Consider the following 57,671-nt stretch of genomic DNA (forward strand, 5'->3'; position numbering starts at 1 on the left):
GCTGACCGTTTCGCACGCCTTCCACTCGCCGTTGATGGAGCCGATGCTCGACGCGTTCCGCGAGGTCGCGGAGACCCTCACCCACTCGGCCCCCGCCATCCCGGTCGTCTCGAACGTCACGGGCGAGCAGATCACCGAGTTCTCGGCCGCCTATTGGGTCGAGCACGTCCGTGGTGCGGTCCGTTTCGCGGACGGGGTGCGCCACCTCGCCGAGGAGCAGGGTGTCGGTCACTTCCTGGAGCTGGGTCCGCAGGGCGTTCTCGCCGCCATGGCGGGGGAGTCGCTGCCGGAGGCCTTCTCCGGGCTGCTGACCCCGGTGCTGCGCAAGGACCGTCCCGAGCCGGAGGCCTTCCTCGGCGCCCTCGCCGAGGCCTGGACCCGCGGCCTTCCCGTCGACCGGGCCGCCGTGGCCGGCGGTCCGGCGGCGGCCAGCGCCCCCGTGGACCTTCCCACGTACGCCTTCCAGCGCAGCCGCTACTGGCCGCGCCCCGCCGCCACCTCGGCGGACGTGGTCGCGGCCGGGCTCGGCGCCGCCGGGCACCCGCTGCTCGGCGCCACCGTGACGCCCGCCGACGGGGGGCAGCTGCTGCTCACCGGGCGGATCTCCCTGCACAGCCACCCCTGGCTCGCCGACCACGCCGTGGCCGGCACGGTCCTGCTCCCCGGCACCGCCTTCGTCGAACTCGCCCTGCGCGCGGGCGACGAGGTGGGATGCGGCGAGCTGGACGAGCTGGCCATCGAGACCCCCCTCGTCATCCCCGACCGGGGCGCCGTCCTGCTCCAGGTGCTCGTGGGCACCGCCGACGAGGACGGCGGGCGGCCGGTGAGCGTCCACTCGCGCACCGAGGGCGCCGACGCGCTCTGGACCCGGCACGCTGCCGGACGGCTCGCCCCTGCCCCCGAAACCGCCCCCGAGCCCCTCTCCGACCTGGCCGTATGGCCTCCGGCGGACGCCGAACCAGTCGACCTCGACGGGTTCTATGAGGGGCTCGCGGCAGCCGGTTACGGGTACGGTCCGGCCTTCCAGGGGTTGGCCCGGGCATGGCGTCGGAGCGACGGTGACGTGGTGTTCGCCGAGGTGGGGCTGCCCGATGCGCAGCAGGATGAGGCGGGCTGGTTTGCACTGCATCCGGCCCTGCTCGACGCTGCGCTGCACGGGCTCGCTGTCGCCGGGCCGGCCACGGACGCGGGGCAGGTCCGCCTGCCCTTCTCCTGGAGCGGTGTGCGTCTGCACGCCGTGGGAGCGTCCAGGCTGAGGGTGCGGCTGATGCCGGCCGGCCCGGATTCCCTCTCGCTCGACATCGCGGACCCGACCGGTCACCCGGTCGTCTCCGTCGCCTCGCTGGCGACCCGTACGGTCGCCGCCGAGCAGCTCACCGCCGCCGTGGCGGGCGCCGGTCACTCCGACGCCCTCTACCGGCTCGACTGGACCGCCGCTCCGCCGGTCGCCGGCACCGCCGACGGGCCGCGGGTGGCGGTCGGCGGAGCGGGCGCGGACCACGCGGACCTCGCGTCCCTGCGGGCCGCCCTCGACGAGGGCGCCCCGGTCCCCGCGGCGGTGCTGCTGCACACCGGAGCCCCGGCCGACGCCCCCGGAACGGGACTCGCCACCGCCGCGCGCGCGGCCACCGCCGGACTGCTCGGCACCCTGCAGACCTGGCTGGCCGACGAGCGCCTCGGAGCGACCCGGCTGGTCGTCGTCACGCGCGGCGCGGTGGCGGTCCTGCCCGGCGAGGACGTCACCGACCTGGCGCAGGCCCCCCTGTGGGGCCTCGTACGGGCCGCGCAGGCCGAGAACCCCGGCCGCTTCGTCCTCCTCGACACCGACCCCGGCGCGGACACCGACGCGCGTACGGGTGGACCCGTACTCCCCGAGGCGGTGTTCGCCGGGGACGAGCCGCAGGCCGCCCTCCGCGACGGCGCGCTCCTCGTCCCGCGCCTGGTGCGGGCCGCCGCCTCCGCCGGGGGCGGTACCCCGGTCCTGCCCGCCGGTTCCTCCTGGATCCTCAACAGCACCAAGGCCGGAACCCTCGACAGCCTGGGCTTCGTCCCGTCGCCGGCCGCCGGGATGGAGCTCGCCGAGGGCGAGATCCGCGTCGCCGTCCGGGCCGCCGGCCTGAACTTCCGCGACGTGATGATCGCCCTCGGCATGTACCCGGGCCTCGCCCGCATGGGCAACGAGGGCGCCGGCGTCGTCACCGAGGTCGGCCCCGGGGTCACCGGCATCGAGGTCGGCGACAAGGTCACCGGTCTCATCCGGGGCGCGTTCGGCCCGGTCGCGGTCGTCGACCACCGCCTGGTGGTCCGCGTTCCCGACGGCTGGACCTTCGAGCAGGCCGCCGCGATCCCGACCGTCTTCCTGACCGCCTACTACGGGCTCGTCGACCTGGCCGGCCTGAAGGCCGGCGAGCGGGTCCTCGTCCACGCCACCGCCGGCGGCGTCGGCATGGCCGCCGTCCAGCTGATCCGCCACCTGGGCGGCGAGGTGTTCGGCACGGCCAGCGAGGGCAAGTGGGACGTGCTCCGCGAACTGGGCCTGGACGAGGCGCACATCGCCTCCTCGCGCGACGCCTCCTTCGAGGAGCGGTTCCGCTCCGCCACCGGCGGCGAGGGCGTCGACGTGGTCCTGGACTGCCTGGCCGGGGAACTGGTCGACGCGTCGCTGCGGCTGCTGCCGCGCGGCGGCCGGTTCCTGGAGATGGGCAAGACCGACGTCCGCGACCCCGCGGAGGTCGCCCGGCTCCACCCCGGGGTGACGTACCAGGCCTTCGACATGGTCGAGGGCGCCGGGCCCGAGCGCATCGGCGAGATGCTCGCCGAGCTGGGCAGGCTCTTCGAGGCGGACGTGCTGCGGCCGCTGCCGGTCCGCGCCTGGGACATCCGGAAGGCCTCGGAGGCGTTCCGGTTCATGAGCCAGGCCAAGCACACGGGCAAGATCGTCCTGACGGTCCCGCAGGGCTGGGACCCGGCCGGGACGGTCCTGATCACGGGCGGTACGGGCACTTTGGGCGCCCTCGTCGCCAAGCACCTGGTCACCGAGCACGGCGTACGCCACCTGCTGCTGACGGGACGGCGCGGTCCGCAGGCCCCCGGCGCCGCCGAACTGGTGGCGGAGATAGCGGAGCTGGGCGGTTCGGCCGAGGTCGTGGCGTGTGACGCCGCCGACCGCGACGCGCTCACCGCACTCCTCGCCGCCATCCCCGCCGACCGGCCGCTCCGCGCGGTCGTCCACACCGCCGGGGTCGTCGACGACGGTGTCCTCGGCTCGCTCGACGCCGACCGGCTGGCCCGCGTCCTGCGGCCCAAGGTCGACGCCGCCGTCAACCTGCACGAACTCACCCGCGACCTGGACCTGACCGCCTTCGTCCTCTACTCCTCCGTGGCCGGCGTCATGGGCGGCCCCGGCCAGGGCAACTACGCCGCCGCCAACGTCTTCCTCGACGCCCTCGCCCGGCACCGGCGGGCCCACGGCCTGCCGGGCGTCTCCCTCGCCTGGGGCCAGTGGGCCGAGTCCAGCGGCATGACCGCCGGACTCGACACCGCCGACCTCGCCCGGATGAGCCGCAGCGGAGTCCTGCCGCTGGACACCGAACAGGGCCTGGCCCTGTTCGACGAGGCGGCACGGCACGACGAGGCCCTGCTGGCGGCCGTACGCCTGGACACCACCGCGCTGCGCGGCCAGGCCGACGCCGGCACGCTGCCCGGAGTCCTCAAGGGGCTCGTCCGGGCCTCCGTACGCCGGGCCGCGGGCCAGGCGGCAGCCGCCTCCGGGGCCCAGGCCCTCACGGAGCGGCTGTCCCGGCTCACCGGCGCCGAACGCGCCGAAGCCCTCCTGGACCTGGTCCGCACCCAGGTGGCCACCGTCCTCGCCCACCCCGACCCGGCGGCCATCGACACCGAACGAGGCTTCCTCGACCTCGGCTTCGACTCGCTGACGGCCGTGGAACTGCGCAACGGACTCGGTGCGGCCACCGGTCTCCGGCTCCCCACCACGCTGATCTTCGACTACCCGTCGCCCGCCGCCCTCGCCGGTTTCCTCCACACGGAACTGGATCCGGGCGACGGCGCCGACGGCCACCGGGAGGCCGCGGTGCTCGACGCCATGGCCGGCTGGGAGGCGGCCGTCGCCGCGCTGCCGGAGGGCAGCGACGGCAGGGAACGGGCCGTCAACCGGCTCCGCTCGATCCTCTGGAAGCTCGAACAGTCCGGCACCGCGCACGACACCGACGACGAAGCACAGACCTCCGACGGGACCGCGGAGATCACCTCGGCGAGCGACGACGAGATGTTCGCCCTCATCGAGAAGGAACTCGGTCTCAGCTGATCCCCGACCCGTCGTCCTGACCGTCCCACCGGAGGCACTGCCACGATGGCCAGCAGTAACGAAGACAAGCTCCGCGACTACCTGAAACTCGTCACCGCCGACCTCCAGCAGACGCGCAAGCGCCTGCAGGCCGCGGAGGCCAAGGAGCAGGAGCCGATCGCCATCGTCGCCATGGCCTGCCGCTATCCGGGGGACGTCGGCTCGCCCGAGGACCTGTGGCGGCTGGTGGCGGAAGGCGGCGACGGCATCGTCGCCTTCCCCACCGACCGCGGCTGGGACCTCGAAGGACTCTACGACCCGGACCCGGACGCCCACGGCGCCAGCTACGTCCGGGAGGGCGGGTTCGTCCACGACGCGGCCGGGTTCGACGCGGGCTTCTTCGGCATCCCGCCGCGCGAGGCCCTCGCCATGGACCCCCAGCAGCGGCTCTTCCTGGAATCCTCCTGGGAGGTCTTCGAACGCGCCGGGATCGACCCGGCCACCCTCAAGGGCAGCCGCACCGGCGTCTTCGTCGGCGCCGGCAATCCCGGCTACCTGGGCGGCGGCACCGGAACCCCGCACCGCGAGGTCGAGGGCTACACCCTCACCGGCAACGTCAACAGCGTCATCTCCGGCCGCGTCGCCTACACCTTCGGGCTGGAAGGCCCGGCGATCACCGTCGACACGGCCTGCTCCTCCTCCCTCGTCGCCGTCCACCAGGCCACCCAGGCCCTGCGCGCCGACGAGTGCACCATGGCGATCGCTGGCGGCGTCACCGTCATGCCCAACCCGTGGCTCTTCCAGGAGTTCAGCCGCCAGCGCGGCCTGGCCGCCGACGGGCGCTGCAAAGCCTTCTCCGCCACCGCCGACGGCACCATCTGGGGCGAGGGCGTCGGCGTGCTCCTGCTGGAGAAGCTCTCCGACGCCCGCCGCAACGGACACCGCGTCCTCGCCGTCGTCCGCGGCTCCGCCGTCAACCAGGACGGTGCGAGCAGCGGCCTGACCGCCCCCAACGGCCCCTCGCAGCAGCGCGTCATCCGCCAGGCCCTCGCCAACGCCCGCCTGACCGCGCGGGACGTGGACGCCGTGGAGGCGCACGGCACCGGCACCGCCCTCGGTGACCCCATCGAGGCGCAGGCCCTGCTGGCCACCTACGGCCAGGACCGGCCCGGGGACCGGCCCCTGCTGCTCGGTTCGGTCAAGTCCAACATCGGCCACACGGCCGCCGCGGCGGGAGTCGCGGGCATCATCAAGATGGTCATGGCCATGCGGGAGGGCGTGCTGCCGCGCACCCTCCACGTGGACGAACCCACCCCCCAGGTGGACTGGTCGGCCGGCGCGGTCGAACTGCTCACCGAACAGGCCGCCTGGCCGGAGACCGACCGTCCGCGCCGTGCGGGCGTCTCCTCCTTCGGCATCAGCGGCACCAACGCCCACGTGATCGTCGAGCAGGCCCCCGCCGGCGCACCGGAGGCACCGGTCGCCCCGGCCGCCTCCGGGACGCTGCCGTGGGTGGTCTCCGCACACAGCGCGCAGGCGCTGCGCGGCCAGGCCGAGCGCCTCCTCGGCCTCGACGCCGCCCTCCCGGCGGCGGACGTCGCGGCAGCGCTCGTGACGACCCGGTCGGCGCTGGAGCACCGCGCGGTGATCCTCGCCGAGGACACCGACGGCTTCCGTTCCGGCCTGCGGGCCCTCACCGACGGGACCCCGGAAGGGTCGGTCTCCGAGGGCACGGCCCGACCCGGGAAGTCCGCCTTCCTGTTCTCGGGGCAGGGTGCGCAGCGTCCGGGGATGGGGCGTGAGCTGTACGGGGCCCAGCCGGTGTTCGCGGCCGCGTTCGACGAGGTGTGCGCGCACTTCGACTTCCCGCTGAAGGAGCTCGTGTTCGGGGGCGGGGAGGAGGTCCACCGGACGGAGTTCACGCAGCCAGCGCTGTTCGCGGTCGAGGTGGCGCTGTACCGGCTGGCGGAGTCGTTCGGTCTGCGTCCGGACTTCGTCGCGGGTCACTCCATCGGTGAGATCGCGGCGGCGCATGTCGCCGGGGTGTTGTCGCTGGCGGACGCGGCCCGTCTGGTGGCGGCCCGTGGTGCGCTGATGGGTGCGCTGCCGGAGGGCGGGGCGATGGTGTCCGTCCGGGCGACGGAGGACGAGGTCCGGGAGCTGCTGGCCGCCGGTGTGGACATCGCTGCGGTCAACGGGCCGGAGTCGGTGGTGATTTCGGGCGTCGAGGACGCGGTTCTCGCGGTGGCCGCCACGCTGGCCGATCGGGGTCGCAAGACCAGGCGGCTGACCGTTTCGCACGCCTTCCACTCGCCGTTGATGGAGCCGATGCTCGACGCGTTCCGCGAGGTCGCGGAGACCCTCACCTACTCGGCCCCCGCCATCCCGGTCGTCTCCAACGTCACCGGCGAGCAGATCACCGAGTTCTCCGCCGATTACTGGGTCCGTCACGTCCGCGCCGCCGTCCGCTTCGGCGACGGCGTCCGCCACCTCGCCGAACGAGGCGTCGGCCACTTCCTGGAGCTCGGTCCGGCCGGGGTGCTCACCGCGATGGCCCGGGAGAACCTCCCCGAGGACTTCGACGGCCTCGTCACCACCGCCCTCGACAGGACCCGCCCCGAACCCACCGCCTTCCTCGGCGCCCTCGCCCAGGCCTGGACCCGCGGCCTGCCCGTCGACTGGACGGCCCTCCTCACCCCGGCCGACCCGGCGCGCTCCGTCGAGCTGCCCACGTACGCCTTCCAGCACCGCCACTACTGGCTGACCCCCGAGGCCGGAGCCCCCCGCGACGCGGCCGAGGAGCGGTTCTGGCAGGCCGTCGACGAGGAGGACGTCGACACCCTCATCGCCACCCTGGACATCGACGGGGACAAGCCCCTGCGCGAGGCCCTCCCCGACATGGCCTCCTGGCTGCGCCGCCGCCGCGCCCCCGAGACGCGTACCGCCCTCGAGGCCCTGCACTCCGCACCCGACGAGGAGGCCGAGCGGGCCGCCGGGTCGGCGCTGCGCGAGAAGCTCCGGGACCTCACGGAGGCCGAGCAGCTGCGCACCGTCCTGGACCTCGTACGCGCCCACGCCGCCGCCGTGCTCGGCCACGACGGGCCGGCCGCCGTCGACCCGCGGCGGGCCTTCAAGGAGCTGGGCTTCGACTCGCTGGCCGCCGTCAACCTGCGCAACCGGCTGAACACCGCCACCGGCCTGCGGCTGCCCACGGCCTTCGCCTACGACCACCCGACCCCCGCCGCCGTCGCCGCGTTCGTCCGCGCCGAAGTGCTCGGGGAGCGCACCGCCGCCGTCACCGGCCACATCGCGGGTGCGGCGGCCCACGACGAGCCCATCGCGATCGTCGCCATGGCCTGCCGCTACCCCGGCGGGGTCCGCTCGCCAGAGGACCTGTGGCAGCTCGTCGACACGGGCGCCGACGTCATCTCCCCCTTCCCCGTCGACCGCGGCTGGGACCTGGAGGCCCTCTACCACCCGGACCCCGACCACCCCGGCACGACCTACGTCCGCGAGGGCGGGTTCCTCCACGACGCCGCCGACTTCGACCCCGAACTCTTCGGGATCTCCCCGCGCGAGGCCGTCGCCATGGACCCCCAGCAGCGGCTGCTGCTGGAGGCCTCCTGGGAGGTCTTCGAGCGGGCCGGCATCGACCCGACGAGCGTGAAGTCCGCACCCATCGGCGTCTTCGCGGGCGCCACCCAGCCCGGCTACTTCGGCGGGCTCCGGCAGATGGGCGGCGAAGGCGTCGAGGGCTACTCCCTCACCGGCAACCTGACCAGCGTCATCTCCGGCCGCATCGCCTACAGCTTCGGACTGGAGGGGCCGGCCGTCACCGTCGACACCGCCTGCTCCTCCTCCCTCGTCGCCCTGCACCTCGCCGCCCAGGCCCTGCGGGCCGGCGAGTGCACCATGGCGCTGGCCGCGGGCGTCACCGTCATGCCGACACCCGACCTGTTCGTGGAGTTCAGCCGCCAGCGCGGCCTGGCCGCCGACGGCCGCTGCAAGGCGTTCTCCTCCTCCGCCGACGGAACCGCCTGGTCGGAGGGGGCCGGAGTCCTCCTGCTGGAGAAGCTCTCCGACGCCCGCCGCAACGGCCACCAGGTCCTCGCCGTCATCCGCGGCACCGCGACCAACCAGGACGGCGCCAGCAACGGCCTCATGGCCCCCAACGGCCCTTCCCAGCAGCGCGTCATCCGCCAGGCCCTCGCCAACGCCCGGCTGACCGCGCGGGACGTGGACGCCGTGGAGGCGCACGGCACCGGCACCGCCCTCGGCGACCCCATCGAGGCGCAGGCCCTGCTGGCCACCTACGGCCAGGACCGGCCCGGGGACCGGCCGCTGCTGCTCGGCTCGATCAAGTCGAACATCGGCCACACCTCTGCCGCCGCCGGAGTCGCCGGCGTCATGAAGATGGTCATGGCCATGCGCCACGGCGTCCTGCCCAGGACCCTGCACGTCGACGAGGCGTCCCCGCACGTCGACTGGTCCGCGGGCGCGGTGGAACTGCTCACCGAGGCCGTGGAGTGGCCGGAGACCGGCCGCCCGCGCCGGGCCGGCGTCTCCTCGTTCGGCGTCAGCGGCACCAACGCCCACGTGATCATCGAGGAGGGCCCGCAGGAGCGCGCACCGCAGACCGAGAACGGGACCGGGGCGGGGGCCGGGACCGCGCCCGCCGCCGGCACCGCGCCCGGCGAGCTCCTGCCCTGGCTGGTCTCCGCCCGCACCCCCGACGCCCTGACCGAGCAGGCGCGCCGCCTGCGGGACCTCACCGAGGCCCGCCCCGCGCTGGACACGGCGAGCACCGCCTCCGCCCTGCTGGCCTGGCGCGCACAGCTGGAGAGCCGCGCCGTGGTCCTGGCCGACAGCCGCCAGGGCTACCTGGACGGTCTCGACGCCCTCGTGGCCGGCGCGTCGGCACCCGGCACCTTCCGCGGCGAGTCCGTCCCGGGTGCCCGTACCGCCTTCCTGTTCTCCGGGCAGGGCGCGCAGCGCCCCGGCATGGGCCGGGAACTGTACGACGCCCAGCCGGTGTTCGCGGACGCCTTCGACGAGGTCTGCGACCACTTCGAGATCCCGCTGAAGGAGCTCGTCTTCGGCGGCGGGGACGAGGTCCACCGCACCGAGTTCACCCAGCCCGCGCTGTTCGCCGTCGAGGTCGCGCTCTTCCGCGTACTGGAGTCCTACGGCATCCGCCCGGACTTCGTCGCCGGCCACTCGATCGGCGAGATCGCCGCCGCGCACGTGGCCGGGGTGCTGTCGCTGGCGGACGCGGCACGGCTGGTGACGGCCCGCGGCGCCCTGATGGGCGCCCTGCCCGAGGGCGGCGCGATGGTCTCCGTCCGCGCCACCGAGGACGAGGTCCGCCCGCTCCTGAGCGGCGACGCGGACATCGCCGCGGTCAACGGCCCGGAGTCCCTGGTGATCTCGGGTGCCGAGGACGCGGTCCTGGCCGTGGCCGCGACGCTGGCGGAGCAGGGCCGCAAGACCAAGCGGCTGACGGTCTCGCACGCCTTCCACTCACCCCTCATGGAGCCGATGCTCAACGCGTTCCGCGAGGTCGCGGAGACCCTCGACCACGGGACGCCCTCCATCCCGGTCGTCTCCAACGTCACCGGCGAGCAGATCACGGACTTCTCCGCCGCCTACTGGGTCGAGCACGTCCGCGCCGCCGTCCGCTTCGCCGACGGCGTCACGCACCTCGCCGGACAGGGCGTCACCCACTTCCTGGAACTCGGCCCGCAGGGCGTCCTCGCCGCCATGGCCGGGGAGTCACTGCCCGACACCTTCTCCGGCCTGCTGACCCCCGTCCTGCGCAAGGACCGGCCCGAGCCCGAGGCCTTCCTCGGCGCCCTCGCCGAAGCCTGGACCCGCGGCCTGCCCGTCGACTGGACACCGCCGCTCGCCGACCGCCCCGCCTGCCTGGTCGACCTGCCCACGTACGCCTTCCAGCGCAGCCGCCACTGGCTCGACGCCACCCCCGCCGGCGGCAGCGGCCCCGCCGCACAGGACGAGGTCGACACCGAGTTCTGGGCGGCCGTCGAACGCGAGGACCTCCAGGCCCTCACCGGCACCCTCCGCCTCCCCGACGAGGAGCAGCTGCGCGGCGTCCTGCCCGCCCTGTCCACCTGGCGGCGAGGCCGCCGCGAGCAGCACACCATCGACTCCTGGCGCTACCGCATCACCTGGAAGCCCGCCGCCGACCCGGCCGCCGCCACCCGCACGGCCGGACACTGGCTGCTCGTCGTACCCGACGGCGCGGACCCCACCGCCGGGCCGCTCGCCGACCGGGCCGCCGCCGCCCTCACCGCGGCCGGAGCCACCACCACCGTCCTGCGCCTCGACGCGACCGCCGCCGACCGCACCGACTGGGCCGTCCGGCTGCGCGCCGGGGCGGACACCGGCGGGGAGTTCGCGGGCGTGCTCTCCCTCCTCCCGCTCGACGTCCGCCCGCACACCGCGCAGCCCGGGGTCAGCGCCGCGCTCGCCGCGACCGCCGCCCTGGCGCAGGCCCTCGGCGACGCCGGAATCGGCGCCCCCCTGTGGAACCTGACCAGCGGCGCCGTCTCCACCGGCCCCTCCGACCCCACGGCCGACCCCACCGGCGCCCAGGCCCAGGTGTGGGCGCTCGGCCGGGTCGCCGCCCTCGAATACCCCGACCGCTGGGGCGGCCTCGTCGACGTGCCCCACGACCTCGACGAGCGGGCCGCCGCCCGCCTCGCCGCCGTCCTGGCCGCACCCGACGGGGAGGACCAGCTCGCCGTGCGCGGAGCCGGAGTCCTGGTACGCCGGCTGCGCCGCGCCCCCGCCCCCGCCGACCGGCCCGCCGCCGCACCCTGGCGGCCCACCGGAACCGTCCTGGTCACGGGCGGCACCGGCGCCCTGGGCAGCCGGCTCGCCGGCTGGCTCGCCGAAGGCGGCGCCGACCACCTGCTGCTGACCAGCCGGCGCGGCGCCGACGCCCCCGGCGCCACCGAACTCGCCGCCGCCCTGCGCGCGTCGGGCACCGAGGTGACCCTCGCCGCCTGCGACGTCTCGGACCGCGACCAGCTCACCGCCCTGCTGGCCTCCGTGCCGGCGGACCGGCCGCTGACCGCCGTAGTCCACGCCGCGGGCGTCTCCGACAACGGTTTCATGGACGAGGTCACCGCCGACCACCTGGCCCACGTACTGCGCCCCAAGGCGGTCGCCGCCGACCTGCTCGACGAACTCACCCGCGACCTCGACCTGTCCGCGTTCGTCGTCTTCGCGTCCAGCGCCGGCATGTGGGGCAGCGGCGGCCAGGCCGCCTACGCGGCCGCCAACGCCCACCTCGACGCCCTCGCCGAACGCCGCCGCGCCCACGGCCTGCCCGCCACCGCCGTCGCCTGGGGCCCCTGGGCCGAAGCCGGCATGGCGGCCTCCGAGGACATCGACGAGCACCTGCGCCGCCGCGGCGTGATCGGCATCGCGCCCGGCACCGCCATCGCCGCCCTCCAGCAGGCCCTCGACCTCGACGAGACCTGCGTCGGTGTCGCCGACGTCGACTGGGCGCTGTTCGCCCCCACCTACACGGCCATGCGGCACAGCGCCCTGATCAGCGAACTCCCCGACGTGCAGGCCGCGTTGACGGATGACGGCCCGGAGGGCGGGCAGGGCGCCGCCGCCTCGGCGTCCGCCCTCAGGCAGCGGCTCGCCGCCACCGCGCCCGCCGAACAGCAGCACCTCCTCGTCGAACTGGTCCGCGGACACGCGGCCGCGGTCCTCGGACACCGCACCGCAGACGGGGTCCAGGAGGCGCGGCCCTTCAAGGACCTCGGCTTCGACTCGCTCAGCGCCGTCGAACTGCGCAACCGCGTCGCGGCCGACACCGGCCTGAAGCTGTCCGCGACCCTCCTCTTCGACCACCCCACACCCGCCGCGCTCGCCCAGCACCTGCGCGAGCACCTCCAGGGCGGCGACATCGAGACGGACCGCTCCGTCCTCGCCGACCTCGACCGCATCGACGCGGCCCTCACCCGGCTCACCCCGGACGACGGGGCGCGCCACCGCATCGCCGGCCGGCTCCAGGTGCTGCTCACCAAGTGGGGCGGCACCAGCCCGGAGAAGGCCGAAGAAGCCGACGCCCACGACGAACTGGCGTCCGCCTCGGCAGAAGAGATCTTCGCGTTCATCCACGAAGAGCTCGGCAAGTCGTAGCCCGTGCCGGAACGTCATCCAAGGAGCTCCCGCCAGATGGACAACGAACAGAAGCTGCTCGATCACCTCAGGTGGGTGACCGCCGAGCTGAAGCAGACCCGGCAGCGGCTGCGCGAGGTCGAGGCGGACGAGCCCGAGCCGATCGCCGTCGTCGGCATGGCGTGCCGCTACCCCGGCGGCGTGCGCTCGCCCGAGGACCTGTGGCGCCTCGTCCGCGACGGCCGCGACGCCGTCTCCGGCTTCCCCGTCAACCGCGGCTGGGACCTCGACTCCCTCTACGACCCGGACCCCGACCACCTCGGCACCACGTACGTCCGCGAGGGCGGCTTCGTCCACGACGCGGGCGACTTCGACGCCGACTTCTTCGGGATCTCCCCGCGCGAGGCCCTCGCCATGGACCCCCAGCAGCGGCTGCTGCTGGAGACCGCCTGGGAGGCCTTCGAGCGGGCGTCCGTGGACCCGACGGCGGTCGCCGGCAGCCGGACCGGCGTCTACGTCGGCACCACGTACACCGGCTACGGCAGCGACCGGGAGGGGGCCGCCGAGAACGTCGAGGGCCACCTGATGACCGGCATCGCGACCGCCGTGTCCTCCGGGCGGCTGTCGTACGCCTTCGGGCTGGAGGGCCCGGCCGTCTCCGTCGACACCATGTGCTCCTCCTCCCTCGTCGCCATCCACCTGGCCGTGCAGTCGCTGCGCCAGGGCGAGTGCTCGCTCGCCCTCGCGGGCGGCGCGCAGATCATGTCGACGCCCGAGGTGTACGTCGAGTTCAGCCGCCAGCGCGGCCTCTCCCCGGACGGCCGCTGCAAGCCGTTCGCGGCAGCCGCCGACGGCACCGGCTGGTCGGAGGGCGTCGGCGTCCTGCTGCTGGAGAAGCTGTCGGACGCCCGCCGCAACGGACACCGGGTCCTGGCCGTCGTCCGCGGCTCCGCCGTCAACCAGGACGGCGCCAGCAACGGCCTGACCGCCCCCAACGGACCCTCCCAGCAGCGGGTCATCGAGGAGGCCCTCGCCAACGCCCGGCTCTCGCCCCACGAGGTCGACCTCGTCGAGGCGCACGGCACCGGCACCACCCTCGGCGACCCCATCGAGGCACAGGCCCTCCTCGCCACTTACGGCCGCAGCCGCCCCGAGGGCCGCCCCCTGCACCTGGGCTCCATCAAGTCCAACATCGGCCACTCGGCGGCCGCGGCGGGCGTCGCGGGCGTGATCAAGGCCGTGATGTCCGTACGCGACGGGGTGCTGCCCCGCAGCCTGCACATCGACGGCCCCACCCCCGAGGTCGACTGGTCCTCCGGCGCTGTGGAACTCCTCACCGAGGAGCGAGCCTGGCCCGCCACGGAGGGCCCCCGCACCGCCGCCGTCTCCTCGTTCGGCGCGAGCGGCACCAACGCCCACGTGATCGTCCAGGCCGCCGGCCAGGACACGGACCAGGACGCGGACGCCGGATCCGCCCCGCGGGCACCCGAGCGGGCCCGGCCGGTGTTCCCCGCCGCCACCCTGCCCTGGGTGCTCTCCGGCCGTACCACCGAGGGCCTGCGCGGCCAGGCGGCCCGGCTGCGCGCCTTCGCCGACACCGCCGACACCGCCGACACCGCGGTTTCCGAGGCCGCCATCGGCCTCGCCCTGGCCACGACGCGGGCCGCACTGGAGCGGCGCGCGGTCGTCCCGGCGGGCTCGCGGGCAGGCCTGGACGCGCTGGCCGCCGGGCTTCCGGCGGCGGGCGTCGTCGAGGGCGCCGTGGTCAAGGGAGCGGACCGTCCGGTGTTCGTGTTCCCGGGGCAGGGCTCGCAGTGGGCAGGGATGGCGGTGGAGCTGTACGACTCCTCGCCGGTGTTCGCGGCCCGTCTGGACGCGTGCGCGGAGGCGCTGGCCCCGCACACCGACTGGTCGTTGCCGGGGGTGCTGCGGCAGGAGGCCGGGGCTCCCGGTTTCGACCGGGTGGATGTGGTCCAGCCGGCGCTGTGGGCGGTGATGGTGTCGCTCGCGGAGCTGTGGCGTGCGGCCGGGGTCGTTCCGGCGGCCGTCGTGGGTCACTCGCAGGGTGAGATCGCGGCCGCGGCCGTGTCCGGGGCGCTGTCGCTGGAGGATGCGGCGAAGGTGTCCGCGCTGCGTGCGCGGGCCATCGTGGCGCTGGCGGGCAAGGGCGGCATGGTGTCGGTCGCGGACGCCGCCGATGCGGTGGTGGAACGTATCTCCGGCTGGGGCGAGCGTCTGGCGCTGGCCTCGGTGAACGGCCCGCAGTCGACGGTGGTTTCGGGTGATCCGGAGGCTCTGGACGAGCTGATGGCGGCCTGTGAGGCCGACGGGGTGCGGGCGCGTCGGATCAACGTGGACTACGCCTCGCACGGTCCGCAGGTCGAGTCGATCCGCGACGAGGTCATCGGACTGCTGGCGGGCATCGAGCCGCGGACCGCCGAGGTCCCGTTCTTCTCGACGGTGACGGGGGAGTGGGCCGAGGGTTCCGAGCTCGACGCCGAGTACTGGTACACGAACCTGCGCCACACGGTCCGCTTCCAGGACGCCATCAGCGGCCTCCTGGAGCGTGGCCACGGGCTGTTCGTGGAGTCCAGTGCGCACCCGGTGCTGACGATCGGTGTCCAGGAGACCATCGAGGCCGCCGGCGCGTCCGCCGTCACCCTCGGCACCCTGCGCCGCGACGAGGGCGGCCCGCAGAGGTTCCTCGCCTCCCTCGCCGAGGCCTGGACCCACGGCGCCCCCGTCGACTGGCAGGGCGTCTGCGTGACCCCGGACGCGCCGGCCGACCTGCCCACGTACGCCTTCCAGCGCCGCACGTACTGGCTCGAAGGCGCCCCGGCGGCCGACCGGACCCCCGTCGTGGACGAGGTCGAGGCCGGCTTCTGGAACTCCGTGGAGAGCGCCGACGTCGCCGCCCTCGCCGACACCCTCGCGCTCGACGACACCGGACCGCTCCGGGAACTGCTGCCCGCCCTCTCCGCCTGGCGCCGCGACCGCCGCGAGGCGAGCGCCCTCGACGCCCGCCGCTACCGCATCACCTGGCAGCACCTCCCCGACACCGACACCGCACGGCTCTCCGGCGACTGGCTGCTGCTGGCCCCCGAGGCCACCGCCGCCGCGCCCTTCGAGGAGCTGCTGACCAGCCACGGCGCCCGCCCCCACCTCCTCGCCCTCGACCCCTCCCGGGCCGACCGGGACGCGTGGGCCGGAGCCCTGCGGACGGCGCAGGACGGCCACGAGCCGTTCGCGGGAGTCCTCTGCCTCCTCTCCGCCGACGAGACCTCCGGGCTCCTCGCCACCCTCGTCGCCACCCAGGCACTCGACGACGCGGGCATCGAGGCCCCCCTGTGGACCGTCACCCGAGGGGCCGTCGCCGCCGGACCCGAGGACGCCCCGCGCAGCGCCGTACAGGCGCAGGTGTGGGGCCTGGGCCTGGTGGCCGCACTGGAGCGGCCGCGCGGCTGGGGCGGCCTCGTCGACCTGCCCGCCGACCTCGACGAGGCGGCCGCGGCGCGCCTCGCCGGGGCCCTCGCGGGCCGTGACGGCGAGGACCAGATCGCCGTCCGCACCACCGGAACCTACGTACGCCGGCTCGTGCGCGCCGCCCTGCCCGACGGCGCCCCCGCGCGCACCTGGCAGCCGTCCGGCACGACCCTGATCACCGGTGCCGCCGGCCCGCTCGGGGCCGAGACGGCCCGCCGGTTCGCCGCCGCCGGCGCCGGCCACCTCCTGCTCACCGCGGCCCCCGCCGAGTTCACCCCCGCCCTCGAAGCCCTGGCGGGCGAACTCACCGCCCGGGGCGCCGAGGTCACCCTGGAGGAGTGGGACGGCGCCGACCCGGCGGCCCTCGCCGCGCTGACCGCCCGCGCCGATCAGGCGGGACGGCCGCCCGTACGCACCGTCGTCCACGCCGCCGCGCACGTCGAACTGGCCCCCCTCGCCGCCACCACCGGCCGGCACCTGGAGGAGGCCCTCGCCGCCAAGGTCACCTCCGCCCGGGCCCTCGACGAGGTGTTCTCGGCGGACGGCCCCGACCTGGACGCGTTCGTCCTCTTCTCCTCCGTCACCGCCTGCTGGGGCGGCGGAGAACACGCCGCGTTCGCCGCCGCCAACGCCCACCTCGACGCCCTCGCCCAGCAGCGCCGCGCCCGTGGCCTGCCCGCCACCGCCGTCGGCTGGGGCGTGTGGGACCTGTTCGACGCGGACGCCCACCCCGACGAGGCACGCGAACTCCACGAGCGTTCCGCCCGGCGCGGCCTCCCGCTCCTCGACCCCGAGGCCGCCCTGCACGCCCTGCGGCGGATCCTCGACCACGACGAGACGGCCGTGGCCGTGGCCGACGTCGACTGGGACCGCTTCCTGCCCCTGTTCACCTCGGCCCGTACGGGACGCCTCACCGACGGCGTCCCCGAAGCCCGCCGGATCCTCGCGCAGCCCGGCGCGGGTGGCGCCGGCACCGGGGACGCCGGGGACACGGGAGCGGCCGAAGCGCTGCGCCACAAGCTCGCCGAACTGTCCGCCGAGGAACAGGACCGGGTGCTCACGGACCTGGTGTGCGGCCACGCCGCCGCCGTCCTCGGCCACGCCTCGGCCGGTGCCGTCGACGCCGGACGGGCCTTCAAGGACCTCGGCTTCGACTCGCTGACGGCCGTCGGCCTGCGCAACGGGCTGAACGCCGCCACCGGACTGGGCCTGCCCGCCACGATGGTCTTCGACTACCCCACCCCCGGCGCGCTCGCCGGCTACCTGCGCGGCCGGCTCCTGGACGGCACGGGCACCCGACGCGAAGAGGCGACCACGGACTCCGTCCACGGCGACCTCGACCGCATCGAGTCCGACCTGTTGTCGCTGACACCCGGCCAGGACGAGCGCAAGGACCTCACCCGCCGCCTGGAGGCACTGCTCTCCCGCTGGAAGGACGCACAGGCCGCGGCGGACGCCGAATCCGTCAGCGGAAAGCTCGACGCCGCGTCCGACGAAGAGATATTCGCATTCATCCGCAAGGAATTCGGCCGCCCGGAGTAAGGGCGTCCTCCGGCCAGTCGGTCACACGAATTCCAGCTCTATTCGAGAGGTTCAAAGAGGTCCCCATGGCGACGAACGAAGAGACGCTCCGCGACTACCTCAAGTGGGTCACCGCCGACCTGCACGAGACGAAGCAGCGGCTGCGCGAGGCCGAGGACGCCGGACACGAGCCGATCGCGATCGTCGGCATGGCCTGCCGCTTCCCCGGCGGCGTCGCGTCGCCGGAGGACCTGTGGCGCCTGGTGTCGGACGGCGGGGACGCCATCGGTCCCTTCCCCGAGGACCGCGGCTGGGACCTCGACGCGATCTACGACCCGGACCCGGAGCGCTCCGGCCGCACCTACGTGAAGGAAGGCGGATTCCTCTACGGGGCCGGGGAATTCGACCCGGGCGTCTTCGGGATCTCCCCGCGCGAGGCCCTCGCGATGGACCCGCAGCAGCGCCTCGTCATGGAAGCCGCCTGGGAGGCCTTCGAGCGGGCCGGGATCGACCCGCAGTCCGTGAAGGGCAGCCGCACCGGCACCTTCGTCGGCTGCTACAACCTCGACTACTGCTGGTCCCTGCCCTCCATCCCCGAGGGCTACGAGGGCCACCTGACCACCGGCAGCGCGGCCAGCGTCGTCTCCGGCCGCATCGCCTACACCTTCGGCCTGGAGGGCCCGGCCGTCTCCGTCGACACCGCCTGCTCCTCGGGCCTCGTCGCCCTGCACATGGCCGCCCAGGCGCTGCGCGCCGACGAGTGCTCCATGGCGCTCGTCGGCGGCGTCACCGTCATGTCCACCCCGCTGGAGTTCATCGGCTACAGCGAACAGCGCGGCATGGCCGCCGACGGCCGCTGCAAGGCCTTCTCCGCGGGCGCCGACGGCATGGCGCTCGCCGAGGGCGCGGGCATCCTCCTCGTCGAGCGGCTCTCCGACGCCGTGCGCAACGGCCACGAGGTCCTGGCCGTCGTACGGGGATCGGCGACCAACCAGGACGGCGCCAGCAACGGCATGACCGCCCCCAACGGCCCCTCCCAGCAGCGCGTCATCAAGCAGGCCCTCGCCAACGCCCGGCTGACCGCCCAGGACGTCGACGTCGTCGAGGCGCACGGCACCGGCACGGCCCTCGGCGACCCGATCGAGGCCGGGGCGCTGCTCGCGACCTACGGGCAGCGGCCCGCGGACGCCACCCCGCTGCGGCTGGGCTCCGTGAAGTCCAACATCGGTCACACGCAGGCCGCTTCGGGCATCGCCGGCGTCATCAAGATGGTCATGGCGATGCGGGACGGCGTCATGCCCAAGACCCTCCACGTCAGCGAGCCCTCCCCGCACATCGACTGGTCCGCCGGCGCGGTGGAACTCCTCACCGAGCCCGCCGCCTGGACCGTCGACGGCCGCCCGCGCCGGGCCGCCGTCTCCTCGTTCGGCATCAGCGGCACCAACGCCCACATCATCCTGGAGCAGCACCTCGCACAGGACGGGGCCGAGGAGGCCGCCGAGAGCGCCGCACCCCAGGCCCCCGCTCCGGCTCCGGCCGTCGTCACCGGCGGGCCGGTCCCGTGGACCCTGTCCGGCAAGACCACCGAGGCCCTGCACGGGCAGGCGGCCCGGCTGCGCGCCCACGCGGAGTCCGACACCGACCTGGAACCCGCCGCCGTGGCCCGGGCCCTGGTGACGACCCGGGCCGGGCTGGAGCGGCGCGGTGTCGTCCTCGCGGCCGACCGGGACGGCTTCCTGACCGGCCTGGACGCGCTCGCCGCCGGGCTTCCGGCGACGGGGGTCGTGGACGGCGCCGTGGTCAAGGGAGCGGACCGTCCGGTGTTCGTGTTCCCGGGGCAGGGCTCGCAGTGGGCGGGGATGGCGGTGGAGCTGTACGACTCCTCGCCGGTGTTCGCGGCCCGTCTGGACGCGTGCGCGGAGGCGCTGGCCCCGCACACCGACTGGTCCCTTCTGGACGTGCTCCGGGGGAAGGACGGCGCTCCGGGGTTCGACCGGGTGGATGTGGTCCAGCCGGCGCTGTGGGCGGTGATGGTGTCGCTCGCGGAGCTGTGGCGTGCGGCCGGGGTCGTTCCGGCGGCCGTCGTGGGTCACTCGCAGGGTGAGATCGCGGCCGCGGCCGTGTCCGGGGCGCTGTCGCTGGAGGATGCGGCGAAGGTGTCCGCGCTGCGGGCCAAGGCGCTGCTCGCCCTGGCCGGCAAGGGCGGCATGGTCTCCGTCGCCGACACGGCCGATGCGGTGGTGGAACGTATCTCCGGCTGGGGCGAGCGTCTGGCCCTGGCTTCCGTCAACGGCCCTCAGTCGACGGTGGTTTCGGGTGATCCGGAGGCCCTGGACGAGCTGATGGCGGCCTGTGAGGCCGATGGCGTCCGTGCCCGCCGCATCAACGTGGACTACGCCTCGCACGGTCCGCAGGTCGAGTCGATCCGTGACGAGGTCATCGGACTGCTGTCCGGGATCGAGCCCCGGACCGCCGAGGTCCCGTTCTTCTCCACGGTGACGGGGGAGTGGGCCGACGGCTCCGAACTGGACGCCGAGTACTGGTACACCAACCTCCGCCGCACCGTCCGCTTCCAGGACGCGATCGGCGCCCTGATGGAGCGTGGCCACGGGCTGTTCGTGGAGTCCAGTGCGCACCCGGTGCTGACGATCGGGGTCCAGGAGACCATCGAGGCCGCCGGCGCGTCCGCCGTCACCCTCGGCACCCTGCGCCGCGACGAGGGCGGCCCGCAGCGCTTCCTCGCCTCCCTCGCCCAGGCCTGGACCCACGGCGCCCCCGTCGACTGGCAGACGGTCCAGGCCGCCGCGGACGACCCGGGCCGGCGCGTCGAGCTGCCCACGTACGCCTTCCAGCGCGAGCGCTACTGGCTGGAGGTGGCCGGCTCCGGATCCGGGGACGTGTCCGCCGCCGGCCTCGGCGCCGCCGACCACCCCCTCCTCGGCGCGACCGTCCGCCTCGCCGACGGGGACCAGGCCGTCCTCACCGGCCGCCTGTCGCTGCGCACCCACCCCTGGCTCGCCGACCACGCCGTGAACGGCACCGTCATCCTCCCCGGCACCGCGTTCGTCGAACTCGCCGTCCGCGCCGGTGACGAGGCCGGCTGCGACACGCTCGACGAGCTCACCCTGGAGGCCCCCCTCGTCCTGCCCGTCGAGGGCGCGGTCCGCCTCCAGCTCGTCGTCGGCGGGCACGAACCCGACGGCCACCGTCCCGTGGCCCTCTACTCCCTCCCCGAGGACGCCCCCGAGGGCACCCCGTGGACCCGGCACGCCACCGGCCTGCTGCTGAGCTCCCGCCGGGAACCGTCCTTCGACCTGGCAGCCTGGCCGCCGCCGGGCGCCGAACCCGTCGACCTCGACGGCTTCTACGAGGCCCTGGCCGGTGCCGGCTACCAGTACGGGCCCGCCTTCCGGGGCCTGACCGCCGTGTGGAAGCAGACCGGCGGCGACGAGATCTACGCCGAGGTCGCCCTTCCCCACGAGCAGCACGAGGACGCCGCCCGCTTCGGCCTCCACCCCGCCCTCCTCGACGCCGCCCTGCACGCCGGACTGGTGTCCGCCGCGCGTGGCGAGGCCGAGGGCGTACGCCTGCCGTTCTCCTGGAACGGGGTCGGCCTCCACGCGGTCGGCGCGACCGCGCTGCGCGTGCGGATCGCCCCGGCCGGTGAGGACGGCGTCGGCCTGGAGATCGCCGACGCCACCGGCCGCCCGGTCGCCACCGTCGGCGCCCTGGTGTCCCGGGCCGTCGGCGCCGCCTCCCTCGACGCCGGTCCCGCGACCGACGACTCCCTGTACCGGCTGGACTGGACGGCCGTGGAGACCGCCGACCTCCCCGAGGGCGCCGCCCCGCACGACTGGATCGTCCTCGGCGAGGACCGCCTCGGCATCGAGGCCGCCTTCCAGCGGCTCGGCGCGTTCCCGCAGGTCTTCGACGACGTGGCCACCCTCGGCGACGCCGTCGCCGCCGGGCTGCCCGCCCCCGAGGTCGTCGTCCTGCCCGTCGGCGGTGCCCCGGCCCCGGACGCGGACGCCCCGGCCGGCGCGCTCGCCGACGCGGTGCGCGAGGAGACCGCCCGCGTCCTCGTCCTCCTCCAGGAGTGGCTCGCCGACGACCGGCTGGAGGACGCCCGGCTGGCCGTCGTCACCCGCGGCGCCGTCTCCGTACGCCCCGGCGAGGACGTCACCGACCTGGTCCACGCCCCGCTGTGGGGCCTGGTCCGCTCCGCGCAGGCCGAGAACCCGGGCCGGCTGCTGCTCGTCGACCTCGACGCGGACGCGGCCGAGGCCGCCGCCGCGGCGCTCCCCACGGCCGTCGCCGCCGCGCGGCGCGCCGACGAGCCGCAGGCCGCCGTACGCGACACGGCGGTGCTCGCGCCGCGCCTGGTCCGCGGGACCGCCCCCGGCGGCATGCTGACGCCCCCGCGGTCCGCCGCCGGGTGGCAGCTCGCCTCCTCCGGAGCAACCCTCGACCACCTCGCCCTGGTGCCCGCCGGGACCCGGCCGCTTGCCGAGGGCGAGATCCGTATCGCGGTCCGGGCCGCCGGCCTGAACTTCCGCGACGTGATGATCGCGCTCGGCATGTACCCGGGCGACGCGACCATGGGCAACGAGGGCGCCGGCGTCGTCACCGAGACCGGTCCCGGCGTCACCGGACTCGCCGTCGGCGACCGCGTGATGGGCCCGTTCCCCGGCGCGTTCGGCCCGCACACGGTGGCCGACCGGCGCGTCGTCACCCGCGTTCCCGACGGCTGGTCCTTCGAGGAGGCCGCGTCCGCGCCGACCGCCTTCCTCACCGCGTACTACGCTCTCGTCGACCTGGCGGGCCTGAAGGCCGGCGAGCGGATCCTGGTCCACGCCGCCGCGGGCGGTGTCGGCTCGGCCGCCGTGCGGATCGCCCGGCACCTGGGCGCCGAGGTCTTCGCAACCGCCAGTGAGGGCAAGTGGGACGCGCTGCGCGCCGCCGGTCTCGACGACGCCCACATCGCCTCCTCCCGCGACGCCTCCTTCGAGGAGCGCTTCCGCGCCGCCACCGGCGGCGAGGGCGTCGACGTCGTCCTGAACTCCCTCGCGGGCGAACTCACCGACGCCTCGCTGCGGCTGCTGCCGCGCGGCGGCCGGTTCGTCGAGATGGGCAAGACCGACGTCCGCGACCCGCGCGACACCGAACGGGACCACCCCGGAGTCGGCTACCGGGCCTTCGACCTCGCCGAGGCGGGACCCGACCGGATCGCCGGGATGCTCACCGAGCTGGGCCGGCTCTTCGAGGCGGGCACGCTCCGGCCCCTTCCCCTGCGGAGCTGGGACGTCCGGCGGGCCCCCGAGGCGTTCCGGTTCATGAGCCAGGCCAAGCACACGGGCAAGATCGTCCTGACGGTCCCGCAGGGCTGGGACCCGGCCGGGACGGTCCTGATCACGGGCGGTACGGGCACTTTGGGCGCCCTCGTGGCCAAGCACCTGGTCACCGAGCACGGCGTACGCCACCTGCTGCTGGCCGGCCGCCGTGGCCCGCAGGCCCCGGGGGCGGCCGAACTGGTCGCGGAGATAGCGGAGCTGGGCGGTTCGGCCGAGGTCGTGGCGTGCGACGCCGCCGACCGCGACGCGCTCGCCGCACTCCTCGCCGCCATCCCCGCCGGCCGGCCGCTGCGCGCGGTCGTCCACACCGCCGGAGTCCTCGACGACGGCGTGATCGCCTCCCTCGACGCCGACCGGCTCGCCGCCGTCCTGCGGCCCAAGGCGGACGCGGCCGCGCTCCTGCACGAGCTCACCCGCGACCTGGACCTGACCGCCTTCGTCCTGTTCTCCTCCGCCGCCGGCGTCATCGGAGGCCCCGCCCAGGGCAACTACGCCGCCGCCAACGCCTTCCTCGACGCCCTCGCCCAGCACCGCTGCGCCCGGGGCCTGCCCGCCACCTCCCTCGCCTGGGGACTGTGGGACGAGGCCAGCGGCATGACCGGCCACCTCTCCGAGGAGGACGTGGCCCGCATGGCCCGCTCCGGCATGGTCGCCTTCTCCCCGGCCGAGGGCCTCGCCCTCCTCGACGCGGGCACCACCGGCGGCGCACCCCTCCTGGTGCCCGTACGCCTGGACGCGGGCGCCCTGCGGACCATGGCCACCACCCACAGCCTGCCCGCGCTCGCCCGCGGCCTGGTCCGCGTGTCCGCCCGCCGCACGGTGGAGAGCGCCGACGGCGCCGGCGGCTCCGCGCTCGCCCGCCGACTCACCGCGCTGAGCCCCGACGACCAGCTGCGCACCCTGCTCGACCTGGTCCGCACCCACGCGGCCGCCGTCCTCGGGCACTCCGCCGCCGAAGCCGTCGGCGCCGAGAAGGCCTTCAAGGAGCTCGGCTTCGACTCCCTGACCGCCGTCGAGCTGCGCAACCGCCTCGGCGGGGCCACCGGACTGCGCCTGCCCGCGACCATCGTCTTCGACCACCCCACGCCGGCCTCCCTCGCCCGCCAACTGCGCACCGCGCTCGTCGGCGACGCCGACCGCGAACAGCGGGAGGAGGACAACGCCCCCCTCACCGCCCCGGCCGCCGACGGCGACCCGGTCGTGATCGTCGGCATGGCCTGCCGCTTCCCCGACGGCGTGGACTCGCCCGAAGCCCTGTGGCGGCTCGTCACCGGCGAGGGCGACGCCATCGGCGCCTTCCCCGCCGACCGCGGCTGGGACCTCGACGCCCTCTACGACCCCGAGCCCGGCACCCCCGGCCGCACCTACGTCAAGGAAGGCGGCTTCCTGCACGACGCCGGCCGCTTCGACGCCGAACTCTTCGGGATCTCCCCGCGCGAGGCCCTCGCCATGGACCCGCAGCAGCGGCTCGTCCTGGAAGGCGCCTGGCAGGTCTTCGAACGGGCCGGCATCGACCCGGCCACCCTCAAGGGCAGCCGCACCGGCGTCTTCGTCGGAGCCGTCCCGTCCGGGTACGCCACCGAACTGCGCGAGATCCCCGAAGGCGTCGAGGGCTACTTCGGCACCGGCCTCTCCAACAGCGTCATCTCCGGCCGCGTCGCCTACAGCTTCGGCCTCGAAGGACCGGCCGTCACCGTCGACACCGCCTGCTCCTCCTCGCTGGTCGCCCTGCACCTGGCCGCGCAGTCCCTGCGCCAGGGCGAGTGCTCGATGGCCCTGGCCGGCGGCGTCGCCGTCATGTCGACCCCCGCCGAGTTCGTGGAGTTCGGACGCCAGCGGGCCCTCGCCGCCGACGGCCGTGCCAAGGCCTTCGCCGGAGCCGCCGACGGCACCGCCTTCTCCGAAGGCCTCGGCGTGCTCCTCCTGGAGAAGCTCTCCGACGCCCGCCGCAACGGACACCGCGTCCTCGCGGTCGTCCGCGGCTCCGCCACCAACCAGGACGGCGCCAGCAACGGCCTCACCGCCCCCAGCGGCCCGTCCCAGCAGCGCGTCATCCGCCAGGCCCTGGCCTCCGCCAAGCTCGCCGCGCAGGACGTCGACGCCGTCGAGGCCCACGGCACCGGCACGAAGCTCGGCGACCCCATCGAGGCGCACGCCCTGCTCGCCACCTACGGCCAGGGCCGCCCCGAGGACCGGCCGCTGTGGCTCGGCTCCCTCAAGTCCAACATCGGCCACACCCAGGCCGTCTCCGGCATCGCGGGCGTCATCAAGTCCGTGATGGCCCTGCGCCACGGCGTCCTCGCCAAGACCCTGCACGTCGACGAGCCCTCCCCGCACGTCGAATGGTCCACCGGGGCCGTCGAACTGCTCACCGAGCAGCGCGCCTGGCCCGAGACCGGCCACCCGCGCCGCGTCGGTGTCTCCTCCTTCGGCCTCAGCGGCACCAACGCCCACGTCATCCTGGAGCAGGCCCCGCGGGCCGCGACCCCGGACCACGACCGGGCGCCCGAGGACACCGCACGCCCGACGGTGGCGGGAGTCCTCGCCGCCACCGTGCCCTGGACCCTGACCGGCAAGAACCCGGCCGCCCTCCAGGCACAGGCGGGGCGGCTGCACGACCACCTCGCCGCCGACGTCGACCTGTCCCTGTCCGACGTGGCCCTGTCCCTGGCCACCACCCGGGCGCGCCTGGAGCACCGGGCCGCCGTCGTCCTCGGCAGCCGTGAGGAGGCCCTCGCCGGACTCGCCGCGCTCGCGGCCGGCGCGCCCGCCGGACGCACCGTCACCGGCGCCGCCGACACCGAGGGCAAGACGGTGTTCGTCTTCCCCGGTCAGGGGTCGCAGTGGGCGGGGATGGCGGTGGAGCTGCTGGATTCCTCGCCGGTGTTCGCGGCCCGGTTCGCCGAGGTCGCGGCGGCCGTCCAGGCGCATGTCGACTGGTCGGTGGAGGGGGTGCTGCGCGGGGACGGGGACCTGACCCGTATCGAGGTGCTCCAGCCGGTGCTGTTCACCGTGATGGTGTCGCTGGCCGAGCTGTGGCGTGCGGCGGGTGTGGTGCCGGACGCGGTGGTGGGTCACTCGCAGGGTGAGATCGCCGCTGCCGTCGTCTCGGGCGCGCTGTCGCTGGAGGACGGCGCGAAGGTGGTCGTGCTGCGTTCGCAGCTGTTCGCGGACGAGCTGGTGGGCCGGGGTGCGGTCGCCTCGGTGTCGCTGGGCGCGGACGCGGTCCGCGAGCGGATCGCCCGGTACGGGGACGCGCTGTCCATCGCGGGGATCAACGGTCCGGGCACCGTCACCGTCGCCGGTGAGGTGGCTCCCCTGGAGGAGCTCGTCGCCGCCCTGGAGGCCGACGGCGTCCGGGCGAAGATCATCCCCTCCACGGTGGCCTCCCACTGCGCCCAGGTCGACCGCCTCAAGGACCGGGTGATCGAACTCCTGTCGTTCGTCCGGCCGCGCGCCGGATCCGTCCCCCTGTACTCCACCGTCACGGGCGAGGTCCTGGACGGCTCCGAACTCACCGCCGCCTACTGGTACGAGAACTGCCGTCAGCCGGTGTCCTTCGAGCCCGTGGTCCGCTCCCTGCTGGCCGACGGACACCGCGTGTTCGTCGAGTCCAGCGCCCACCCCGTCCTCGTGTACGGGGTCATGGAGACCGCCGAGGACGCCGGATCCGAAGCCCTGGCCCTGGGCACCCTGCGCCGCGAGGAGGGCGGCCTCGCCCGCTTCTACACCTCCCTCGCCGCCGCCTGGACCCGCGGCGTCGACGTCGACTGGGACTCCGTCCTCGCCGGACGCGGCGCGCGCACCGTCGAACTCCCCACGTACGCCTTCCAGCAGCAGCGCTACTGGCTGGCCTCCGGCCCCGCCGAGTCCGCCGCCCCGCAGGGCCCGGGCGAGGAGACCGAGGGCGCGTTCTGGTCGGCCGTCGAGGCCGGCGACCTCGACTCCCTGGCCGAGACCGTCGGCCTCGACGGCGACCGCCCGCTGCGCGACCTGCTGCCCGAGCTCGCCACCTGGCGGCGCGGCCGGCGCGAACGCTCCACCGTCGACTCCTGGCGCTACGACGTCGACTGGACCCTGCTGCCCGAGGACGCCGGCGACCGGCTCACCGGAGGCTGGCTCGTCGTGGAACCCCTGCGGACGGCCGACCCGGAGCGCACCGCCGCCACCGTCGCCGCGCTCGCCGCGCACGGCGCCGACGTCCACCGCATCGCCCTCGACCCGGCCGACGCCGACCGCACGGCCTGGGCCGCGCTGCTGCCCGACGGCCCGTTCACCGGGGTGGTCTCCCTGTTCGGCGACGCCGCCGACCGGGACGCCGTCGCCACCGGCACCCTCGTCCTCGTCCAGGCACTGAACGACGCCGGCGTCACCGCGCCCCTGTGGGCGCTCACCCACGGCGCCGTCGCCACCGGGCCGTCGGACGCGCCCGCCGACCCCGTCCAGGCCCAGCTGTGGGGCCTCGGCCGGGTCGTCGGCCTCGAACAGCCCCGCACCTGGGGCGGACTCGTCGACCTGCCGGCGGAACTCGACGAGCGGGCCGCGGCCCGGCTCGCCCGGGTCCTCACCGGCCCCGGCGACGAGGACCAGGTCGCCGTCCGGGCCGGCGGAGCCTTCGGCCGCCGCCTGGTGCGCGCCCCGCTCGGCGACCGCGAGCCGGTCCGCCGCTGGGAGCCGTCCGGGACCGTCCTGGTCACCGGCGGCACCGGAGGCGTCGGCGCCCGCGTGGCCCGCCGCCTCGCCGCCACCGGCGCCGCCCACCTCGTCCTCACCAGCCGGCGCGGCGCCGACGCCCCCGGGGCGGCGGAACTCGCCGCCGAGCTCAGGGCGCTGGGCGCCGACGTCACCATCGCGGCCTGCGACGTGTCCGACCGCGCACAGCTCAAGGCGGTCCTCGACGCGATCCCGGCCGGACAGCCCCTGACCGCGGTCGTCCACGCCGTCGGCATCGTCCAGTCGACCCTCGTCGACGAGATGACCACCGACGAGTACCGGAAGATCAACGAGGGCAAGATCGACGGCGCCCGTCACCTCGACGAGCTCCTCGGCGACACCGCGCTCGACGCGTTCGTCCTGTTCTCCTCCAACTCCGGTGTCTGGGGCAGCGGCCGGCACGGCGGCTACGCCCCCGGCAACGCCTGGCTCGACGCGTTCGCCCAGCAGCGCCGGGCCCGCGGCCTGACCGCCACCTCCCTCGCCTGGGGCGCCTGGGGCGGCGGCGGCATGATGGAGGGCGAGGGCGTGGAGGAGTACATGCGCCGCCGCGGCGTCATCGAGATGGACCCCGAACTCGCCCTGAACGCGATGGTCCAGGCCGTCGAGCACGATGAGGTGTTCCGCGCCGTCGCCGACGTCGAGTGGGAGCGCTTCGCCCGCGGCTTCACCTCCGGCCGTCCCAGCCCGCTCATCCAGGGCGTCCCGGAGGCCCGCGCCGCCCTGAAGGCCTCCGACGAACCCGCCGGGACGGCGGCGGCCGCCGCCACCGGGTCCGCGGCCCGGCTCGTCGAGGAGCTCACCGCGGCGAACCCCGCCGAGCGCGAGACGATCCTCCTCGACCTGGTGCGCGAGAAGGTGGCCGGCGTCCTCGGCCACGACTCGGGCGACGCCATCGAACCCGGGCGCGCCTTCAAGGGCCTCGGCTTCGACTCGCTGACCGCCGTCGAGCTGCGCGACCGGCTCGGCGCCGCCACCGGTCTGAAGCTCCCCGCCACCATCGTCTTCGACTACCCCAACCCGGCGGCCCTCGCCGGCCACCTGCGCGGCGCCCTGCTGCCCGAGTCGACGGCACCCGTCGGCTCGGTCCTCGACGAGCTCGACCGCCTCGAAGGCGCGCTCGCCGCCGCCGCGCCCGACAGCGACACACGCACCAAGCTCAGGCAGCGCCTCGAAGCCCTGCTGTGGACCGTGGGCGGCACCGAAGCCGCCCCGGACGAGAGCACCGGCGACGGCCTCCAGGGCGCCACCGCCGACGACATGTTCGCCCTGCTCGACAAAGAGCTGGGCACCTCCTGACACATCCGGGAGGGGTGTCTCCCCGGCCGGGCCACGGCCCGTCCGGGGAGGCACCCCTTCCCCCATCCCACCCGCCGGCCAGCGATCCGCCCCACGGGGCCCACGGAGATACCGACCATGGCGAACAACGAAGAGAAGCTCCTCGAATACCTCAAGCGGGCGACGGCCGACCTGCAGCAGACCCGCAAGCGGCTGCAGGCCGCCGAGTCGGCCGGCCACGAGCCGATCGCGATCACCGGCATGGCCTGCCGCTACCCCGGCGGGGTGAGCTCCCCAGAGGACCTGTGGGAGCTCGTCGCCGCCGGCGGCGACGCCGTCGGCGACTTCCCCGTCAACCGCGGGTGGGACATCGAGTCCCTCTACGACCCCGACCCCGACAAGCCCGGCACCAACTACGTGAAGGAAGGCGGCTTCCTGCACGACCTCGACGCGTTCGACGCCGGCTTCTTCGGGATCTCCCCGCGCGAGGCCCTCGCCATGGACCCCCAGCAGCGGCTGCTGCTGGAGACCGGCTGGGAGGCCGTCGAACGCGCCGGGATCGACCCCACCACCCTCGCCGGCAGCCTCACCGGCACCTTCGTGGGCTTCAGCGCCATCGACTACACCACCGGCATCCTCCAGGCCCCGGAGGAACTGGAGGGGTACCTCGGCACCGGCAACCTGGCCAGCGTCATGTCCGGCCGGCTCTCCTACTCCCTCGGCCTGGAGGGCCCGGCCGTCACCATCGACACCGCCTGCTCCTCCTCCCTCGTCGCCCTGCACATGGCCGCCCAGGCGCTGCGGGGCGGCGAGTGCTCCATGGCCCTCGCCGGCGGTGTCACCGTCATGTCGAACCCCGCGGGGTTCGTGGAGTTCAGCCGCCAGCGGGCGCTGGCCGCCGACGGCCGCTGCAAGGCCTTCGCCGCCGCCGCCGACGGCTTCGGGCCCGCCGAGGGCGTCGGCATGCTCCTCCTCGAACGGCTCTCCGACGCCCGCCGCGCCGGCCGCCGCGTCCTGGCCGTGATCCGGGGCACCGCCGTCAACCAGGACGGCGCCAGCAACGGGCTCACCGCCCCCAACGGGCCTGCCCAGATGCGGGTCATCAAGCAGGCCCTCGCCAACGCCCGCGTCTCCGCCGCCGACGTCGACGCCGTCGAGGCGCACGGCACCGGCACCACCCTCGGCGACCCCATCGAGGCGCAGGCCCTCCTCGCCACCTACGGGCAGAACCGGCCCGCCGACCGGCCGCTGTGGCTCGGCTCCGTGAAGTCCAACATCGGCCACACCTCGGCGGCTTCGGGCGCGGCCGGCGTCATGAAGATGGTCATGGCGATGCGCGGCGGCCTGCTCCCGCAGACCCTGCACGTCGACGCGCCCTCCCCGAAGATCGACTGGGCCTCCGGCGCCGTGGAGCTGCTGACCGAGGCGCGCGCCTGGCCGGAGACCGGCCGTCCGCGGCGGGCCGGGGTGTCCGCGTTCGGCATCAGCGGCACCAACGCCCACGTCATCCTGGAACAGACCCCCGAGGACACCGGAGCGGACACCGGAGCCGACACCGAGGGCGAGCCGGCCGAGTCCGGCTCCGGCCGTCCCGCCGTCCTGTCCGCCCCCGTGGCGGGAACCCCGTGGCTCCTGTCGGCCCGCACCGCCGCCGCCCTGCGCGGCCAGGCCGGACGGCTCGCCGCGCACGCCGCGAAGCACCCCGGCGCGCACACCGCCACCGGCATCGCCCTGGCCACCACCCGGGCCGCCTTCGACCACCGCGCGGCGATCACCTCGCCGGGCTCCGCCCAGGACACCGAGCGCGCCCTCGCCGCCCTCGCCGGGGGCGACACCGCGACGGGCGTGCACCAGGGGCAGGCGGGCACCGGCAAGACGGTCTTCGTGTTCCCGGGGCAGGGCTCCCAGTGGGCGGGGATGGCGGTGGAGCTGTACGAGGCCTCGCCGGTGTTCGCGGCCCGTCTGGACGCGTGCGCGGAGGCGCTGGCCCCGCACACGGACTGGTCGCTGCTGGACGTGCTCCGGCAGAAGGAGGGGGCTCCCGGTTTCGACCGGGTGGACGTGGTCCAGCCCGCGCTGTGGGCGGTGATGGTGTCCCTCGCCGAGGTGTGGCGTGCGGCCGGGGTCGTTCCGGCGGCCGTCGTGGGTCACTCGCAGGGCGAGATCGCCGCCGCCGCCGTCTCCGGCGCGCTGTCGCTGGAGGACGCGGCGAAGGTGTCCGCGCTGCGCGCGCGGGCCATCGTGGCGCTCGCCGGCAAGGGCGGCATGGTCTCCGTCGCGGACACGGCCGAGGCTGTGGCGGAACGTATCTCCGCCTGGAGTGAGCGGCTCGCGCTGGCCTCGGTGAACGGTCCGCAGTCCACGGTGGTCTCGGGTGATCCGGAGGCCCTGGACGAGCTGATGGCGGCCTGTGAGGCCGACGGCGTCCGGGCGCGTCGCATCAACGTCGACTACGCCTCGCACGGTCCGCAGGTGGAGTCGATCCGCGACGAGGTCATCGGTCTCCTCGCGGGCATCGAGCCGCGGACGGCGGAGGTCCCGTTCTTCTCCACGGTGACGGGGGAGTGGGCCGACGGCTCCGAGCTCGACGCCGAGTACTGGTACACCAACCTCCGCCACACGGTCCGCTTCCAGGACGCCATCGGCGGCCTCCTGGAGCGCGGCCACAAGGTCTTCGTCGAGGCCAGCGCCCACCCCGTCCTCACCATCGGCGTCCAGGAGACCATCGACACCACGGAGCCGGCCGCCGTCACCCTCGGGACCCTGCGCCGCGACGAGGGCGGCCCGCAGCGCTTCCTCGCCTCCCTCGCCGAGGCCTGGACCCACGGCGCCCCCGTCGACTGGCAGACGGTCCACGCCGGCCAGGACGTCTCCGGCGTGGAGCTGCCCACGTACGCCTTCCAGCGCGAGCGCTACTGGCTGACGGCCACCGGCGCGGGCTCCGCCGCCGCCGACGTGGCCGCCGCCGGTCTCGGCGCCGCCGACCACCCCCTCCTCGGGGCGGCCGTCCGCCTCGCCGAGGGCGGCCAGACCGTCCTCACCGGCCGCCTGTCGCTGCGCACCCACCCCTGGCTCGCCGACCACGCCGTCGCCGGAGCCCGGGTGCTGCCCGGCGCCGCGTTCGTCGAACTCGCCGTCCGCGCCGGTGACGAGGCCGGCTGCGACACCCTCGACGAACTCACCCTGGAGGCACCCCTCGTCCTGCCCGACGAGGGCCCCGTACTGCTCCAGATCGTCCTCGGCCCGCCCGACGCCGCCTCCAGGCGCACCGTCGCCGTGTACGGCCGCCAGGACGCCGCCGACGGCCCCTGGACCCGCCACGCCCAGGGCGTCCTCAGCCGCGCCGAAACCCCCGAACCGGGCCGCGAGCTCACCGTCTGGCCCCCGGCCGGCGCCGAGCGGGTGGACCTCGACGGGTTCTATGAGGGGCTGTCGGGGTCGGGGTACGGGTACGGCCCCGCCTTTCAGGGGTTGGCCGAGGTCTGGCTCCCGGGCGACGGTGTCGGGGTGTACGCCGAGGTGGTGCTGCCCGAGGATCAGCAGGAGGACGCCGACCGGTTCGGCCTCCACCCGGCCCTGCTCGACGCCGCGCTCCACGCGCTGGCGGTGAGCGGGCCGGAAGCGGAGGACGGAACGGCCTGGCTGCCGTTCGCGTGGAGCGGCGTGCGCCTGCACGCCACGGGCGCCTCGCGCGTGCGCGTGCACCTGACCCCGGCCGGACCGGACGAGGTGGCCCTCACGGTCGCCGACGCCACCGGCCGCCCCGTGGCCACCGTCGCGTCGTTCGCGTCGCGGCTGGTGTCCGCCGGGGAACTGACCGCCGCCGCGGCCGCCGCCGGAGCCACCGGCGGGGCGGGCACCGCGACGCGTACGCCCGTACGCCGGACGGCCGCCTCGCAGGACGCGGCGGAGGCCGACACGTTCGCACAGCGGCTGGCCGCGCTCTCCCCGCAGGAGCAGGAGCGCACGGTCACCGACCTCGTCCGTACCCGGGTGGCCGCGGTCCTCGGCCACCAGGAGACGGAATCCGTGGAGGCCGAACGGGCCTTCCGGGAGCTCGGGTTCGACTCGCTGACCGCGGTCGAACTGCGCAACCGGCTCACCGCCGCGACCGGCCTGTCCCTGCCCGCGACCCTCGTCTTCAGCCACCCGACCCCACTCGCCCTCGCCCGGCACCTCCTCGACCAGCTGGGCACCGCCCGCGGCGCGCAGGCGCCCGGACTGCGGGAACTCGCCGCCCTGGAAGCCGTACTGGGGGACGCAGCCCCGGACGGCGCCGCCCGCGACACCGTCACCAAGCGGCTCGAAGCGCTGCTGTGGAAGTGGCGCGCCACCGAGACGGAGGCGGACGTCCTCGACGACGACGCCCTCGCCGCGGTGACGGACGACGAGATCTTCGCACTGATCGACAAGGAACTGGGAGCTTCCTGACCTGCTCCTGCGTCCCATATCCACTTAGGAGTACCGAGCATGTCGACGAGCAACGAAGAGAAGCTCCGTGAATACCTCAAGCGCGTCACAGCCGATCTGAGCCGTACCAAGCAGCAGCTGCGCGACGCGGAGGACGCCGGGCACGAGCCGATCGCCATCGTTTCGATGGCCTGCCGCTTCCCGGGCGGGGTCACCGACCCCGAGGGCTTCTGGAACCTCGTGGCGTCCGGTACCGACGCGATCGGCCCCTTCCCGGCCGACCGCGGCTGGGACACCGACCTGTACGACCCCGACCCCGACGCACCCGGCAAGACGTACGTCCGCGAGGGCGGCTTCCTCCAGGGCGCCACCCTCTTCGACCCGGAGCTCTTCGGCATCTCACCGCGCGAGGCGGCCGCCATGGACCCGCAGCAGCGGCTGTTCCTGGAGACCGCCTGGGAGACCCTGGAGCGCGCCGGGTACGACCCGACGTCGCTGAAGGGCACCGAGACGGGCGTCTTCGTCGGCGCCGTCGCCTCCGACTACGCCTCCCGGCTGGACGCCCTGCCGGACGGTGTCGAGGGCTACATCGGCACCGGCACCATGTCGAGCGTCCTGTCGGGGCGGGTCGCCTACGCCTTCGGGCTGGCCGGCCCCGCCGTCACCGTCGACACGGCCTGCTCCTCCGGCCTCGTCGCCCTGCACCTGGCCGTGCAGGCCCTGCGCCAGGGCGAGTGCTCGCTCGCCCTGGCCGCCGGCGTGGCCGTCATGTCCAGCCCCGCCGCGTTCGTCGAGTTCAGCCGCCAGCGCGCGCTGGCCGCCGACGGCCGCTGCAAGGCCTTCGGCGCCGACGCCGACGGGACCACCTGGTCCGAGGGCGCCGGCGTGCTGCTCGTGGAGCGCCTCTCCGACGCGCGCCGCAACGGCCACCGGGTCCTCGCCGTCATCCGCGGCTCCGCCCTCAACCAGGACGGCGCCAGCAACGGCCTCACCGCCCCCAGCGAGCCCGCCCAGCAGGAGGTCATCCGCCGGGCCCTCGCCAACGCCCGCCTCACCCCGCAGGACGTCGACGCCGTCGAGGCGCACGGCACCGGCACCTCCCTCGGCGACCCCATCGAGGCCCAGGCCCTCCTCGCCACCTACGGGCAGGAGCACACCGCCGACCAGCCCCTGTGGCTCGGCTCGTCGAAGTCCAACATCGGGCACGGCGGCCCCGTCGCCGGCCTCGCCGGCGTCATCAAGATGGTGCAGGCGCTGCGCCACGGCGTCCTCCCCAAGACCCTCCACGCGGACGAGCCGTCCCCGCACATCGACTGGTCCTCCGGCGGCGTCCGGCTGCTGAACGAGTCCCGGGACTGGACGCCCCGCGGCGACGAGCCCCGCCGGGCCGGCGTCTCCTCCTTCGGCGTCAGCGGCACCAACGCCCACGTCATCCTCGAAGAGGCCGCCCCCGCCGACCGGCCGGAGCAGCCGTCCCCCGGGGAGGAGACCGGCGGCCCCGTGCCGTGGATCCTCTCCGCCCGCACCCCGGCCGCCCTGCGCGAGCAGGCCGCCCGCCTGCTGGCCCACGTACGGGACGGGGCCGCGCCCGCCTCCACCGGCTTCTCGCTGGCCACCACCCGTACCGCCCACCCGGTGCGCGGCGCGGTCGTCGCCGCCAAGCACGAGGAGTTCCTCGCCGGGCTCGCCGAGCTCGCCGAGGGCGACACCACCGGCGTCACCGCCGCCGCGGGCGCCGACCGCCCCGTCCTCGTCTTCCCCGGCCAGGGCTCCCAGTGGGTGGGCATGGCCGTGGAGCTGTACGAGGCCTCCCCGGTGTTCGCGGCCCGCCTCGACGCGTGCGCCGAAGCCCTCGCCCCGCACACCGACTGGTCGCTGCTGGACGTGCTCCGCCAGAAGGACGGCGTCCCCGGTTTCGACCGGGTCGACGTGGTCCAGCCGGCGCTGTGGGCGGTGATGGTGTCCCTCGCCGAGCTGTGGCGCTTCCACGGGGTGCGCCCGGCCGCCGTGCTGGGCCACTCGCAGGGCGAGATCGCCGCCGCCGCCGTCTCCGGCGCCCTGTCCCTCCAGGACGCGGCGAAGGTGTCGGCGCTGCGGGCCAAGGCGATCGTGGCCCTGGCGGGCAAGGGCGGCATGGTGTCGGTGGCCGACGTCGCCGACGCCGTCCGCGAACGCATCTCCGCCTGGGGCGAGCGGCTCTCCCTCGCCTCCGTCAACGGCCCCCGCTCCACGGTCGTCTCCGGTGACCCGCAGGCCCTGGACGAACTGATGGCGGCCTGTGAGGCCGACGGCGTACGGGCCCGCCGCATCAACGTGGACTACGCCTCGCACTCCGCGCAGGTCGAGACCATCCGCGACGAGGTCACCGGTCTCCTCGCCGGCATCGAGCCGCGCACCGCCGAGATCCCCTTCTTCTCCACGGTGACCGGCGACTGGGCCGACGGCTCCGAGCTGGACGCCGAGTACTGGTACACCAACCTGCGCACCACCGTCCGCTTCGAGGACGGCGTCCGCAGCCTCCTCACCGCCGGCCACGGCCTGTTCGTCGAGGCCAGCGCCCACCCCGTCCTCACCATCGGCGTCCAGGAGACCATCGACGCCGCCGAGGCCCCGGCCGCCGCGTCCGCCGTCACCCTCGGCACCCTGCGCCGCGACGAGGGCGGCCCGCAGCGGTTCCTCACCTCCCTCGCCGAAGCCTGGACCCGCGGCGCCGGCGTCGCCTGGCCCACCGTCTTCCCCGACGGCGCACAGCGGGTCGACCTGCCCACGTACGCCTTCCAGCACCGCCCCTACTGGCTCGACACCACCCCCGCCGACCCGGCGGCCCCCGCCGTCGCCGCGCACGGCGGCGACGAGGTCGACGCCGCCTTCTGGGCGGCCGTGGACAGCGGCGACCTGGCACCCCTCGGCGTCGGCGCCGACCAGCCCCTCGGCGAGGCCCTGCCCGCCCTGGCCGCCTGGCGCCGCACCCGCCGCGAGAAGTCCGCGATCGACTCCTGGCGCTACCGCACCGTGTGGACGGTCGCCGAGACCGCCGCACCCCGGCTGACCGGCACCTGGCTGATCGTGGAGTCCGAGGGCGGCGACGACGCGCTCGCCGCGGCCGCCGCCGACCGCCTCGCCGCCCAGGGCGCCCGCACCGTCCGCGTCCCCGTCGACGTCTGGGCCTCCGACCGCTACACCCTCGCCCAGCAGCTCCACCAGGAACTCACCGTCGAGGGCGAGGACTCCGTCACCGGGATCCTGTCCCTGCTCCCCCTCGACGAGCGCCCCCACCCCGACCACCCCGAGCTCCCGCTCGGCCTGGCCGGCACCGTCACCCTCGTCCAGGCGATCCTCCAGGTCCGCGAACTCGCCGAGTTCGACGCCCCGGTGTGGGCCCTCACCCAGGGCGCCGTCTCCGTCGGCGACTCCGACGCGCTGACCAGCCCCGTCCAGGCCGCCGTCTGGGGCCTGGCCCGGGTCCTCGTCCAGGAGCACCCGCGGCTGTGGGGCGGCATCGTCGACCTGCCGCAGCAGCCCGACGAGGAGGCCTGGAACCGGCTCGCCGGTGTCCTCACCGAACCCGGCGACGAGGACCAGCTCGCGGTACGGTCCTGGAACGTCCTGGTCCGCCGCCTGGTCCGGGCGCCCCTCGGCGATACCGGCCCGGCCCGCACCTGGCAGCCGTCCGGCACCGCCCTGATCACCGGCGGCACCGGCGGACTCGGCGCGCAGACCGCCCGCTGGCTCGCCCGCGCCGGCGCCGAACACCTCCTCCTGATCAGCCGCAGCGGACCCGCCGCCCCCGGCGCCGCCGCCCTCGAAGCCGAACTCACCGCCCTCGGCGCCAGGGTCACCCTCGCCGCCGCCGACGTCAGCGACGCCGCCGCCCTGGCCGCCGTCATCGACGCGATCCCCGCCGACGCCCCGCTGACGTCGGTGTTCCACACCGCCGCCGTCCTCGACGACGGCATGGTCGACTCGCTCACCCCCGACCGCATGGAGCGCGTCCTCGCCGTCAAGGTGCGCGGCGCCCTCAACCTCCAGGAACTGACCCGGGACAAGGAGCTCACCGCCTTCGTCCTGTTCTCCTCCTTCGGCGCCGCCTACGGCTCCGCCGGCCTGGGTAACTACACCCCCGGCAACACCTTCCTCGACGCCCTCGCCGAGCAGCGCCGCGCCCTCGGCCTGCCCGCCACCGCCGTCGTGTGGGGCACCTGGGAGGGCAGCGGCATGGCCGACAACGGCGTCGGCGAACGCGCCCGCCTCCAGGGCGTCTGGGAGCTCCCCCCGGAGCTCGCCACCGCCGCGCTCCAGCAGTCCCTCGACCACGAGGAGACCGCCCCCGTCATCATCGACATCCGCTGGGACAGCTTCTCGCTGGGCACCAACACCGAACGCAACAGCCCCCTGTTCGAGATGGTCCCCGAGGCGGCGCGGCTCCTCGCCCGCGCCGAGGCCACCGCGGCCGCCGAGGCCGAGGAGGCCGACGGAGCCGCCGACGCCCTCCTGCACCGGCTCACCGGCCTCCCGGCGGCCGAGCAGGACCGCCTCCTGCTCGACCTCGTCCGCAAGCAGGCCGCCTCCGTCCTGGGCCACGGCACCACCGGCCCGGAGGCCCTGGCCGCCGTAGGACCCCAGCGGGCCTTCCGCGAACTGGGCTTCGACTCCCTCAGCGCGGTCGAACTGCGCAACCGGCTCGGCGCCGCCACCGGCCTGAGCCTGCCCTCCACCCTGGTCTTCGACCACCCGACGCCCGTCGAGCTCGCCGCCCTGCTGCGCACCGAACTCCTCGGCGACACCGACGGCCTGGACCCGCTGCTCGACGACATCGACCGGCTCGGCGGCGCCCTCGCCGCGGCCGCGCAGGCCACCCCCGAAGACCGCGGCCGGATCAGCGGCAGGCTCCACGCGCTGCTCGCCGCCTGGAACGCCACCGGAGCGGACGCGGCGCCCGCCTCCGACGCCGACCTCGACTCGGCCTCCGACAGCGAGCTCTTCGACCTGCTCGACGACGAGTTGGAGACGCAGTGACCCCGCGCCCGCAACGACCGCGCCGTGTTGGCTTCCCGTTCCCGGTAGGTGAGTGACGTTGAGCACGAACAATGAAGACAAGCTCCGCGAATATCTGAAGCGGGCCACCGCCGACCTGCGCAACGCGCGCCGGCGCGTCAAGGAGCTCGAAGAGCCCGAGCCCGTCGCCATCGTCCGCATGGCCTGCCGCTTCCCCGGACAGGTCGGCACGCCCGAACAGCTGTGGGACCTCGTCGCCGACGGCCGCGACGGCATCGGCGGCTTCCCCGAGGACCGCGGCTGGGACCTGGACGCCCTCTACGACCCCGACCCCGACCGGATCGGCACCTCCTACACCAAGCAGGGCGGGTTCCTCCAGGACGTCCCGCGCTTCGACGCGCAGCTCTTCGGCATCTCGCCGCGCGAGGCCCTCGCCATGGACCCGCAGCAGCGGCTGCTGCTGGAGACCTCCTGGGAGGTCCTGGAGCGCGCCGGATACGACCCGACGTCGCTCAAGGGCAGCCGCACCGGCGTGTTCGTCGGCGCCTCCTCCTCCAGCTACGCCACCGACCTCGACTCCGTCCCCGACGACGTCGAGGGCTATCTCGGCACGGGCAGCGCGGCGGCCGTCGTCTCCGGCCGCCTCGCCTACACCTTCGGCCTGGAGGGGCCGGCCGTCACCGTCGACACCGCCTGCTCCTCCTCCCTCGTCGCCCTGCACCTGGCCGTGCAGGCCCTGCGCCAGGACGAATGCTCCCTCGCCCTGGCCGCCGGCGTCACCGTCATGTCCACCCCCGGCCTGTTCGTCGAGTTCAGCCGCCAGCGCGGCCTGGCCGCCGACGGCCGCTGCAAGGCCTTCGCCGACTCCGCCGACGGCACCGGGTTCGCCGAGGGCATCGGCGTCCTGCTGCTGGAGCGGCTCTCGGACGCCCGCCGCAACGGACACGAGGTCCTGGCCGTCGTCCGCGGCTCCGCCGTCAACCAGGACGGCGCCTCCAACGGCCTGACCGCCCCCAACGGCCCCTCCCAGATCCGCGTCATCAAGCAGGCCCTCACCAACGCCCGCCTCGGCGCCCAGCAGATCGACGCCGTCGAGGCCCACGGCACCGGCACCACCCTCGGCGACCCCATCGAGGCGCAGGCCCTGCTCACCGCCTACGGGAAGAACCGCCCCGAGGACCGGCCGCTGTGGCTCGGCTCCGTGAAGTCCAACATCGGCCACACCCAGGCCGCCGCCGGCATGGCCGGCGTGATGAAGATGGTCATGGCCATGCGCCACGGTCTGCTGCCCCGCACCCTCCACGTCGACGCGCCCACCAGCCAGGTCGACTGGTCGGCCGGCTCCGTACGGCTGCTGCGCGAACCCGTCGAGTGGACCTCCCGCGACGGCGGCCCGCGCCGCGCCGGAGTCTCCGCCTTCGGCGTCGGCGGCACCAACGCGCACGTCATCCTCGAACAGGACGCCCCCGACGGCCCGGACACCGATGCCGACGCCGGGAACGCGGACGCCGGGAACGCCGCCGCCCCCGCCGCCGTCCTGTCCACCCCGCTGATCCCGTGGCCCCTCTCCGGCCACACCCCGGGCGCCCTGCGCGCCCAGGCGGACCGGCTGCGCGCCTTCGCCGCCCGGGAGGACGCGCCCGGCCCCGCCGACGTCGCCCACTCCCTGGCCACCACCCGCGCCGCCCTGGAGCAGCGCGCCGTGGTCGTCGCCGTCGGCGACCACGGCTTCCAGGAGGGTCTCGCCGCCCTCGCCGACGCCGCACCCGGATCCACCACCGTCGTCCAGGGCGCCACCCTGCCCGGCTCCGGAGTCGTCCTCGTCTTCCCCGGCCAGGGCTCCCAGTGGGTGGGCATGGCCGTGGAGCTGTACGAGGCCTCCCCGGTGTTCGCGGCGCGCCTCGACGAGTGCGCCGAAGCCCTCGCCCCGCACACCGACTGGTCGCTGCTGGACGTGCTCCGCCAGAAGGACGGCGTCCCCGGCTTCGACCGGGTCGACGTGGTCCAGCCCGCCCTGTGGGCCGTGATGGTGTCCCTCGCCGAGCTGTGGCGGGCCGCCGGGGTCGTTCCGGCCGCGGTCGTCGGCCACTCGCAGGGCGAGATCGCCGCCGCCGCCGTCTCCGGCGCCCTGTCCCTCCAGGACGCGGCGAAGGTGTCGGCGCTGCGCGCGCGGGCCATCGTCGCCCTGGCGGGCAAGGGCGGCATGGTGTCCGTCGCCGACACCGCCGACGCCGTCCGCGAACGCATCTCCGCCTGGGGCGAGCGGCTCTCCCTCGCCTCCGTCAACGGCCCCCGCTCCACGGTCGTCTCCGGTGACCCGCAGGCCCTGGACGAGCTGGAGGCCGCCTGCGCGGCCGACGGCGTACGGGCCCGCCGCATCAACGTGGACTACGCCTCGCACTCCGCGCAGGTCGAGACCATCCGCGACGAGGTCACCGGCCTCCTCGCCGGCATCGAGCCGCGCACCGCCGAGATCCCCTTCTTCTCCACCGTCACCGCCGGATTCGTCGACGGCACGGAACTCGACGCCGACTACTGGTACACCAACCTGCGCACCACCGTCCGCTTCGAGGAGGCCGTCCGCGCCCTCCTCGGCGAGGGCCACGGCATCTTCGTCGAGGCCAGCGCCCACCCCGTCCTGACCGTCGGCGTCCAGGAGACCATCGACACCACGGCCGCCGCCGCCGTCACCCTCGGCACCCTGCGCCGCGACGACGGCGGCTCGCGCCGCCTGCTGACCTCCCTCGCCGAGGCCTGGGTGGGCGGCGCCGGCGTCGACTGGGCCACCCTCGTCGCCCCGCACGGCCCCCGCACCGTCGAACTGCCCACCTACGCCTTCCAGCAGCAGCGGTACTGGCTGGAGGCGGCCGATGCCGCCCCCGCCGATGCCGCGACCCTGCCCGCCGACGAGGCCGAGGCCCGCTTCTGGGACGCCGTCGAACGCGAGGACCTCGAAGCCCTCGCCGGCACCCTCGACCTGGAGGAGCGCCGCTCCCTGGGCGAACTGCTGCCCGCCCTGTCCTCCTGGCGGCGCCGCCGCCGCGAGCGGTCCACCGTCGACTCCTGGCGTTACCGCGTCTCCTGGGACCGCCTCCCGGAGCCCGCCCCCGCACCCCTGACCGGCACCTGGCTGGTCGTGCTGCCCGCCGACCCGGCCCACGAGTCCCCGGCCGCCGACTGCGCCGCCGCGCTCGCCCGGCACGGCGCCTCGACCGTGACCGTGCGCGCCGGCGGCACCGACCGCGCCGCCTTCGCCGAACTGGTCCGCACCGCCGTCGCCGGCACCGAAGTCACCGGGGTCCTCTCCCTGGCCGGCCTCGGCGCCGACGGCGCCCTGCACGGGCTCGTCCTGGTCCAGGCCCTCAGCGACGCCGGCCTCACCGGCGCCCCCGTGTGGACGGTGACCCGCGGCGCCGTCTCCACCGGCCGCTCCGACGAAGCCCCCGAGCCCGCCCAGGCCCAGGTCTGGGGCCTGGGCCGGGTCGTCGCCCTCGAACGGCCCCGCGGCTGGGGCGGACTCGTCGACCTGCCGCGGGCCGCCGACGACCGCGCCCTGACCCGGCTCGTCCAGATCCTCGCCGGCGGCGCCGGCGAGGAGGACCAGATCGCCGTCCGCGGCTCCGGCACCTTCGGCCGCCGCCTGGTCCGCGCCGCCCTCGACGATCGCGAACCCGTCCGCGACTGGCGCCCCCACGGCACCGTCCTCGTCACCGGCGGCACCGGCGGAGTCGGCGCCCACGTGGCCCGCTGGCTCGCCGCCGCAGGCGCCGAACGCCTCCTGCTGGCCGGCCGCCGCGGCCCCGACGCCCCCGGCGCCGACGGACTCCTCGCGGAGCTGCGGGCCCTGGGCGCCGAGGCCGAAGCCGTCGCCTGCGACGTCGCCGACCGCGACGCGGTCGCCGCGCTGCTGGCCTCCGTACCCGCCGCCACCCCCCTCACCGCCGTCGTGCACGCCGCCGGAGTCCCCCAGTCCACGGTCCTGGAGGAGGTCACGCCCGAGGAGTTCGAGCGGGTCCTCGCCGGGAAGGCCGCCGGCGCCACCCACCTCGACGAACTCCTCGGCGACACCGCCCTGGACGCCTTCGTCCTGTTCTCCTCCAACTCCGGTGTCTGGGGCGCCGCCGGGCACACCGCCTACGCGGCCGCCAACGCCCACCTCGACGCGCTCGCCGAACACCGCCGGGCCCGCGGCCTCACGGCCACCTCCGTCGCCTGGGGCGCCTGGGGCGGCGGCGGCATCATGGAGACCGCCGGCGCGCAGGAGTACATGAGCCGCCGCGGCGTCCTGGAGATGGACCCGGTGACGGCCCTGTCCGCGATGGTCCAGGCCGTCGAACACGACGAGGCGTTCGTCGCCGTCGCCGACGTCGACTGGTCCCGCTTCGCGCCCGGCTTCACCGCCACCCGGCCCAGCCCGCTGCTCACCGGCATCCCGGAGGCCCGCAAGGCCGTCGACACCGCCCGCCCCGACGAGGTCACCGACGCGGACGACCCCGCCGCCGAGTTCGCCCGGCGCCTGCGGCAGGCCCCCGAGGGCGAACGCGACACGATCCTGCTCGACCTGGTCCGCCGGGAGGCGGCCGCCGTCCTGGGCCACCCCTCCCTCGACGCGATCGAGCCCGGACGCGCCTTCAAGGCCACCGGCTTCGACTCGCTGACCTCCGTCGACCTGCGCAACCGGCTCACCGCCGCCACCGGCCTCACCCTGCCCGCGACGATGGTCTTCGACCACCCCACCCCCCAGGCCGTCGCCGAACTGCTGCGCACCGGACTCCTCGGCGACACGGACACCGCCGCCGAGGCCGGCTCCGCCACCGCCCCGGCCGCCGCCTCCGACGAGCCCATCGCCATCGTCTCCATGAGCTGCCGCTACCCCGGCGGGATCACCTCCCCCGAGGACATGTGGCAGCTCGTCGCCGAAGGCCGCGACGCCATCGGCGACTTCCCCACCGACCGGGGCTGGAACCTCGACGGCTTCTACGACCCCGACCGCGCCAAGGCCGGTACGAGCTACGTCCGCGAGGGCGGCTTCGTCGACACCGCCACCCACTTCGACCCCGGCTTCTTCGGCATCTCGCCGCGCGAGGCCCTCACCATGGACCCGCAGCAGCGCCTCCTCCTGGAGACCGCCTGGGAGGTCTTCGAACGCGCCGGCCTCGACCCGGACGCCCTCAAGGGCAGCAGCACCGGCGTGTTCATCGGCGCCGGGTACCCCGGCTACGGCCACGACGTGCAGATGCCCGAGGGCTCCGACGGCCAGATGCTGTTCGGCGCGTCCGCCGCCGTCGCCTCCGGCCGCCTCGCCTACACCTTCGGGCTGGAGGGCCCGGCCGTCACCGTCGACACCATGTGCTCCTCCTCCCTGACCGCCCTGCACCTCGCCGTGCAGGCCCTGCGCACCGGTGACTGCCGCATGGCGCTCGCCGGCGGCGCGATGGTCATGTGCTCGCCCGGTGTCTTCATCGGCTTCAGCCAGCAGGGCGGACTCTCCCCGTCCGGCCGCTGCAAGTCCTTCTCCCAGGACGCCGACGGCACCGGCTGGTCCGAGGGCGTCGGCGTGATCATGCTGGAGCGGCTCTCCGACGCACAGGCCAACGGCCACCAGATCCTCGCCGTCATCCGCGGCACGGCCGCCAACCAGGACGGCGCCAGCAACGGCCTCTCCGCCCCCAGCGGGCCCGCCCAGCAGCGCGTCATCCGCGCGGCCCTCGCCGACGCGGGCCTCGACCCCGCCGACGTCGACGCCGTCGAGGCGCACGGCACCGGCACCACCCTCGGCGACCCCATCGAGGCACAGGCCCTGCTCGCCACCTACGGCCGGGCCCACACCGCCGACCGGCCCCTGTGGCTGGGCTCCCTGAAGTCCAACCTGGGCCACTCCCAGGCCGCCTCCGGAGTCGCGGGCGTCATCAAGACCGTCATGGCGCTGCGCCACGGCGTCCTGCCCAAGACCCTCCACGTCGCCGAGCCCGCCCACGAGATCGACTGGGCCTCGGGCGCCGTGGAACTGCTCACCGAAGCCCGCCCGTGGCCCGAGACGGGCCGCCCGCGCCGGGCCGGCGTCTCCTCCTTCGGCGGCAGCGGCACCAACGTCCACGTCGTCCTGGAGCAGGCGCCTCCCACCGAGGAGCCCGCCCGCGTGCCCGCCGTCCCGGCCTTCCCGGCCGCCGCCCTGCCCTGGATCGTCTCCGGGCGCGGCACGGACGGCCTGCGCGGCCAGGCCGAGCGGCTGCGCGACTTCGCCGGGGCCGAGGGCGCCGAGGCGCTGCGCCCGGCGGACGTCGCCTGGTCGCTGGCCACCACCCGGGCCGCCCTGGAACGCCGTGGCGCGGTCCAGGCCGACGACCGCGAAGGACTCCTCGCCGGGCTCACCGCCCTGGCCGAGGGCACGGCCGGTGTCGGCGTCACCGAGGGCGCCGTCGTCAAGGGCACGGGCCGCCCCGTGTTCGTCTTCCCCGGCCAGGGCTCCCAGTGGGCGGGGATGGCGGTGGAGCTGTACGACTCCTCGCCGGTCTTCGCAGCCCGCCTCGACGACTGCGAGCGGGCCCTCGCCCCGCACACCGACTGGTCCCTTCTGGACGTGCTCCGCCAGAAGGACGGCGCGCCGGGCTTCGACCGGGTCGACGTGGTCCAGCCCGCCCTGTGGGCGGTGATGGTCTCCCTCGCCGAGCTGTGGCGGGCCAACGGGGTCGTTCCGGCGGCCGTCGTCGGCCACTCGCAGGGCGAGATCGCGGCCGCGGCCGTCTCCGGCGCCCTGTCGCTGGAGGACGCGGCGAAGGTGTCCGCGCTGCGGGCCAAGGCGCTGCTCGCCCTGGCTGGCAAGGGCGGCATGGTCTCCGTCGCGGACGCCGCCGATGCGGTGGTGGAACGTATCTCCGCCTGGGGCGAGCGCCTGGCCCTGGCTTCCGTCAACGGTCCGCGGTCCACGGTCGTCTCCGGTGATCCGGAGGCCCTGGACGAGCTGATGGCGGCCTGTGAGGCCGATGGCCTCCGTGCCCGCCGCATCAACGTGGACTACGCCTCGCACGGTCCGCAGGTCGAGTCGATCCGCGACGAGGTCATCGGACTGCTGTCCGGGATCGAGCCCCGGACCGCCGAGGTCCCGTTCTTCTCCACGGTGACGGGGGAGTGGGCCGACGGCTCCGAGCTCGACGCCGAGTACTGGTACACCAACCTCCGCCACACCGTCCGCTTCCAGGACGCCATCGGCGGCCTCCTGGAGCGCGGCCACAAGGTCTTCGTCGAGGCCAGCGCCCACCCCGTCCTCACCATCGGCGTCCAGGAGACCATCGAGGCCGCCGGCGCGTCCGCCGTCACCCTCGGCACCCTGCGCCGCGACGAGGGCGGCCCGCAGAGGTTCCTCGCCTCCCTCGCCCAGGCCTGGACCCACGGCGCCCCCGTCGACTGGCAGGCGGTGCACGCCGGCCAGGACGCCCGGCGGGTCGACCTGCCGACGTACGCCTTCCAGAACGAGCCCTTCTGGCCGGACCCGCTGCCGCCCTTCTCCGGCGACGCCACCGGCTTCGGGCTCTCGGACGCCGGGCACCCGATGCTCGGCGCGGCCGTGGGCCTCGCGGGCGGCGAAGGCCTCCTGTTCACCGGCCGGATCGCCCCCGACACCCAGTCCTGGCTCGCCGACCACGCGGTCTCCGGCACGCCCATCCTCCCCGGCACCGCCTTCGTCGAACTGGCCGTACGCGCCGGCGAGGAAGCCGGGTACACGCTGCTGGACGAGCTCACCCTCGAAGCGCCGCTCGTCCTCCCGGCCCGCGGCGGCGTCCACCTCCAGGTGCTCGTCGGCCCCGACGGCGGCTCCGGCACCCGCCCCGTCACCGTCCACTCCCGCGCCGAGGACGCCCCCGCCGACCTGCCCTGGACCCGGCACGCCAGCGGCGTCCTCGCCCCCGGGGACCGCGCACCCGGACACGACCTGACCGCCTGGCCGCCCGCCGGCACCGAACCCGTGGACCTCGACGGCTTCTACGCCGCCGCGGCCGAGACCGGCTACCAGTTCGGCCCCGCCTTCCAGGGCCTGCGCGCCGCATGGCGCCACGAGTCCACCGGGGACGTGTTCGCCGAGGTCGCGCTGCCCGACGGCCACCAGGGCGAAGCGGCCGCCTACCTCCTGCACCCCGCCCTGCTCGACGCCGCGCTGCACGCCATGCGGCTCGGCGAGTTCATCGAGCTGACCGGCCAGGCCCGGCTGCCCTTCGCCTGGAGCGGAGTCAGCCTCCACGCGGCCGGCGCCGGCACCCTGCGGGTCCGCGTCAGCGCGGCGGGCACCGACACCATCGCGGTGGACGTCGCCGACGCGGCCGGCGCACCGGTCGCCACCGTCGACGCGCTCGTCCTGCGCCCCGTCGACACGGCCACCCTGCGGCAGGGCGGCGACGGCGGCACCGACGGACTGTTCCGCCTCGACTGGACGGCGCTGCCCACCGGCGCCGACGCCTCCGCCGCCGGGAACTGGGCCGTACTGGGCTCCGGCGCGTCCGCCGTCGTCGCCGCGCTGGAAGGCGCGGGCGCGGTCGTCGACCGGTACGAGGACCTCGCGGCCCTCGCCGCCGCCGACGGCGCGGCCCTGCCGCAGACCGTGGTCCTCCCCTGCGGAGACCCGGCCGACGGCCCCGCCACCGGCTCCGACGGCGCCCTCCCCGAGGTCCACGCCGAGGCCGCCGCCCTGCTGGCCACCGTGCAGGAATGGGTGGCCGGGGAACGCTTCGCCGGATCCCGCCTGGTCGTCCTCACCCACGGCGCGGTCGCCACCCGTACCGGCGAGGACGCCACCGGCCTCGCGCACTCGCCCGCCTGGGGCCTGATCCGCTCGGCACAGGCCGAGAACCCCGGCCGGCTCCTGATCGCCGACCTCGACACCACCGAGGAGTCGGCCGCCGCCCTGCGGGGCGCGGTCGCCACGGCCCTCGTCCACGACGAGCCGCAGACCGCGCTGCGCGCCGGCACCGCCCTGGTGCCGCGCCTGGTCCGGTCCGGCGCGGGCACGGCCCTGCCCGTACCGGCCGGTGCCGCCGCCTGGGCCCTGGACACCACCGCCGCCGGAACCCTCGACCACCTGTGCCTGCTGCCCCGGCCCGAGGCGGCCGGAGCGCTGCCCGAGGGCGCGGTGCGGATCGCCGTGCACGCCGCCGGGCTCAACTTCCGCGACGTCCTCGTCTCCCTCGGGATGTACCCGGGCGGCGGGTTCATGGGCTGCGAGGCGGCCGGTGTGGTCGTCGAGACCGCCCCGGACGTCACCCACCTCGCCCCCGGCGACCGGGTGGCGGGCATGGTCCCGCACGCCTTCGGGCCGCTCGCCGTCGCGGACGCCAAGATGGTGGCCCGCATCCCCGAGGGCTGGTCCTTCGAGAAGGCCGCCTCGGTGCCCGCCGCCTTCCTCACCGCGTACTACGCGCTCGTCGACCTGGCGGGCCTGAAGGCCGGGGAACGGGTCCTGGTCCACGCCGCCGCGGGCGGTGTCGGCTCGGCCGCCGTGCAGATCGCCCGGCACCTGGGCGCCGAGGTGTTCGGCACGGCGAGCGAGGGCAAGTGGGACGCGCTGCGCGCCGCCGGTCTCGACGACGCCCGCATCGCCTCCTCCCGCGACGCCTCCTTCGAGGAGCGCTTCCGCGCCGCCACCGGCGGCGGGGGCGTCGACGTCGTCCTGGACTGCCTGGCCGGCGAGCTGGTCGACGCCTCGCTGCGGCTGCTGCCGCGCGGCGGCCGGTTCGTCGAACTCGGCGCCACCGACGTCCGCGACGCCGGACAGGTCGGCCTCGACCACCCGGGCGTCCACTACCGCCGCTTCGACCTGGCCGAGGCCGGCCCGGAGCGCACCGCCGGGATGCTCGCCGAACTGGCGGGCCTCTTCGAGGCGGGCGCACTGAGCCCGCTCCCCACCCGCACCTGGGACGTCCGGCGGGCCCCCGAGGCCTTCCGGTTCATGAGCCAGGCCAAGCACACCGGCAAGATCGTCCTGACCGTCCCGCAGGGCTGGGACCCGGCCGGAACCGTGCTGATCACCGGCGGAACCGGCACCCTGGGCGCCCTCCTCGCCAAGCACCTGGTCACCGAGCACGGCGTACGGCACCTGCTGCTGGCCGGCCGCCGCGGCCCGGACGCCCCCGGCGCGGCCGAACTCGTCGCGGAGATGGCGGAGTCGGGCGCCACCGCCGAGGTCGTCGCCTGCGACGCCGCCGACCGCGACGCGCTCGCCGCCGTCCTCGCCGCGATCCCCGCCGACCGGCCGCTGACCGGTGTGGTGCACGCGGCCGGGGTCGTCGACGACGGGGTCTTCGCCTCGCTGACCCCGGCCCGCATGGAGCGCGCCATGCGGCCCAAGGTGGACGCCGCCTGGAACCTCCACGCGCTCACCCGCGACCTGGACCTGCGCCACTTCGTCCTCTACTCCTCGGCGGCCGGCGTGACCGGGAACTCCGGACAGGCCAACTACGCCGCCGCGAACACCTACCTGGACGCGCTCGCCCACCACCGCCGCTCCCAGGGCCTGCCCGCCACCTCCCTCGCCTGGGGCATGTGGCACCAGACCAGCGAGCTCACCGCCGGACTCGACGACACCGACCTGGCCCGGTTCGGCCGCGGCGGCGTCACCCCGCTCACCGCGGAGCAGGGCCTCGCCCTGTTCGACGCGGCCGTGGACCGGGACGAGGCACTGAGCGTCCCCGTCCGGCTCGACCCGGCCGCGCTGCGCGACTCCGCCGGCGGGGCCGGCCTGCCCGCGCTGTACCGCTCGCTCGTCCGCACCCCGGTGCGCCGGGCCGCGGGCACGGCCGCCACGGCGGAACCGGACGGCTCCGCGCTCACCCGCAAGCTCGCCGGACTCTCCGCCGAGCGCCGCCGCGACGTCCTGCTGGACCTCGTACGGACCAACGTCGCGGCCGTCCTGGGCCACGCCAACCCCGGATCCATCGAGGCCGACCGGGCCTTCAAGGAGCTCGGCTTCGACTCGCTGACCGCGGTCGAGCTACGCAACCGGCTCGGCGCGGCCACCGGACTGCGGCTGCCCGCGACCATCGTCTTCGACCACCCCACCCCGGTCGAACTCGCGGAACACCTGAGGGACGAACTCGCCCCGCAGACCGGAGCGGACACTGCGGCCACGGCCGGCACGGGCACGGGCGCGCCGGTCGACGAGGCACACCTGCGGCGGGCCCTGGCCACCCTCCCGCTGGCCCGGCTGAGCGAAGCGGGCGTCCTCGACACCCTGCTGCGCCTGGCGGGCAGCCCGGCGGCCGAACCGGCCACGTCCGACCACACCGGGGCACGGGAGGACTCGATCGCCACGATGGACCTCGACGATCTCGTGTCCCTGGCCCTGGACGGCGACAACCACTGATCCGCGAAGACGAGATCCGGAGATCACACCCATGAGCACCCCCTCGGAAAAGGTCGTCGAAGCGCTGCGGGCGTCGCTGACGGAGACGGAACGGCTGCGCCGGCAGAACCAGCACCTGGTGGACGCCGCGCACGAGCCGATCGCCGTCGTCGCCATGAGCTGCCGCTTCCCCGGCGGCATCGAATCCCCCGAAGACCTCTGGGAGTTCGTCGCCGAGGAGGGGGACGCGGTCTCCGGCTTCCCCGACAACCGCGGCTGGGACCTCGGCGACACGGGAACGGTGCGCGAAGCCGCGTTCGTCCCCGACGTCGACGAGTTCGACGCCGCGTTCTTCGGGATCTCGCCGCGCGAGGCCCTCGCGATGGACCCCCAGCAGCGGCTGCTGCTGGAGGCCTCGTGGGAGACGCTGGAGCGGGCCGGCATCGACCCGCTCCGGCTCAAGGGCAGCCAGACCGGCGTCTACATCGGCGCCTCCCAGCCCTCGTACGCCCAGAGCCTCGGCGACGAGGCCGAGGGCGCCGAGGGGCACCTCGTCACCGGCTCCGTAGCCAGTGTGATCTCCGGCCGCCTCTCCTACACCTACGGGTTCGAGGGTCCCGCCGTCACCATCGACACCGCGTGCTCCTCCTCCCTGGTCGCCGTGCACCTCGCGGCCCAGGCGCTGCGCCAGGGCGAGTGCTCGCTCGCCCTGGCCGGCGGGGTCACCGTCATGGCCTCCCCCGGCCTGTTCGTCGGCTTCAGCGCCCAGGGGGTCATGGCGTTCAGCGGCCGCTGCAAGGCGTTCGCGGCCGGCGCCGACGGCACCTCCTTCTCCGAGGGCGTCGGCCTGGTCCTGCTGGAGAAGCTCTCCGACGCGCGCCGCAACGGCCACGAGGTCCTCGCCGTCATCCGCGGCTCCGCCATCAACCAGGACGGCGCCAGCAACGGCCTGACCGCCCCCAGCGGCAAGGCCCAGCAGCGCGTCATCCGGGCCGCGCTCGCCAACGCCCGCCTCACCCCCGACCAGGTCGACGCGGTCGAGGCGCACGGCACCGGCACCACCCTCGGCGACCCCATCGAGGCCAACGCCCTGCTCGCCACGTACGGACGCGGCCGGCCCGAGGGCAAGCCGCTGTGGCTGGGCTCCATCAAGTCCAACATCGGGCACACCCAGGCGGCGGCCGGCGTCGGCGGCATCATCAAGACCGTCATGTCGCTGCGCCACGGGGTGCTCCCCAAGACCCTGCACGTCGACGCGCCGTCCCCGCACATCGACTGGGCCGCCGGCGACGTCGAACTCCTGCTGGAGTCCAGGACCTGGCCCGAGACCGACCACCCGCGCCGGGCCGCCGTGTCCTCCTTCGGCCTCAGCGGGACCAACGCGCACGCCATCCTGGAAGCCGCCCCCGAGGCACCCCCCGCTCCGGAGCGGGATGCGGAGCCCGCGACGGCCCCCGCCGTGGGCACGGGCGGTCCCGTCCCGTGGGTCCTGTCCGGCAAGGGGGCGGCGGCGCTGACCGCGCAGACCGCCCGCCTGCGCCGTTTCGCCGGGGCGGACCCCGCGCTGCGCCCGCAGGACGTGGCGCTCTCGCTGGCCGCCACCCGCTCGGCGTTCGACCACCGGGCCGTGGTGCTCGGCTCCTCCCGCGAGGAGCTCCTCGCCGGGCTCGACGCGCCCGTCGTGGCCGGTGTCGCGGACGCGGGCGGCAAGACGGTGTTCGTCTTCCCCGGCCAGGGCTCGCAGTGGGCCGGGATGGGCGTCGAACTCCTCGACTCCTCACCGGTGTTCGCGGCTCGCTTCGCCGAGGTCGCGGCGGCCGTCGAGGAGCATGTCGACTGGTCGGTGGAGGGGGTGCTGCGCGGGGACGGGGACCTGACCCGTATCGAGGTGCTCCAGCCGGTGCTGTTCACCGTGATGGTGTCGCTGGCCGAGTTGTGGCGGGCCGCCGGCGTGCGGGCCGACGCGGTGGTGGGTCACTCCCAGGGTGAGATCGCCGCCGCCGTCGTCTCGGGCGCGCTGTCGCTGGAGGACGGCGCGAAGGTGGTCGTGCTGCGTTCGCAGCTGTTCGCCGACGAGCTGGTCGGCAACGGCGCCGTCGCCTCCGTCTCCCTGTCGCGCGCCGAGGCCGAGTCCCGGCTCGCCCCGTACGGGGACGCGCTGTCCATCGCCGGGATCAACGGTCCGAGCGCGGTGACGGTGGCCGGTGAGGTGGCTCCGCTGGAGGAGCTGGTCGCCGCCCTGGAGGCCGAGGGGGTGCGCGCGAAGATCGTGCCGTCCACGGTGGCCTCCCACTGCGCGCAGGTGGAGCCGCTGAAGGAGCGGATCCTGGACCTGCTGGGCTTCGTGGAGCCGCGGACCGGTTCCGTCCCGCTGTACTCCACCGTGACCGGCGAGGTCCTGGAGGGCCCCGAGCTGACCGCGGCGTACTGGTACGAGAACTGCCGCCGGCCGGTGTCCTTCGAGCCGGTGGTGCGTTTCCTGCTGGCGGACGGGTTCCGGGCGTTCGTGGAGTCCAGCGCGCACCCGGTACTGACGTACGGGCTGGTGGAGACGGCGGAGGCGGCCGGCGCCGGGATCCTCGCGACCGGCACCCTGCGGCGCGGTGACGGCGGCCTCGCCCGCTTCACCACCTCCCTCGCCACCGCCTGGACCCGCGGCGTCGACGTCGACTGGACCGCCCTCAGCGGCCCGGACGCCACCGCCGTGGCCCTCCCCACGTACGCCTTCCAACGCCAGAGCTACTGGCTCAAGCCCGCCCCCGTCCGGCCCGAGGCGCCGGCCGCCGGACCCGTCGGCGCCGACGAGACCGAGGCCCGCTTCTGGGCCGCCGTCGAGGCCGAGGACCTGGAGGCCCTGGCCGGCACCCTCGCCCTCGACGAGCGCCGGGCCCTCGGCGAGCTGCTGCCCGCCCTCGCCACCTGGCGGCGCGGACAGCAGGCCCGCTCCACCCTCGACTCCTGGCGCTACAAGGTCACCTGGACCCCGCTGACCGCCGGGCCCGCCGGCGCGGCCGCCCCGGCCGGCACCTGGCTGATCGTCGCCCCGCCCGCCGCGGGAGGCGTGGCGGGTACGGTCGCCGCCGGCCTCGCGGCCCGCGGCGTCGAAACCGTCCTCCTCGAAACCGACCCGGCCGCCGGCGACCGCGCGGCCCTCACCGCCCGGCTCGGCGAGACCACCGCCGCCCTGCCCGGCCTCGGCGGCGTCCTCTCCCTCCTCGCCCTCGACGAGGCGGCCGGCGCCACCGGCACCCACGTCCTCGTCCAGGCCCTGGCCGACGCCGGGATCACCGCCCGGCACTGGGCCGCCACCCGGGGAGCCGTCGCCGCCGGCCGCGCGGACGCCCCGGCCGTACCCGCGCAGGCCCGCGTCTGGGGCCTCGGCCGGGTGGTCGCCCTCGAACAGCCGGGCAGCTGGGGCGGTCTCGTCGACCTGCCGCCGGCCCTGGACCAGCGGGCACTGGACCGGCTCGCCCGGCTCCTCGCCGGCGGCTACGGCGACGAGGACCAGGTCGCCGTCCGTACCAGCGGCGTCCTCGGCCGCCGCCTGGTGCGCGCCCCGCTCGGCGACCGCGAACCGGTCCGCCGCTGGGAGCCGTCCGGGACCGTCCTGGTCACCGGCGGCACCGGAGGCGTCGGCGCACAGGTCGCCCGCCGCCTCGCCGCCACCGGCGCCGCGCGCCTCGTCCTCACGAGCCGGCGCGGCCCCGACGCCCCCGGAGCGGAGGAACTGGCCGCAGAAATACGGGCGCTGGGCGCCGAGGTGACCCTCGCCGCCTGCGACGTGGCGGACCGCGCGCAGCTGGAGGCGGTCCTCGACGCGATCCCGGCCGGACAGCCCCTGACCGCGGTCGTCCACGCCGTCGGCGTCCCGCAGTACACCCTCGCCGGCGAGACCACGGCGGAGGAGTTCGAGGAGCTCTCCGCCGCCAAGGTGGCCGGCGCCGACCACCTCGACGCCCTCCTCGCCGACGCGGACCTCGACGCCTTCGTCCTCTTCTCCTCCAATTCCGGGGTGTGGGGCGCGGCCCGGCACACCGCCTACGCCTCCGCCAACGCCTACCTCGACGCCCTCGCGCAGCGGCGCCGGGCTCGCGGCCGGAGCGCCACCTCCCTCGCCTGGGGCGCCTGGGGCGGCGGCGGCATGATGGAACTGGAAGGGGCCGAGGAGTACATGCGCCGCCGCGGCGTCCTCGAAATGGATCCGCGGGCCGCCCTGAACGCCATGGTCCAGGCCGTCGAACACGACGAGACCTTCATCGCCGTCGCCGACGTGGACTGGGCCCGCTTCGCCCCCGGCTTCACCTCCGAGCGCCCCAGCGCCCTGCTCACCGACCTCGTGCCGCAGGCCGCGCCCACCGCGCCCCGGCCCGCCGACGAGTCCTCCTCCGAGCTGGTCCGCAGCCTGCGGGCGGCCTCCCCGGGCGAGCGCACCACCCTGCTGACCGACCTCGTACGGGACCGGGCGGCCTCCGTGCTCGGCCACGCCTCGGGCGAGGCGATCGAAGCGGGCCGGGCCTTCAAGGAACTCGGCTTCGACTCGCTCACCGTCGTCGAACTGCGCAACCGGCTCACCGACGCGACCGGACTGACGCTCCCGGCCACCCTGGTGTACGACCACCCGAGCCCGGTCGCCCTCGCCCGCTTCCTCGGCGCCGAACTCCTCGGCTCCGGCGAGCAGGAGCCGTCCGCTCCCGCCGCCGACGGCCACGGCGCCGCCGGGGACGAGGACCCCGTCGTCATCGTCGGGATGAGCTGCCGCCTCCCCGGCGGCATCGAGACCCCCGAACAGCTGTGGCAGGCCGTCTCCGAGGGCGAGGACCTCGTCGGGGACCTGCCGCGCGACCGCGGCTGGCGGATCGCCGACGCCGCCACCGGGGGCGCGGCCGAGGGCGAGGAGGGCTTCCAGGCCGTCAAGACGCTCAGCCAGGCCGGACTGCTGCGCGGCATCGGCGAGTTCGACGCCGCCTTCTTCGGCATCTCCGAGGCCGAGGCCCTCGTCATGGACCCCCAGCAGCGGATCCTCCTCGAAACCGCCTGGGAGGCCTTCGAGCGCGCCGGGGTCGACCCCCGCGGACTCACCGACGAGCAGATCGGCCTCTACCTCGGCGTCGGCTACCAGGGCTTCCTGCCCACGGAGCGGATCCCCGAGGAGAGCGAACCGCACTTCGGCAGCGGCATCGCCCCGGCCATCGCCTCCGGCCGGGTCGCCTACGCCCTCGACATCCACGGCCCCACCCTCACCGTCGACACCGGCTGCTCCTCGTCCGGCGTCGCCCTGCACCTGGCCGTCCAGTCGGTCCGGCGCGGCGAGTGCGCGATGTCCCTCGCCGGCGGAGTCACCGTCCTGTCCGCCCCGGTCGCCTGGCATCACATGGGCGGCGCCGCCGCCGACGGCCGCTGCAAGCCCTTCTCCGAGGACGCCGACGGCACCGGCTGGGGCGAGGGCGCCGGCATGGTGCTCGTCGAACGCCTGTCCCGGGCGCGGCGCCTGGGCCACCCGGTCCTGGCCGTCGTACGGGGCTCCGCGGTCAACCACCACGGCGCCGGCAACGGCCTCACCGCCCCCAGCGGCGTCTCCCAGCAGCGCCTCATCCGGCAGGCCCTGGCCGACGCCGGCCTGAGCGCCCGGGACGTGGACGCGGTCGAGGGCCACGGCACCGGAACCCCGCTCGGCGACGCCATCGAGGCCGAGGCCCTGCTCGCGACGTACGGCCAGGACCGCCCGGCGGACCGGCCGCTGCTGCTGTCGACCGTCAAGTCCAACATCGGCCACCCGCAGTCCGCCTCCGGCGTCACCGGCGTCATCAAGACGGTGCTGGCCCTGCGCCACGCCCTGCTCCCGCAGACGCTGAACGTCAAGGAGCCCACCAGCCGCGTGGACTGGTCGGCGGGCGCCGTACGCCTGGTCACCGAGCCCACCCCGTGGCCGGAGACCGGCCGCCCGCGCCGGGCCGGGGTCTCCTCGCTCGGCGCCAGCGGCACCCAGGTCCACCTGATCCTCGAAGCCCCGCCCGCCGAGGAGCCGGCGCGGGCCGGCCGGTCCGGCGGCGCCCCGGGCGCCGTCGCGGTCCCGCTGTCCGGCCGCACCCCGGGGGCGCTGCGGGCCCAGGCGGCGCGCCTGGGCGCGGCACTCGCCGAGGACCCCGCCCTCGACCCCGCCGACGTCGGCTTCACGCTGGCCACCGGCCGGGCCGCCTTCGAACACCGGGCGGTCGTGCTCGCCGCGGACCGCGAGGAGCTGCTGGGGGCGCTCGGCTCGGTCGAACGGGGTGAGGACGATCCCCGGGTCGTCTCCGCAGGCTCCGCGCGGATCGCGTTCACCGGAGCCGTACGCGGCCTCGCCAACGCCCCGTACGCGGCCCGGCCCGTCTTCGCCGACGCCCGGGACGCCGTACGGGCGCACCTCGATGTCCGGCTGGCGGCCCCCTTCCCGCCCGTCGCCGAGGCCTTCGCCGAGGAGGTGGCCCTCTTCCGGCTGTACGAGAGCTGGGGGCTGGCTCCCCAGGCGCTGCTGGTGTCCGGCCCCGGCCGGCTCGCCGCCGCGCACGTCGCGGGCGCGCTCGGCCTGGAGGAGGCCGTCGAGGCGCTGGCCGTCCTCGCGGAGGGCGGGCGGCCCCGGGTGACGGCTACGGCGCGGCCGGAAATCGCCCTCCTGGACGCCGAGTCCGGGGAACCGCTCGGCGAGGACTGGACCGAGGGCCTCGCCGAGGCCCTGGCCGCCCCGGCCCCCGCCCCGGCCCCGGACCCGGACCGGGCGGCCGACGCGCCGCTGGCCCTGGCCGCCGCCTTCCACAGCGCCGGCGAACCGGTCGACTGGGCGGCGGTGTTCGAGGACAGCGGGGCCCACCGCGTGGACCTGCCGACCTACCCCTTCCAGCGCGAACGGTTCTGGATCTTCGGCTAGCCGCCGGCGCCCGGCGGACCGCGCGTCCGCCCCGTACCCGTCCACCCCCGGCTCCTGACGGCCGGGGGTGGACGTATGTCCGGAGCCGCCCGCGCGCGGGGTCTTAAGCGCGGCTTTAAGCCACGCGCCTACGGTCACGCCCGCGTACGTACGTACGTCGATCACGACCGTGGAGGAACCCCATGCTGGACGAGCAGAAGCGCAAGGAGATCGTCGCGGAGTACTTCCGCAAGGTGAACGAGGGCGACATCGACGCCATCCTCACCCACTTCACCGAGGACGCCCGGATCGAGGACCCGGTCGGCCGCGAGCCCCGTGTCGGCCGCGCCGCGCAGCGCGAGTACTTCCACAGCAACGTCGCCGCCGAGGTCACCGTCGCCCCCGGCCACGCCTCCGTGGGCCAGGACGGCAAGCAGGTCGCCGTCCCGGTCGCCGCGACGATGACCAACATCCTCGACCCGAACCGCACCCGCACCAACATCAACGCGGTCGACGTCTTCACCATCAACGCCGACGGCCTGATCGAGGACATGCGCGTCTTCTGGGGCATGAGCGACATCGGCGTCTGAGCCACCCCACCGCGCCGCCGGCACCCCGGTGCCCCGGCGCACCCGACAGGCGATCACGACCGAGGAAAGGTACGGAGATGAGCACCCCCGACGAGCACAGCGACCTGTGGATCCGGCGATTCCACCCCGCGCCGGAAGCGCACCACCGCCTGGTGCTGCTGCCGCACGCCGGTGGCAGCGCCTCCTTCTTCTTCTCCCTCTCCAAGGAGCTGGCCGGGCACGCCGAGGTACTGGCGGTGCAGTACCCCGGCCGCCAGGACCGCCGCGCCGAACCGCCCCTGGACGACGTGGCCGCGCTGGTGGAGCAGATCCACCGCGCGCTCCAGCCCTGGACCGACAAGCCGCTGGTGCTGTTCGGGCACAGCATGGGAGCGGTGCTCTCCTTCGAACTCGCGCGGAGGTTCGAGCGCGAGGGGGCTCCGCTGCTCGGCCTGATCGCCTCCGGCCGGCGCTCCCCGACCGTCCGCCGCGAGGAGAACGTCCACACGCGCGGCGACGACGCGCTGATCGCCGAGATCCGGGCCCTGAGCGGCACCGACGCGGGCCTGCTCGCCGACGAGGAGCTGCTGCGCATGGTGCTCCCGGCGATCCGCAGCGACTACAAGGCCATCGAGACCTACCGCTACCGCCCGGACGGTCCCGGACCGGCCCTGAACTG

General features: G+C 75.5%; 10 protein-coding genes (2 of these 10 cut by a window edge). All 10 read left to right on the forward strand.

The features are described 5' to 3' along the window. Positions 1-4,324 carry the final stretch of an SDR family NAD(P)-dependent oxidoreductase gene (locus tag ACZ5D2_RS22035; RefSeq protein ID WP_468931330.1) on the forward strand. The gene continues 7,520 nt to the left of window position 1, outside the view, so 4,324 of the gene's 11,844 nt are visible here — the last part of the coding sequence; its start codon lies off the left edge, out of view; the stop codon is at positions 4,322-4,324. Between the two features lie 45 nt (positions 4,325-4,369). Further along, the gene (locus ACZ5D2_RS22040) at positions 4,370-12,481 is read left to right on the forward strand and encodes a type I polyketide synthase (RefSeq protein ID WP_468931286.1); all 8,112 of its coding nucleotides are present in this window, start codon (positions 4,370-4,372) and stop codon (positions 12,479-12,481) included. Between the two features lie 36 nt (positions 12,482-12,517). Next, entirely contained in the window at positions 12,518-17,485 is a 4,968-nt protein-coding gene (locus ACZ5D2_RS22045; protein WP_468931289.1) for a type I polyketide synthase, read from the forward strand. A gap of 65 nt (positions 17,486-17,550) precedes the next feature. Beyond that, positions 17,551-28,827: a type I polyketide synthase gene (locus ACZ5D2_RS22050; RefSeq protein WP_468931292.1), complete on the forward strand. Its 11,277-nt coding sequence runs from the start codon at positions 17,551-17,553 to the stop codon at positions 28,825-28,827. Between the two features lie 108 nt (positions 28,828-28,935). Next, complete coding sequence (locus ACZ5D2_RS22055; protein ID WP_468931333.1) at positions 28,936-33,237, forward strand: type I polyketide synthase; 4,302 nt, start codon at positions 28,936-28,938, stop codon at positions 33,235-33,237. A gap of 18 nt (positions 33,238-33,255) precedes the next feature. Further along, positions 33,256-38,232: a type I polyketide synthase gene (locus ACZ5D2_RS22060; RefSeq protein WP_468931336.1), complete on the forward strand. Its 4,977-nt coding sequence runs from the start codon at positions 33,256-33,258 to the stop codon at positions 38,230-38,232. 52 nt (positions 38,233-38,284) lie between these two features. Then, positions 38,285-49,561: a type I polyketide synthase gene (locus ACZ5D2_RS22065; RefSeq protein ID WP_468931295.1), complete on the forward strand. Its 11,277-nt coding sequence runs from the start codon at positions 38,285-38,287 to the stop codon at positions 49,559-49,561. Between the two features lie 31 nt (positions 49,562-49,592). Next, on the forward strand, positions 49,593-56,444 hold the full coding sequence (locus ACZ5D2_RS22070; protein ID WP_468931298.1) for a type I polyketide synthase: 6,852 nt from the start codon (positions 49,593-49,595) through the stop codon (positions 56,442-56,444). A 182-nt stretch (positions 56,445-56,626) separates the two neighbouring features. Further along, positions 56,627-57,013: a nuclear transport factor 2 family protein gene (locus ACZ5D2_RS22075; RefSeq protein ID WP_266844998.1), complete on the forward strand. Its 387-nt coding sequence runs from the start codon at positions 56,627-56,629 to the stop codon at positions 57,011-57,013. 77 nt (positions 57,014-57,090) lie between these two features. Then, positions 57,091-57,671, forward strand: the 5' portion of a protein-coding gene (locus ACZ5D2_RS22080; RefSeq protein WP_468931300.1) for a thioesterase II family protein. Its footprint extends 202 nt past the window's final position; only the first 581 of its 783 coding nucleotides appear in the window; its start codon is at positions 57,091-57,093; its stop codon lies off the right edge, out of view.

Source organism: Streptomyces sp. NPDC031479 (assembly GCF_055581065.1).

What these genes read in the sequence shown, in the direction of transcription:
- ACZ5D2_RS22040 (WP_468931286.1), top strand. Translation starts at nt 4,370, where the DNA reads ATGGCCAGCAGTAACGAAGACAAGCTCCGCGACTACCTGAAACTCGTC.
- ACZ5D2_RS22045 (WP_468931289.1), top strand. Translation starts at nt 12,518, where the DNA reads ATGGACAACGAACAGAAGCTGCTCGATCACCTCAGGTGGGTGACCGCC.
- ACZ5D2_RS22050 (WP_468931292.1), top strand. Translation starts at nt 17,551, where the DNA reads ATGGCGACGAACGAAGAGACGCTCCGCGACTACCTCAAGTGGGTCACC.
- ACZ5D2_RS22070 (WP_468931298.1), top strand. Translation starts at nt 49,593, where the DNA reads ATGAGCACCCCCTCGGAAAAGGTCGTCGAAGCGCTGCGGGCGTCGCTG.
- ACZ5D2_RS22075 (WP_266844998.1), top strand. Translation starts at nt 56,627, where the DNA reads ATGCTGGACGAGCAGAAGCGCAAGGAGATCGTCGCGGAGTACTTCCGC.